This is a genomic window from Lentzea sp. NEAU-D7, from assembly GCF_026242055.1.
Taxonomy (GTDB): domain Bacteria; phylum Actinomycetota; class Actinomycetes; order Mycobacteriales; family Pseudonocardiaceae; genus Lentzea.
This window is the reverse complement of record NZ_JAPJDL010000014.1, coordinates 55,942-110,573: the sequence shown is the minus strand read 5'-3', so window position 1 is coordinate 110,573 and position 54,632 is coordinate 55,942. Positions and strand designations below refer to the sequence as shown.

Sequence of the window (54,632 nt, the reverse complement as noted above, 5' to 3'; positions counted from 1 at the left end):
GGATCAGCCCGCCGAAGTACGCGGCGCTGGCCGGCGTGAGGTGGACGGTCATGGCGCCGGTCGGGACCGTGAACGCCACGTCGCCCGCCTCGTACCAGGCGAACAGCCTGTCGAAGCCGGAGAAGTCCGGGCCTGAGACGTAGCCGTCGATCGAGGTGCTGGCGCCCGTGTAGACGTTGCTCATCTTCTGTGCCTCCCTGTCGTGGTCCTTCACAGGGACGTCGAACGCGGCCGTCCCCGGATCGACACGGGTCCGGGAGGGGCATACCGAGGGCTCAGCCGATGGGGTCGGGCAGCCGCGTGACCTCGTACTCGCAGTCGAGGACGTCGCCGGTCGCCGGGTCGCGCAGCTCGACGCGCCACTTCGAGGCGAACTGGTCCACGCCGTGGTGCATCGGGATCGTGCCGGACAGCAGCACGGTGCCGGGCTCGAGCTGACCCAGTTCGCGCAGCCGCTCCACCCAGTACTGCGGGGTCAGCAGCTCGGCCAGGGTGCCGCGCTGGATCTCCACGCCGTCCGCCCAGGCGGTGAGCTCGATCGAGTCGATCCGGTCCGCGACCTCGGACAGCCGCCACGCCTTCCGGCCCAGCACGTCCGGTCCGGCGTTCTTGCTCCACGCGACGCCGTGCACCTCCAGCGCGCGGTCCGTGTGGTCGCAGGCGACGGTCAGCAGGACGTCGTCCGCGGTCACGACGAGCGCCCACTCGGCCTCGCCGGACGTCTTGCCGTGTTGCGCGGGAACGGACGACGTCTGCTGCGCGAGGTACGGCGAGACGGGGTAGAGGCTCGGCGTCACGGACGGCGCAGGCACCCCCAGTTCGGCCAGTTCGCGCACGTGAGCGGCCACGTCCTCCTGGCTGCGACCGGCGTAGCCGCCGTTCAGCAAGGTCGTCACGGCGACCTCGGCGACGGTGCCGTCAGGAAGGTCGAACTGCAGTGCGGTGGCCTGTGTACGGACGGTAGACATGCGGTACTCCTTGCGCATACGAGTTGTATACAGGCAGTATTACGCCATGCCGCCAGTGACATCAAATGAAGGTTCAGCACCGCGAGCCACCGCACCGGACGTACCGCGTTCGGCGTTGGTGCGCGCCTTCGTGGCTTCGCTCTCCGGTACCGCCCTGGAGTGGTACGACTTCGCGATCTACAACGTCGCCGCGGCCGTCGTCCTCGGCCCGTTGTTCTTCCCGAGCTCCGAACCGCTCACCGCGACGCTGCTCGCGTTCTCGACGTACGCCGTCGGCTACCTGTCCCGGCCGCTCGGCGGGTTCCTGTTCGGCCGGCTCGGCGACAAGATCGGCCGCAAACGCGTGCTCGTCACGACGTTGCTGATCACCGGTATCGCGACGCTGCTCATCGGCCTGTTGCCGACGCACGCCGCGATCGGCCCCGCGGCCGGTGTGCTGCTCGTGCTGCTGCGGTTCGCGCAGGGCGTCGGTCTCGGCGGCGAGTGGGGTGGCGCGGTGCTGCTGTCCAGCGAGTACGGCGATCCGAGGCAGCGCGGCTTCTGGGCGTCGGCCGCGCAGATCGGCCCGCCCGCCGGCAACCTGATGGCCAACGGCGTGCTCGCGCTCCTCGGCGTCGCGCTGTCCGACGCCGCGTTCATGTCGTGGGGCTGGCGCGTGGCGTTCCTGCTGTCCGCGGTGCTGGTGATCTTCGGCCTCTGGATCCGCGTGAAGCTGGAGGAGACCCCGGTCTTCAAGGCGATCGAGGCGCGCGGCGACCGCCCGGCCGCGCCGATCAGCGAGGTGTTCCGCACGCAGACGCGGCCGCTGGTCGCGGCCGTGCTGTGCCGCGTCGGCCCGGACGTGCTGTACGCGCTGCACACCGTCTTCGTGCTGACCTACCTCACGACCCAGCTGAAGCTGCCGCGCAACGTCGGCCTCGTCGCGGTGCTGATCGCCTCGGGCTTCCAGCTGTTCCTGATGCCGCTCGCCGGCTGGCTGTCGGACAAGGTCAACCGGCGCGGCCTCTACGCGGTGGCCGCGGTCTGCGGCGCGGTGTGGCCGTTCGTGCTGTTCCCGCTGATCGACACCCGGTCGTGGCCGCTGATCGTGCTCGGTGTCGTGGTGGGCCTGGGCTTCCACGCGTTCATGTACGGGCCGCAGGCCGCGTTCATCGCCGAGCAGTTCACCGAACGCCTGCGCTACACCGGAAGCTCGCTCGCCTACACGCTGGCCGGTGTGATCGGCGGCGCCGTCGCCCCCTTGCTCTTCACCGCGTTGCTGGCCGGGTTCGGCACGTGGGTGGTGGTCGGCCTCTACGTCAGCGTGGCGTGCGTGGTGACGCTGGCAGGGCTCTGGCTGGGCCGTGATCCCCGCCCGGAGGAGGAGGTTCAGCCGTTGAGCAGCACCTTCAGCGTGGTGTCCAAGTGAGCGGTGATCGCCGCGGTGGCCGCGCCGACGTCTCCGGACTCGAGCGCGGCCACGATCTCGTCGTGCTCGTCGATCACGGCCTGCTGCCTGCCGTGCGCCCGGTACAACGCGACCACACCCGCGCGAACCTGCCGTGCACGCAGCCCCTCGTAGGTCTTCGTCAACAGCTCGTTGCCCGTCGCCGCCACCAACAGCGCGTGGAACTGCCTGTCGACGTCGATGAACTGCCGCGCGTCCTCGACCAGGAAACGCTGCTGCTCGATGAGCTCCTGCATCTGCCGCAGCGGAACGGTGCCCTCGCCCATCGTGCGCTCGGCGGCGTACCGCTCGATGACGCCGCGCAGCTCCATCAACTCGCTGATCTGCCGCGAGGACAACGGCGCGACGTACGCACCCTTCTTCGGCACGAGCTGCACGAGGTCTTCGGCCGCGAGCAGCAGCAGGGCCTCGCGGATCGGCGTGCGGGAGACGCCGATCTGGTTGGCGACGTCCTGCTCGCTGATGAACCGCCCCTGCATCTCGGGGTCGGCGAGGATCGTGTCCTTCAGGAACTCGTAGGCCTTGTCCCTGCCGGACAAGCCATCACTATCTCTGGCCGCGGCCTGCATACAACATGTATACCAGAGGAGGATCATGCGTTTCGCGCTCTGCCAGATCAGCTCCACCGCTGATGTGCGGCAGAACCTTGCCACCGTGCGCACCGAAGTAGCCGGCGCTGCCGCGAAAGGCGCAAGGGTCGTGCACTTCCCGGAAGCCACCCAGTGCCGCTTCGGCGTGCCGCTGAAGCCGGTCGCCGAACCCCTGGACGGCCCGTGGGCGACGGCGGTCCGCGAGATCGCCGACGAGCACGACGTGGTGGTGGTCGCCGGCATGTTCACGCCGGGCGAGGGGGACAGGGTCGCCAACACGACGCTCGTCACCGGTGCGGGCCTGCACCTCGGCTACGACAAGATGCACCTGTTCGACGCCTTCGGCTTCCGCGAGTCCGACACCGTCACCCCCGGCGAGAAGCCCGTGACGTTCGAGGTGGACGGCACCACGATCGGCCTGGCCACCTGCTACGACGTGCGGTTCCCCGAACTCTTCCGCGCGCTGGCCGGCACCGCGCCCGTCATCCTGCTCGGCGCTTCCTGGGGAGCGGGCCCCGGCAAGGCGGAGCAGTGGGACCTCCTGGTCCGCGCCCGTGCCCTGGACGCGACCTCCTGGGTCCTCGCCTGCGGCCAGGCCGACCCGGACGCCGACCACGGCGCGGCCCCGACGGGGATCGGCCGCAGCGCGGTGGCCGACCCGCTGGGCGTCGTGCGCGAGCGGCTCGGCGGCGCGCCGGGCACCATCGTGTCCGATGTGGACGTTCGCCTCGTCGACGAGGTCCGCGCGAAGCTGCCCGTGCTGGCGAACCGGAGGCTGTGATGCGCGAGGAGCACGAGTTCTTCCCGACCGGTGGGCTCGACTGGCGGCCGGCCGATCCGGGCGTCACCGAACGGGTCCTGAGCCGCGACCCGGACACGTCGACCCTGACGAGGATCGCGCGCTGGGAACCGGGCCTCGAGACGTCGGGCGTGATCCGCCACGACTACCACGAGGAGGTCTACCTGCTGGAGGGCGAGCTCACCGACCTGACGCTGGGCAGGACGTTCCACGCGGGCGACTTCGCGAGCCGCCGTCCGGGCATGCCGCACGGTCCCTACCGGACGGACGTGGGCTGCGTGCTGCTGGAGATCCGCACCGCGCCTTGACAGGTCGAGTAATACTTAAGAACATGCTTAACCATCAGCTCGACCGGCTGTTCCACGCGCTGGCGGACCCCACCCGCCGCGCGGTGGTCGAGCGGCTGTGCCGGGGCCCGGCGACGGTCAGCGAGCTCAAGGAGCCGTTCGCCATGTCGCTCCCGGCGGTGGTGCAGCACCTGAAGGTCCTCGAAGAGGCGGGCCTGGTCACGACCAGCAAGCAGGGCCGCACGAGGACGTGTCAGATCGCGCCGCAGGCCCTGCGCGCGGCCGAGGGATGGCTGACGACCCAACGCACCGGCTGGGAGCGCAGGCTCGACCGGCTCGGGACATTCCTGGAGGAGACATGAGCGTCAAGCACGCCTCGTTCACCATCGAACGCACCTACGCGGCGCCGATCGGCAAGGTCTGGCAGGCGTGGGCCGACCAGGCGAGCAAGTCCAGGTGGTTCGTCTCGCCCGACGACTGGGAGTCGACGGGACACACCCTGGACTTCCGGGAGGGCGGCACGGAACACGTCGCCGGCACCGCCCCGGACGGCACCGTGCACGCCTACAGCGCGCGCTACGAGGACATCCGGCACCACGAACGCATCGTGTCCACGTACTCAATGCACCAGGACGAAAAGCGCGCCAGCGTCAGCCTCGCGACCATGGAGTTCGAGCAGAGCGATGGCAAGACCACGCTGACGGTCACCGAGCACGGCGCCTTCTTCGACGGCCTCGATCGGCCCGAGTGGCGCGAGCAGGGCACCAACGCCCTGCTCGACGCCCTCGGCAGGAGTCTCTAGACCCAGCGCACGTGCGTGCCGTCGCGCACCGTGCCCACGTACTCCTCCAGCAGGTCCTCCATCGCCACGACACCGAGCACCGTGCCGTCCGCGCTCACCGCGCGCGCGAGGTGCGACTGGGCGCGGCGCAACGCGGCCAGAGCCTCGTCCAGCCGGGCCTCGGCGGGCACCTCGGGCAACCCGCGCACCCGGTCACGCGGCACCGAAGTCTCCGCGCCCTCCAGGTCCAGCACGTCCTTGACGTGCAGGTACCCGACCAGCCCGGTCTCGGCGAGCACGGGGAACCGCGAGAACCCGGTCTCCGCGACGGCGGCCTCGATCTCGCCCACGGTCGGCGACGCGGACACCGTCGTGAGCCGGTCCAGCGGAACCAGCACGTCGGCCACGGTGCGGGCGGCGGACGACAGCGTCTGCGCCAGCCGCCGGTGCTCCGAGTCCTCCAGCAGGCCCTCGGAACGGGACTGGCCGATCAGCAACGCCAGCTCGTCCGGCGTGTAGGCCGACTCCAGCTCGTCGACCGGCTCCACGCCGAACCGGCGCAGCACCCACCGGCCCACGGCCGTGAACAGGGCCAACGCCGGCGCGATCATCCGCGAGAACCCGTAGTGCACCGGAACCAGCCACACCGCGGCCCGCTCGGGACCGGCGATCGCGAGGTTCTTCGGCACCATCTCGCCGAGGATCGTGTGCAGCGCGACGACGATGACCAACGCCACCGCGAACGCCACACCGTGCACCACGGCCAGCGGCAGCCCGACGGCCCGGAGGGGCCCCTCAAGAACGGAAGCCAGCGCGGGCTCGGCGATCGCACCGAGCCCGAGGGAGCACAGTGTGATGCCCAGCTGCGCGCCCGCGATCAGCAACGGCAGCTGCTGTGACGCCTTGATCGCGGTGCGGGCGCGGGAGGACCCCTTGTCCGCCAACGCCTCCAGCCGGTCCCGGCGCGCGGTGATCACCGCGAACTCGGCACCGACGAAGAACGCGTTGCCCGCGAGCAGCAGAGCGATGATGAGGAAGTTCACGAGGACGACACCACCCGGAGCTCGGCCACGCGGTGCTTGTCCATCCGCATGACGGTCACCCTCCAGCCGCCGACGCGAATCTCGTCGCCGACGTCCGGGATCCGGCCGAGCCGCGCCAGCACCAGGCCGGCCAGCGTCTCGTAGTCGCCCTCGGGCATCTGGAACCCGGTCGCGTCCGCCACCTCGTCGTCGCGCAGCAGCCCGGACACGATCCAGCTGTTCGAACCGAGCGACCGCACCGGCGCCGCCTCGCCGCGGTCGTGTTCGTCGCGCACGTCGCCGACGATCTCCTCGACCACGTCCTCCAGCGTCACCATGCCGGCCGTGCCGCCGTACTCGTCGACGACCAGCGCCGTCTGCAGCCCGGACGCCCGCAGCCGGTCCAGCAGGGCGTCGCCCTCCAGCGTCTCCGGCACCGAGTACACGGGCCGGGTCACCGCCGACAGCGGCGTGGACGTGCGCAGCGCGGCGGGCACCGCGAAGGCCTGCTTCACGTGCACGATCCCGCTCACCTCGTCCAGCGAGCCGTTGTGCACGGGGAACCGCGAGAAGCCCGTCTCCCGCGCCTTCACCACGAGGTCCGCGACCGTCGCGTCGGCCCGCAACGCCTCGACCTGCACGCGCGGCGTCATCAGCTCGCCGGCCGTCCGGTCACCGAAGCGCAACGACCGGTCCAGCAGCACCGCGGTGCCCTGGTCCAGCGTGCCGTGCTCGGCCGACGTGCGGACGAGCGCGCCCAGCTCCTCGGGCGACCGCGCGGACGCCAGCTCCTCCACCGGCTCGACGCCCAGACGCCGCACCAGCCAGTTCGCCGAGTTGTTCATCCAGTGGATCAACCAGCGGAAGACCGTGGAGAACCCCGCCTGGATGCCGACCACGCCGCGCGCGGTCTCCAGCGGCTTCGCGATCGCCAGGTTCTTGGGCACGAGCTCGCCGAACACCATCGACAACGACGTGGCGATCGCCAGCGCCAGAGCCAGCGACAGACCGTCCGCCAGCGCCCCGGACGCGCCGAGCGCCGTGAGTCCGGGCTCGATCAGGTTCGCGATCGCGGGCTCCGCGATGTAACCGGTGATCAGCGTCGTCAGCGTGATGGCGAGCTGTGCGCCGGAGAGCTGGAACGAGAGAGTGCGATGCGCACGATCGATGGTGTGCGCCTTGGCGTCGCCCACCTCGGCCACGTGACGTTCGACGGTGCTTCGTTCCAGCGCGGTCAGCGAGAACTCCGCCGCGACCGCGATGAAGGTGCCCGCGGTCAGTGCCACGACGGCGACCAGACCGAGCACGCTCAGAAGGATTCCGGTCACCTACGTGCTCCTGAACAGCGGGAACAAGGGACCGGGTTGGTATGCCAGCCGGGGCCAGACCCCATGGGGACGGCTCAACTCCTCATGACTAAGTACGTGAACAGCCAGACGAGTCTAATTGTGAGCAGTCGACGCCCGGAGCACCACCTCACCCGCCACCCGGACGGTGCGTGCCTCGTCACCCCCGGCGTCCAGCACGAGACCTGCGGCGATCTCGCCCATCTCCTCCAGCGGCAGTCGCACGGTGGACAGTGCCGGAACCGTGTCGCGCAGCGTCGGGATGTCGTCGAACCCGGCGATCGAGATGTCCTCCGGAATGCGCACGCCACGCTCGCGCAGCGCGGCCATCGCGCCCATCGCCATCACGTCCGTCACGGCGAACACGCAGGTGGCGCGCGACTTCGACGCCAGCAGCTCCATCGCGGCGGCGTACCCGCCGTCACGGGTGAAGGCGCCGTTGACCACCACGGGCGGCGCGATGCCCGCGTCGGCGAGCCCCGCCTTGAACCCCGCGAGCCGGTCGCGGGCCACGACGAGCTCGGAAGGACCACCCAGCACGGCGAACTTCTTGTGCCCGAGCCCGGCCAGCGCACGGGCCAGGGCGCGACCGCCTGCGCGGTTGCCGGGAACGACCGTGTCGGTGCCGAGCTTCGCCTGCGACACGCACGCGACGCGCCCGCCCTGCTCGGTGAACGCGTCGATCTCGGCTGCCAGCCGCGACTGCGCCGCACGGTCCGTGGTGCGGGAACCGGCCAGCACCACCGCACGGGCGCGATGCGCGCGCAACGTGGACAGCAGCTCCGCCTCGCGTTCGGGACGGCGCCCGGTCGTGCCGAGCACGACGACGAGCCCTGCCTCCTCGGCCACCCGCGTCACCCCCGCCGCGATGCACGAGAAGTACGGGTCGGTGATGTCGTGGACCACCAGCCCGACCAGCGAGCTGGAGTTGCGGGCCAGCGCCTGCGCGGACGCGTTCGGCACGTAGCCGAGCTCCTCCGCGGTGCGCAGGACGCGCTCGCTCAGGTCCTCGCTCACCTGCCGCGTGCTGCCGTTGAGCACGCGAGAAGCGGTCGCCAACGACACACCCGCCTGCTTCGCCACCTCGGCGAGCGTCACCTGTCGGGCGGACACGACCACCTCCGTCAACCTGCATGTGAGCGCTGAGACTAACTCGCGAGGAGGTTGACGTCCGTGAAGCGCCGCGATTAGCGTGGCGGGAAAGCGCTTTCCAGCGCTGCTACCAGGGAGGTGCGATGGCGGAACGGACCATTGGCGTGGCGGTCAACGGCGTCACCGGGCGGATGGGGTACCGCCAGCACCTGGTCCGCTCGCTGCTGCCGTTGCGCGACGAGGGCGTGCGGTTGCGGGACGGGACCGTGCTGAAGGTGGAACCGGTCCTCGTGGGCCGCAACGGCGACAAGCTCAAGGAGATCGCCGAGCGCCACGACCTCGCGCACTGGACGACGGACCTCGACGGTGCGCTGGCCGACCCGTCGGTCGAGATCTACTTCGACTCTCAGGTCACGTCGAGGCACGTCGAGTCGATCACCAAGGCGATCGAGGCGGGCAAGCACGTCTACACCGAGAAGCCGGTCAGCGAGACCGTCGAGGAGGCGCTCGCGCTCGGGCGGCTGGCCGACGCCAGGGGCGTGCGGCACGGCGTGGTGGCCGACAAGCTGTACCTGCCGGGCATCCGCAAGCTCAAGCGGCTGATCGACGGTGGTTTCTTCGGCCGCATCCTCAGCGTGCGCGGCGAGTTCGGCTACTGGGTCTTCGAGGGCGACTGGCAGTCCGCGCAACGCCCGAGCTGGAACTACCGGGCGGAGGACGGCGGCGGCATCGTCGCGGACATGTTCTGCCACTGGAGCTACCTGCTGCACAACCTGTTCGGCCGGGTCGAGGCCGTCACCGCGAAGGCCGTGACGCACATTCCGACCCGGTGGGACGAGCAGGACAACGCCTACGAGGCGACCGCGGACGACGCCGCGTACGGGATCTTCGAGATCGCGAACGGCGTCATCGCCCAGATCAACTCGTCCTGGTGCGTGCGGGTGCGCCGCGACGAGCTCGTCGAGTTCCAAGTGGACGGCACCGAGGGGAGTGCGGTCGCGGGGCTGCGCGAGTGCTTCGTGCAGCCCCGCGCCGTCACGCCGAAACCCGTGTGGAACCCGGACCTCCCGGTCGCGCACCCGTTCCGCGAGCAGTGGCAGCAGGTGCCGGACAACGAGGAGTTCGACAACGGCTTCAAGGTGCAGTGGGCGGAGTTCCTGCGCCACGTCTACGAGGGCGCGCCGTTCCCGCACGACTTCCGCGCCGGCGCCCGCGGTGTCGCGTTGGCCGCGGCCGGTCTGCGGTCCTCTTCGGAGGGTCGCCGGGTGGAGATCGCCGATGTCTAGCCGGAGCGGGGTCGACCGCGTCGCGTTCGCCGCGGCGCACGTCGTGGCCGAGGACGAGCGCACGGTCGACTGGGACGCGACCCTCGCGTTCCGGCATCACCTCTGGTCGCACGGCCTGGGCGTCGCGGAGGCCATGGACACCGCGCAACGCGGCATGGGGCTGGACTGGCCGACGGCCGCCGAGCTCATCCGCCGCAGTGCCGCCGAGAAGACGGGTCGGATCTGCGCGGGTGTCGCGACCGACCAGCTGACCGGTGAGGCAGGCCTCGACGACGTGCTGAACGCCTACCTGGAACAGCTCGACGTCGTCCAGGAGGCCGGCGCCCAGCCCGTCCTGATGTGCTCACGCCGGCTCGCGGCGGCGGCGCGGGGGCCCGAGGACTACGAGAAGGTCTACGGCACGTTGCTCGACCGCGTCAGCGAACCGGTGATCCTGCACTGGCTCGGCACCGCGTTCGACCCGCAGCTGGAGGGCTACTGGGGTTCGGCCGACGTCCCGCAGGCCACCCGGAACTTCCTGGAGATCATCCGCTCGCGGCCGGACAAGGTCGACGGCGTGAAGGTCTCGCTGCTCGACGCCGGGCACGAGATCGGGCTGCGGCGCGCGCTGCCGGACGGCGTCCGCTGCTACACCGGCGACGACTTCCACTACCCGGACCTGATCGCGGGCGACGAGCAGGGCCACAGCGACGCGTTGCTCGGCATCTTCGACCCGATCGCCCCGGTGGCGGCGAAGGCGCTCGCGAAGCTGGCGGAGGGGGATACCGAAGAGTTCCACCGGATCATGGCGCCGACCGTTCCGTTGTCCCGCCATCTGTTCAGCGCACCGACGTACTACTACAAAACGGGCGTGGTGTTCCTGGCGTGGCTCGCCGGGCACCAGGAGCGGTTCCAGCTCATCGGCGGTCTGGAAAACGCGCGCAGCGTGGAACACCTGGCCGAGGCGAAACGGCTCGCGGAGATCGCCGGCGTGGTCGACCCGGAGTTCGCGGAACGGCGGTGGAGCCGATGGCTCGCCTCTCGCTGAACCAGGCCACGATCAAACGCGCCACGGTCGCCGAAGCCGTCGACGGCTGTGCGCGGCACGGGATCGAGTCGATCGGGCTGTGGCGCGAACCGGTCGCCGACCACGGCCTGGAACGCACCGCCAAGATCGTCCGGGACGCGGGGCTGCGCGTGTCGTCGTTGTGCCGCGGCGGGTTCCTCACGGCCGTGGACAACCGGAGCGCACTCGACGACAACCGCCGCGCCATCGACGAGGCGGCGGCGTTGCGGACCGGCACGCTGGTCATGGTCGTCGGGGGAGTGGCGGGCGACAAGGACCTCGTCGGCGCACGTCAGCGCGTCGCCGACGCCATCGCGGAGCTGTCGGTGCACGCGGAGCAGGCGGGCGTGGTGCTGGCGCTGGAACCGATGCACCCGGTGTTCTGCGCGGACCGCGGCGTGCTCTCGACGTTGGCCCAGGCGCTGGACATCGCCGAACGGCACGAGTCGGTCGGCGTCGTCGTGGACGCGCTGCACGTGTGGTGGGACCCGGCCGTGGACGAGCAGATCGCCCGGGCGGGACGGCTGATCGCGTCGTACCAGGTGTGCGACTGGCTCACCCCCGTGCCCGCGGACGTCCTGCTCGGGCGCGGTTATCCCGGTGACGGGGACATCGACCTGGCCCGGCTGACCCGGCAGGTCGCGGCGACCGGGTACTCCGGTGACGTCGAGGTCGAGATCTTCAACGCGGCCGTCTGGGCGGCGGACTTCGACGAGGTGATCGAGGAGGTGACACGCAGGTACCACGACGTTGTGGAACCGGCGCTCTAACTGCAACGCGCGGGGAAGCCGGTCGTCGACGGCGGCGACGACCGACCCCGGCGAAGCTGTCTGTATATCCGAAAACGGGTGCTCTTTGGTCGATGTTTCAGATAATTCTCAGGAAATCAGCCGCCGTTGAAGAACCGGTAGACCTTCGCGCGGTGCTTCGGGCGCGTGGTCGTGATCTTGATGACGGCGTCGAACATGCTGCGCCCGAGCTCCGCGCGGGCCGCGACGGCCGGGTGCGTGGTGCTGAAGTCCTCGTCGTTCACGGCCTTGTCGCCGGAGAACTCGCCGGACGCGAACATCGAGTAGATCAGGATCGCCCGGTTGTCCGCGCTGAACATGATTCCGGCCTCGTTGCGGCCGTCCTCGAACCACCCGGCCTTCGTGGCCACCCGCAGGCGCTCGTTCGTCGTGAGGTTGAGCCGCACGCCGTCGGTGAAGCTGGCCGTGGCGCGCAGGATGTTCAGCAGGTACGCGGTGGACGCTGCAGAGAGCAGCTGACCGTCGACGAGCTTCTGCAGCAACGTGTGCGTCTCGCGCGCCGTCGTGGTGCCGAGGAAGAACCGGTTCGGGTTCGCGACCGGGACGACCTGGGTGTGCACGAAGCCCTTGGACCGCAGGATCTCGTTGAGCTCCAGCGCCGGCACGACCAGGCCGCACAGGCGGACCGCGGTGTTGTCCGACACGGTCAGCAGGTTCGCGAGCGCGTGGCCGACCGTGACCTGGCTCGGGTACGCGCCGTCGAGCGCGAAGATCCCGTCGGTGTCCTGGATGACGATCGCGGCCGACACCGTGACCGTCTGGTCGAGCGTGATCAGCCCGCGGTCCACCTTGTCCAGCACGGCGACGGCGACGGCGATCTTGTTGACGCTGTAGGCCTCGACGACCACGTCGGCGTTCTCGTCGACGGCGGCCTTCGTCGTGCCGTCGAGGTCGGCGACCGTGATCAGCGACGACCACGTGCCCCGCGCCTTGCGGGTCTGCCGCCTGTAGATCTGGGCCACGCGCTTGCGCGACCGGTCGGCCGTCGCCGGGGAGCGTTCGATCTCTACCTCCGCGTCTTCCTGCGCTTGTGCTGCACCGTTGGAGCCGAGCACGGCCGTCGCGGCCGCGACGGTTCCCAGCCCGAACACGGACCTGCGGTTCAAAGTCATGGGCGACATCAAAACAGGCGGCACTGACGTTTCCCTGACTAGGGTTCCGGATCATGGAAAACGTCTTCGTGGTGACCGGTGCTTCCCGCGGAATCGGGGCGGCGACCGCCTCCCTGGCCGCCCAGGTGGGCTATCGCGTGGTCCGGGCCTCCCGTTCGGCCGAAGAATCTGTCGGTGATCGCGGCTGGGACGCCCGATGCGACGTTTCTTCCTGGAGTTCCGTGCAGGATCTCATGTCCCGTGTGGAGTCCCGCTGGGGCCGGATCGACGTCGTCTTCGCCAACGCGGGCGTTTCGGTGGACACGTCGTTCGTCTCTTCGGCGGGTGCCGAGCCTTCCGAATGGACGGACATGGTCGTCACGAACGTCTGCGGACCGGCCTTCACGGCCCGTGCCGCGATGCCCGCGCTGGTCCGTTCCGGCGGCCACCTCGTGATGACGGGGTCCGCCGCCGGCCGCGGCGTGCGCCCTGGCAACCTGTACTCGGCGACGAAGTGGGCGATCACCGGGCTGGCGCAGGCGATCCGCGCCGAGGCGGTGGGCACCGGCGTCAGGGTGACGGTGGTGCAGCCGGGGCTCGTCGACACCGACGCCATCCCGGCGTCGCGTGTGGATGACCCGAAGCTGGCGCCGGAAGACGTTGGCAGGGCGGTGCTCTACGCCGTGTCCCAGCCATCCACTGTGGACGTCAACGAGATCCTGCTGCGGCCCACCGGACAGGCCGCGCACCGCTGAGGGGGGAACTGTGGACCGTGTGGTGCTCTTCGCCGTGGGTGGCGGTGGCGACCCGGAGCGGCACCGCCCGCTGCTGGACCACTTCACCGCCCGCGGCCACCGGGTGATCGCGCCGTCGTTCCCGCGCCTGCACCCGCGGCAGGCCACCTGGGACGACTACCTCGCCCGCCCGCTGGGCCTGGTGGAGGCCCTGCGCGACGTGGGTCCGGACGCCGAGGTGGCTGTGATCGGGCACTCGATCGGTGCCTGGGCGGCCCTGTGCCTCGCGGGCGCGACCCCGTGGAGCGAGGAACGCGAGCCCCTCGACGTGCCAAGGGACTCCCGTGTCAGCCGCCTGGTGCTCTACACCCCGCCCGCCGGCTGGTTCGCGGCCCCCGGCGCGCTCGCCGAGGTGAGGACGCCGATGCTCGCCTACGTCGGTGAACTGGACACCTTCGTGCCGGCCGCGGAGGTCGAGGTGCTCAGGACCGCACCGGCCGAAGTGGACCTGCGGGTCGTGCCGAAGGCGGGCCACTTCGGCTTCGTCCACGTGCCGCCACCGGGCATGGACGACGACCCGGAGTTCGACCGCGACGGCTTCCTGGCGCGGATGGTCGACGAGACCTACGAGTTCGTCACTTCTCGCTGAGCACGTCCGAGCACCGCTGCAGGAGCGCGCGCAACTGTGCGCGCTCCTCGTCGGTGAACGCGTCCGCCAGCCTCTGCTCCACCGCCACCGCGGCCTTGTCCGCCTCGCGGAACCTCGCCTGCCCCGCCTCGGTCAGCCGGTTCTCCAGGACGTTGCGCTGCCACTGGTTCGACGTGCGCTCCACGAGACCCAGCGCGACCAGGTTCTGCAGGATCGTCGTCATCGTCTGAGGCGTGGTCAGGCACAACCGCGCGAGCGTCGCCGCGGGCGCGCCGGGGTGCTCGCTCAGGGCCAGCAGCGCCGCGTACTGCGGCACGGTCAGCCCCGCGGGCTTCACGGCCGCCGACTTCGCGGCCACCAGGTCCTGCTCGGCGCGCTTGATGTCCCCGCCGATCCGATCACCGCTGCGCATCCCTCCAGCATAGAAGTGTGATAAGAGTATGGATGCATATCAGAACTCTGATACGCATCAGTGTTCGTACTGGAGGGAAGCAATGCGCGTCCTGCTCGCCGTCACGGCGGTGCTGGTGCTGCTCACCGGCACCGCCCAGGCCACGCCGAGGCACATCGAGGCACGCTCACCGTCGCTGCACCCCGAGGGCGTGGCCTGGGACCCGAGCCGCGGCCAGTTCCTCGTCAGCTCGCTGCGCCACGGCACGGTGTCGCTGGTCGGCACCAACGGCCGGGTCCGCCCGCTCGTCACCGGAACCCGCATGGTGTCCACGTTCGGCCTCCGGGTGGACGGCGACCGGCTGCTGGTCACCTACGGCGACATCGGCTTCGGCGAACGATCGGTACCCGGCCAGTCCGGCCTGGGCATCTTCGACCTGCGCACCGGCCGCGCGCTGAAGTACGCCGACATTCCCAACGGCGCCAACGACGTCGCGGTCGACCCGCACGGCAACGCCTACGTCACCGGCACGCTGGGCGACACGATCTGGAAGGTCGGCCGCGACGGCACCGTCACACCGTTCGCCCGCGACCCCTGGCTGGGCGGGGCGTCGTTCGGCAACAACGGGATCGCCTGGGACCCCAGGGGCTTCCTGGTCACCGGCCACTACACCGACGGCACCCTGTTCAAAGTCACCGCGAACCACGTGGAGGAACTGCCCGCGCTGAAGCTGCCGGGCGCCGACGGCCTCACCCTCACCCCGCAGGGCCTGGTCGTCGTGACGAACGGCCTGGCCGCACCGGGCAGGAACGCCGTGACGCTCCTGGACACCCGCACGTGGCAGGTGAAGTCCCAGCGGGACTGGAAGACCGCCCCGACCACGGCCGCCCGCACACCGCACGGCACCTACGTGCTCAGCGGCCGCGTGGACCTGCTGGTGAAGGGGGAGACGACGGACGAGTTCAGCCTGGACCGCTAACCAGCACCACCCTGCGCCGCTCCCGGTCGATCTCGGCGACGACTGTCCGGCTTCAGCGCCCTCAACGACATCCGGGCCTCCATCTGCCACGTGTCGTACTCGAGGAACGCGCCGCTGACGCGTTGCCCGACGGCCACGACGTCGGACGGATCGCCGACGTGTCGCCAGGACAGGTCCGGGATCGTCACGAACCCGGCACCGGGGTAGCTCGGATGAGCGGGACCGTCGTCGAGCCGCACGAACACCCCGAAGTTCTCGACCGCCGCGACCGTGCCGGACAACACCTCACCGGGACGCAGCCCGGACAGGAACGCGTGGAGTTCCGGATGTTCCCGCACCATCTCCAGCCACCGATCGTGCGGGGACACCCGCTCCATCAAGCGCCGCCCAGGAACTCGACCAGCAGCCGGTTCACCTCGTCCGGCCGCTCCAGGTACCCGACGTGCCCGGCCCCCGCGACCTCGGCGTACCGCGCGCCGGGGATCGCGTCCGCCACCTCCCGCGACAGCCGAGGCGGCAGCACGACGTCGTCGGCGAACCCGATCACCATCGACCGCACGGCGATGTCGCGGTAGGCCTGCAGGCGCGTGTCGTACTCGCCGAGGCCGAGCTGGATCCGTTCGCCCGCGCCGAGCGACGAGCCGGCGAACTCGTACATCTGCAACCAGTCGCGGGCGACCACCGGGTCGGCCAGCGTCGTCTGCGACAGGTTCCTCACCACCGACGCCACCGCGTAGAACTGCAGCGGGATCTCGACGCCCTTGTCGTGCAGGTCGCACAGCGCCTGCGACCACGCCTGCGACACCGGTTCGGGCCGGCCGGAGGTCGCCATCATCACCGCCGACCGCACCAGCGCCGGACGCGTCAGCGCCAGCTCCTGGGTGATGCGGCCGCCCAGCGACGTGCCGATCACGTGCGCCGGGCCGCCCAGGTGCTCGATCACGGCGGCGGTGTCGGCGACCATGTCGTCGAGCGTGAAGCCCTCCGCGCACTCGGACGACGGCCTGATGCCGCGGTTGTCGAAGTACGCGACGCGGTACCCGGCCTTGACCAGCGCGGGCACCTGGTACGTGCGCCAGACCCTGCCGGGACTGCCGGTGCCCATGACGAGCACGACGAGATCGCCGGAACCCTCGGTGTGGACGTTCAGCTCGATGCCGTTGAGCGGGACAAGCGCCATTCCGAGGATCTTAGAGACGCTAGAACCGGCACAGGGGCCGAATGAGATCAGCGTGCGAGGGATGACGCGCGCACAGGTCGTCCGCGTGCCCGAACTCCACGATGTCGTCGGTGTACGGCGGCACCACCACCGTGCCGACCAGCGACCAGTCGCCGGCCGGAGTGCTGCCCTGCCACACGCCCGCGGGCACCACGACCTGCGGGTTCGACGCGCTCAGCACCGGCTCGGCCACCGTGCCGTCCGGGTGCAGCAGCAGCATCCGCAACGGCGACCCGGCGTGGAAGTGGTAGATCTCCAGGTGCTTCAGCACGTGCATGCCGGAGAAGTCCGGGCTGCGCAACAGGTACGCGATCGCGGACACCTCGTCCGACCGGTGCGTCTGCGCGAAGTACCCGCCCTCGACGGGCAGTTCCTGCATGCCGAGGTCGCTGATCAGCTGCTCTGGGGTCACGTCATCTCCGGAAGCGGGGAACCGTGCACGACGACCATGCCCTTGCCGAGCCGCTTCGCCGTGTACATCGCGGCGTCCGCTGCTCCGAGCACGTCGTCGGCGGTGATCATGGGATCGTACGAGAACCGTTGCGCCACACCGATGCTGGCGTGCACCCGGTGCACCCGGCCGTCCACCTCGTGCGGATGCCCCAGCACCGTCAGCAGCCGGTCGCCGAGCTCCTCGGCGTCACCGCCGTCGACCAGCACACCGAACTCGTCACCGCCGAGCCGCGCCACGGTGTCCTCCGGCCGCACGCTGTTCACCAGCCGTGCGGCGACGTTGCGCAGCACCATGTCGCCCTCGGCGTGCCCGTTGTTGTCGTTGACGGCCTTGAACCCGTCCACGTCGATGAACAGCAGGATCAACGGCGTCGAGCGGTCACGGACCGAAAGCGCGCGCTCCAGCCGTTCGCGGAACAGCGACCGGTTCGCGACGCCGGTCAACGGGTCGTGCGTCGCCTCGTGCCGCAGCTCTTCGCGAGAGACGCGGAGCTGGTCCATCAGCCGGACGTTGTCCATCATCGTGAACAGCTGCCGCACGATCACGAGGCAGATGACCAGGAGCCCGACGTAGATCTCGACCGGGTTCAGCCGGCCGCCCGTCGCGGTGTTCCAACTGACGAACAGCCCGGTGATCGCGAGCGGCAGGTACGGCACGAGCAGGTGCAGCAGGTCGGCCATGCGCATGCGGCCGGGCGTCGGGTCGAGGTTGCGGACCGGTGCGAGCGCGCTCAGCAGGAAGAACGCCGGGCACAGCATGAAGCCGATGTCCGCGGCCGCCGGGATCACCGTGTTGCCCTTGGAGATGTGGTACGCGAACACCCAGCCCGACGACGACTGCGCGATGCCGGCCAGTGCCACGAAGAGCATCGGCCACTGACGCACGGCCTGATGCGTCCACGACATCACCACGATCGCCACGAGCAGCACGAGGTACGCGGCGGGATGCGCGACGACCGTGGCGAACCCGGGACCCTCGGTGGCCCACGCGCGGGTCAGCGACTCCAGCGCCGACACCCACGTCAGCACGAACAGCGACCCGATCACGATCAGCCCGTCGAGCACGATCACCGTGCGGCTGCGGTAGTTCGGCAGCAGGTCGTCGGAGCGGCGCTTCTGCGCCTTCGCGATCACCGCGGCCAGGCAGAGCACCGGCACCATCGTGAAGCCGATCGGCGCGATCGTGGACGACGGCAGCTGCACGCCCATGATCTGCTGGCCCCAGATCCACGCGGACAACCCGACGCTCAGGCTGATCATCGCCGCCGTCATCCACCGGTCCCGCGCCCGCGCGTAGACGACGACCGCCGCGACGGCGAAGACGAGCTGCACGACCTTGTCGATGGCGATACCGATATCGCGCGGCGCGGCCAGGGCGGCGAGGATGGCGACCGTCATGACGACGCCGACGCACCCCGCAACGGCCCAGAACCTCTTCACCCGTCACTCCCGTGATCGAAACCCGACCACCGTAGTAACGGCGCGGTGGACTTGTCGAACCGTGTCGGTGACTGTCACCCGCAGGTGCACCGGATATGGTTCGAACTGTTGTTCGTCCTGCGATCCGGGGAGCTGTCGTGCGCGTGTTCGGGGTCGACCCCGGTCTGACCAGGTGCGGCTTCGGCGTGGTGGACGGCGGACCGGGCCGGGTCGTGCGCGCCGTGGCCGTCGATGTCCTGCGCACACCCGTTGACGCTCCGCTGTCCGTGCGCCTGCACGAGCTGTACGACGGCGTCTGTGTGTGGCTGGACCGTTACGAACCACAGGTCGTCGCCATCGAACGAGTCTTCGCGCAGCACAACGTCCGCACCGCGATGGGGGTCGCGCAGGCGTCAGGTGTCGTCGCACTGGCCGCCGCGCAGCGGAACCTGCCGGTCGAGTTCCACACGCCGTCCGAGGTGAAGGCCGCCGTCACGGGATCGGGCCGCGCCGACAAGGCCCAGGTGACCGCCATGGTGACCAAGCTGCTCGGCCTCAAGGTCGCGCCGAAGCCGGCCGACGCGGCGGACGCACTGGCCCTCGCCATCTGCCACCACTGGCGCGCGCCGATGCGCAACAGGCTCGAAGAAGCGCAGGCCCGCGCCGCGGAGCTGGCCCGCGTGCACAAGGCGAAGCTGGCCGAGGCCGCGCGGCGGAGCGGGTCGTGACGGCTTCAGCGCGCGCCGATCGCCGGCGCCCCGGTGTTTCGGCGCCGCACGGACCGTCTTCGCACTCGGTGGCGCACCGGGCGGTGCGTCACGGCATCGCGTCGTCGCCTCTGGTCCCGGTGGCCGGTTCGACCGCGAGGCGCCACGGCACCGCGCCGTTGGCCCCGGCTCCGGTGGCTGGTCCGGCGTCGTCACCCTCGGCTTCGGTGCCTGGTCCGGCCGTGCGGCGCCCCGGCACGCCGCACCCCCCGGCCCCAGCGGCCGGTTCGACCGCGAGCTCACCCCGGCAGCCCCTGAACAGGGCCTGGGCGAGCGCGGCCTCAGCGCACGCCGGAACTGTCGGGGTCGGCTGGAAGAATGAAACCAAGGGGTCCCCTTCGCGAGGGGACGCCTGCGTGAGCGTGAAGTCCGGAGGACACAGGTGATCTCGTCACTGCGCGGCCAGGTGCAGCACGTCGGCCTCGACCACGCCGTCGTCGAGGTGGGCGGCGTCGGGTTCGCCGTCCAGATGACGCCGACCACGCTCGCCACCCTGCGCCGCGGCGAGGAGGCGAGCCTCGCCACCACCCTGATCGTCCGCGAGGACAGCCTCACCCTGTTCGGGTTCGCCGACGCCGAGGCCCGCGAGCTGTTCAGCCTGCTCCAGACCGTCAGCGGCATCGGCCCGCGGATCGCGCTGGCCACCCTCGCCGTCCTCGAACCGGACAAGCTCCGCCACGCGCTCGCCGAGGGCAACATCACCGTGCTCACGCAGGTCCCCGGCATCGGCAAGAAGGGCGCGGAACGCCTCATCATCGAGCTGCGCGACAAGGTCGGCCAGCTGCCCACGCCCACGACGCCCGCGCACAGCCAGACGCGCGACCACGTCGTCGAGGCGCTCCTCGGCCTCGGCTTCCCGGCCAAGTCCGCGGAGGCCGCGGTCGACGGCGTCCTCGCCGCGAACCCCGAGCAGTCCACCTCCGCCGTCCTGCGCCGCGCGCTCGCGACCCTGGGGCGCAAGTGAGCGAGGACGAGCTCAGCCCGTACGTCGCCCCCGCCGAGCGCGACCTCGAGACCAGCCTGCGCCCGGCCGACCTGCACGAGTTCGTCGGCCAGCAACGCGTCCGCGAACAGCTCGAACTCGTCCTGCACGGCGCGATGCGCCGCGGCACGGCCCCGGACCACGTCCTGCTCAGCGGCCCGCCCGGCCTGGGCAAGACCTCCCTCGCCATGATCATCGCGAAGGAGCTCAACTCGGCCATCCGCATCACCAGCGGCCCGGCCCTGGAACGCGCGGGCGACCTCGCCGCGATGCTGTCCAACCTGGTCGAGGGCGACGTGCTGTTCATCGACGAGATCCACCGCATGGCCCGCCCCGCCGAGGAGATGCTCTACCTCGCGATGGAGGACTTCCGCGTCGACGTCGTGGTCGGCAAGGGCCCCGGCGCGACCAGCATCCCGCTCGACATCGCGCCGTTCACGCTGGTCGGAGCCACGACCAGGTCCGGAGCCCTGACCGGCCCGCTGCGCGACCGCTTCGGCTTCACCGGCCACATGGAGTTCTACAGCGCCGACGAGCTCGACCTCATCGTGAAGCGCAGCGCGAAGATTCTCGGCGTCGACATCGCCGTGGACGCCGCCATCGAGATCGCCGGCCGCTCCAGGGGCACGCCCCGCATCGCGAACCGGCTGCTGCGCCGCGTCCGCGACTTCGCCGAGGTCAGGGCCGACGGCAGGGTCACGGAGGAGATCGCCAAGCAGGCGCTCGAGGTCTACGACGTCGACCAGCTCGGCCTCGACCGCCTCGACCGCGCGGTGCTGAACGCCCTGGTCAAGACCTTCAACGGAGGCCCCGTCGGCGTCTCCACCCTCGCGGTCGCCGTCGGTGAGGAACCGACCACCGTGGAAGAGGTGTGCGAACCGTATTTGGTGCGAGCTGGCATGCTGGCCCGGACACCGCGCGGCCGGGTGGCGACACCCGCGGCGTGGTACCACCTGGGACTGGAACCGCCCGCCGGTGATCAACTGTGGTGACCTGGCACAATCGGTGAAAGCACCTGGACATATCGGACGTGCGTCGAGGCATGTCCACTTGATCGGAGAATGATGGGCAACCTTGGCTCTTTGATGTTCCCGTTGCTTCTGGTTCTGCTGGCGGTGCCGCTGTTCCTCAGCGCGCGCAAGCAGAAGCGGGCGATGGCCGAGCAGCAGGCTCTCCAGAACTCGCTCGCGCCCGGTGACAAGGTGATGACGACGTCGGGCCTGTACGGCACCGTCGCCGACGCGAGCCACGAAACCACCATCGACATCGAGATCTCCGAGGGCGTCGTCACCCGCTGGCTGCGCGCCGCGATCCGCGAGAAGGTCGCGGAGACCGACGAGGCCGTGGTCGAGGACAAGGCGGACGACGACGAGGCCGAGGTGACCACCGCACAGGTCGCCGAGCCCTTGGACCACAACGCCAAGAAGTAAAGAACTAATGCCGTGACACCTGGAGTTGGCAACTGTGAACACCGCCAACTCCAGGTAGTGACGCGCAGCTCACGCGGCGCGCGTTACGCTGCGCGCTCGGAAACCATCGCTACTAGGAGACGGACGGATCGTGGCACCTCCGGCCGGGCAAATTCGCCCTGCGAAGTATTTGGCGAGTTTTGTCCTCATCGTGGTCGCGCTCTACGCCCTGGTGTTCTTGACCGGGAACGGTTCGGCCAAACCCAAGCTCGGAATCGACCTCCAGGGCGGCACGCTCGTCACCCTGACGGCTCGGCAGGAAGACGGCGCGCAGCCGAGCGAGGAAGCGCTCAACCGCGCACGTGACCTCATCGAGGTCCGCGTGAACGGTCTCGGCGTCTCCGGTGCCGAGGTCGTGCGGGACGGCAACAACCTGGTGATCACGGTCCCGGGTGCGGACAGCGAAGGCGCGAAGGGCCTCGGCCAGACCGCTCGCCTCGCGTTCCGCAAGGTCATCGGCCAGCCGGTGCCGGCGGGCGCCCCGCCGCAGACCCAGTCGAGCACGCCGCCGTCCGGCACCGCGAGCACGCCTCCGTCGACGCCGCCGAGCCAGAGCGCCGGCAACCCGCCGCCGTCGAGCGGTGCCCCGCAGGGCCGTCCCGCGCCGAACCTGGCCGCGCAGCCCTCCAGCACGCCGCCGTCGAGCAGCACCGCGCCGTCCAGCACCGCGCCGAGCACGCCGTCCGCCCCCTCCAACGTCGACCCCAGGGTCGCGAAGGAGATCCAGGAGGCGAAGGCGCTGCGCCAGTCCACGGACCCGCAGGTCCTGCAGCAGGCCGCGCTCCTGCTCGACTGCTCCAAGCCCGACCCGCTGCGCGGCAACGACGACCTGGACAAGCCTCTCGTCACCTGTGACGAGAAGGGCGAGTTCAAGTACACGCTGGCCCCGGTCAACCCTCCCAAGGAGGACACCCAGACCAAGGCCGACGACTACTCGAACTACTCCCGCCTGACCGGTGAGGACATCAGCAACGCCGCGGCCAACAACAACCCGAACGGCACCGGCTACGTCGTCAACCTCGACTTCAAGTCCGAGGGCGGCACCAAGTGGGGCGCGTTCACCGCGGCCAACGTCCAGCAGGCCGTCGCGGTCGTGCTCGACGGCGAGGTCATGTCCGCGCCGACCATCCAGTCGGCCATCTCCGGTGGCTCCACCGAGATCAGCGGCAAGTTCACGCTGAAGGAAGCCCAGAACCTCGCGAACACGCTGAAGTACGGCGCGCTGCCGCTGTCCTTCGACGCGTCCGAGGCGCAGACGGTCTCCCCGACGCTCGGCCTGCAGTCGCTCAAGGCGGGTCTCATCGCCGGCGGCATCGGCCTCGCGCTGGTCTTCGTCTACTGCATGTTCTACTACCGCCTCCTCGGCATCCTGACGATCCTGTCGCTGGCCCTGTCCGCGGTCGTCATCTACGCCGTGCTGGTCCTGCTCGGCCGCGTCATCGGCTTCACGCTCGACCTCGCCGGCATCGCCGGGTTCATCGTCGCGATCGGTATCACCGCGGACTCGTTCATCGTCTTCTTCGAACGACTGAAGGACGAGGTGCGTGAGGGCCGCACGTTCCGCTCGGCCGTGCCGCGCGCGTGGGTTCGTTCCCGCCGCACGATCCTCTCCGCCGACGCGGTCAGCTTCATCGCCGCCGCCGTGCTGTACGTCATCGCCGTCGGCCAGGTGAAGGGCTTCGCGTTCACCCTGGGCATGTCGACGGTCCTCGACCTCGTGGTCGTGTTCCTCGTGACGCACCCGCTGGTCGCGATGGCGTCGAAGTCCAAGTTCCTGTCCAACTCGAGCCTGTCGGGTCTGGGGGGTGCCGCCCGCGAGGGTGCCGCGCACCGCGCGACCACGACCGGCAAGACCGCCGTGAAGGAGGCCTGACGTGAGCAGCGTGTTCTCGCGCCTCTACGTGGGCAACGGCGCGTTCGACATCGTCGGCAAGCGCACCCGCTGGTACATCACCTCCGGCATCATCCTGCTGGTCTGCATCGGCTCGATGGTGTTCAACGGCTTCAACCTGGGCATCGACTTCAAGGGCGGCACGAAGATCTCGATGCCGTCCGTGTCGGCCAGCGGCCAGCCCATCACGACGGGCGCCGTCGAGGACTCCTACGCGAAGGCACTGCCCGGCAAGAAGCCGAACGCCGTGCAGTCCGTCGGTTCCGGTGCCAGCGCGTCGATCCAGCTCAAGTCGCCCGCGCTGAACATCAACGAGGTCGCGACCCTCAAGGCGGCCTTGGCGCAGGACACCCAGCCGCAGGGCGGTGCCGGCGCGATCTCCGACAGCGCCGTCTCGGCGTCCTGGGGCGGTGAGATCAGCGGCAAGGCCATCTGGGCCCTGTTCTGGTTCTTCGTCGCGGTGACCATCTTCCTGGTGTTCTACTTCGAGTGGCAGATGGCCGTCGGCGCGCTCGTCGCCGTCTTCCACGACGTCATCATCACCGCGGGCGTCTACTCGCTCATCGGCTTCGAGGTGACGCCGGCGACGGTGATCGGTCTGCTCACGATCCTCGGCTTCTCCCTGTACGACACGGTCGTCGTGTTCGACAAGGTCAAGGAGAACACCCGAGGCCTGCTGGGCCTGACCCGCCGCACCTACGCCGAAGCGGCGAACCTGGCGCTCAACCAGACCCTGATGCGCTCGATCAACACCTCGCTGATCGCGCTGCTCCCGGTCATCGGCCTGCTGGTCGTCGGCGTCGGCATCCTGGGCGTCGGCACCCTGCAGGACCTGGCGCTCGTGCAGCTCGTCGGCATGTTCATCGGTGCCCTGTCCTCGATCTTCCTCGCCACCCCGGTGCTGGTGGACCTGAAGATGCGCGACCCGAAGTACATCGCGCAGGCCAGGCGCGTGGCCACCCGCCGCGCCAAGGCCGCGGGCCCGCAGGTCGCCGAGGGCATCGAGTCGGTCGACGACGAGGCGCTCGCCGCCGACCTGCGCAAGGAGGAGGCGTACGCCGCCGCCGCGTCGGTGCCCCACCGCACCGCCAAGGCAGGCGACGCCCGCCGCCGCCCGACCGGAAAGCGTCAGCGTTGAAACTGGATCGTGCTCTGGGACTGATGCGTGAAGTCCCGGACTTCCCCCAGCCGGGGGTCGTCTTCCGGGACTTCACGCCGGTTCTCACCGACCCGGACGCCCTGCGCGCCGTGGTCGACGCTCTGCAGGACAAGATCGACGACAGCACCCAGGTGATCGCCGCCATCGAGTCGCGCGGCTTCCTCCTGGGCGCTGCCCTGGGGTACGGCTGGCGCTACGGCGTCGTGCCGCTGCGCAAGCCGGGCAAGCTCCCGGTCGTCGCCGACTCGGTGTCCTACGCGCTCGAGTACGGCGAGGCCTCGCTGGAGCTCCCCGCGGACGCCATCCAGCCGGGCCAGCGCGTGGTCGTGGTGGACGACGTGCTCGCCACGGGCGGCACCGCCGAAGCCGCGTGCACGCTCGTAGAACGGGCCGGCGGCATCGTGACGGGTGTGTCGGTGGTGCTGGAGATCCAGGCTCTGGGTGGCCGTACGCGGCTCGCGGGCCGCGACGTGCAGGCACTGATGACCGTGTGACGTTCTCAGCGGTGAAGGGGGACGGGGCGCATGCCTCGTCCCCCTTTCTCGTACCGGGTCAGCCCGTGACCGGCACGATGAACCGGTAGGCGACCACGACGGTGATCGCCCACAGGAAGAAGAAGATCGGCAGCCCCAGCAGGATCAGCTGCCAGGCCTTCATGGCACCGTGCCCGACGCGCGTCAGGGCGGCGGAGGCACCGAGCCACGGCACCACCCCGAGCAAGGCCGCGCGGGCACCCTCGTCGCTGCCGTTGGTGACGAGGTTGAGCAGAACGATCGCGGCGTACCAAACGCCTGCGAACGCCAGGCAGTGCCAGATCGGCCGATGTGAGTGCACGCGCCCAGTCTCTCAGCGGACCACTAGCTGGAACGCGACGCCCACGACCACGAAGAGAATCGTGACGAGGAACGACAGCATGAAGTAGAGCGGCAGCGTCAGGAAGATGAGCACCCACGGCTTGACCCTGACCCTCAGCGTGATCAGCCACGTGACGAGCGCCGTGAGCAGCCAGATGATGCCACCGCCGACGAGCGCTCCCCTGAGCACGCGGGCGTCGTAACCGGTCCTCTGCGCGACGATGACCTGGACCGTGATGCTGGCGACGTACCAGACCGCGGCCCCCGCCATGCAGTGCAGGAACGGTGTGCCCCGGCGGGCGACTGGCGCGGGCGGTGGCGGTGGCGGTGCAGGAAACATGAGCGGTCCCCCCAGACCTCGTTCACGTCGAGTGACCGATCATGCCAGCTCCGCGACCGCCAGTCACGGCGATTGCGAACAGAAGTCGCGTTTCAGGCGATCGGCGGCGGCGCCACGAAGGCGGCACCGATGCTCACGAACACCAGCGTGACCAGTGACGCCGGCGCCGTCACGACCGCGATCTCCCACAGCTTCGGCGCCTTCGCGCGGCGCAGCACCAGCCAGCTCAGGGTGGTCGCGACCACCCAGCCGACCGACGAGCCGATGATCGACCGGGGGTCGATGTAGCTCGGGTCGTCGAGGGCGAGGTACGCCATCGTGCCCAGCCACACCAAGGTCATGGCGGCGCACCAGATCAGAGTCCTCACGGTCCGATTCTCCCAGGCGCTCGGCTTGGTCGTTCCGGCACGGGGTCTTGGGTGCGGTTGTTGTGCTTTTCGTGTTTTGTTGCGTGCGTCGTTATTGGTGCGTGCGTTACATCTAGAGAGATGTGCACTAACGGTTCCTATGGCCTTCTGTCCATCCTGTTCACCCGAACGTGTGGGCTTTGACGTGCTTTTATGCTGCGATCTTGCGGTACGGTCGAACGCATGAGCGAACCGGAACTCCGTCTTCTGTCCACCGACGAGCTGCTTGCCGCAGTCGTCGGAGACGTGGCGGAAATTCGCGTTCTTGAGAATCGGATGATGCGGAAGATCGCTGAATTGTCCCGCCGCGGGGCCGCCGCCGAGCTGGGGTACAGGAATGTGGCGCACGTGCTGCGTCACGCCGTGCGCTGGGACCTGCCGACAGCCCGTCGGTGGGTCGCCCGCGCCGAGCTCCTGTCCGGCCCGCTGCTGGAGCTCCCGGTCACTGCCGCGGCGGTGGCGGAGGGGGCTCTCTCGGGCGATCACATCTCGGCGGTGGCCGAGGTGATGAAGGAGTTGCCGCCCGAGGCCGAACGGTCCGTGGTCGAGTTTGCGCTGGCCCACGAGCCCAGCGCGGTGCGGTCGTTCGGCAGGGAGCTGGCGTACCGGCTCTACCAGCGCGACGAGGAGCCGGGCGAGCCCTTGCCCGCGCAGCCTGCCAACCGGCTGCGCATGGAGTGGAAGGGCGCCGAACTGGAGGTGTGGGCGAGGCTCGACAAGATCGCCGGCGCGAAGTTCGAAGCGCTGATCGACCCGCTCGCCGCACCCCGCCCGGCCACTCCCGAAGAGGGCCCCGACGCCCGCTCGCGGGCCGAACGCGAGGGCGACGCCTTCGCCGACCTGATCGACCTCGTGCTGCGCGCCGACTGCCTCCCCGACCACGGAGGCGAGCCGGTGACGCTCACGCTGACGATGGCGTACGCCGACCTGGCCGCCCAGACGGGCTTGGCCACGCTCGACAACCGGGTCCGGGTCCCCGCCCCTCTCGTCCGCCGCCTCGCCTGCAACGCGGGCGTGATCCCGGTGGTCCTGGGCGGCCGCTCCGAACCGATGGACGTGGGCCGCAAGACCAGAACCTTCCCCGCGTCCATCCGCCGCCTGCTGGTCGCCAGAGACCAGGGCTGCACCTTCCCGGGCTGCGACCGCCCGCCCAAGCACTGCGACGCCCACCACGTCAGATTCTGGTCCGAGGGCGGCGAGACGTCGGTCGGCAACGCGGCCCTGCTGTGCCGCCACCACCACACCTTGATCCACCAAAGCGACTGGGAGGTGACGCTCCACGATGGAATCCCGACCTTCATCCCACCGGCCTGGCTCGACCCCGCCCGCGTCCCGAGAACCAACACCAGACTCCGCACCGGCCGCCACGTCGCCTAGCGGCGTACCCGTTTTCATCCGAACGAGCTGGTTCGTGGAGGAGGGGCAATGCCTACCGTCGGACGAATGACTGCGATCACCTCCACCGCCTACAGCCGCGACCTGGGCGACGAACTGCGCCGCCTCCGCGAGAAGTTCACCGGCCTGACCGGCCACGCCTTCGCGGAACAACTCGGCTGGGACCCGAGCAAGGTCTCCAACATCGAGAAGGGCAAGGCGCGCGCGAGCGAGATCGACCTCGTCCAGTACCTGATGACGTGCGGTCGCGACAGCAACCACTTCGAGGCGTTCCGAGAGCGCTACCGCTACGCCTTCGACCCGTACGTGGTGCAGGTGTCGGACAACCTTCGCACGGTCGCCTTGGCGGAGGCCATGGCCCAGAAGATCACCAGCTTCGACGGGATGACCGTGCCCGGCCTCATCCAGACGCCGGAATACGCGCGAGCGCTGTTCACCGAAGGCGGGCACGCCGCGCCGGAGGACATCGAGAAGTTCGTTCAACTGCGGACGGATCGCCAGGCGGTCATGGCGCGTCCCAATCGTCCGGAATGTCTTTTCTACGTCCACGAACTCGCCCTGCGGATCCTCGTGGGCAACGCGCAGATCATGGAGGAGCAGTACCTGCGGATGCTGTTCCACACCCACATCCTTCGCATCATCCCCATGTCAGCCGGCGCCGCCATAGCCACGCGGTCCGCGCGCATGTTGTTCAGCTTCGAAAAGCACACGCCACTGGCTTACAGCGAGACGGATGTGGCCCAGGTGTTCGCACACGACGGCAAAGCCATTGCGAGGAGCCGGGAGTTCTTCAAGTGGTTGGAAGCACACGCTTTGGATGAGGGACAATCGCGGAGCCTGCTGGCGAACTACGTCAGCGGACTGCGAGAGGACTCTCATGACCGCCGAGCGGATCTGGCGTAAGAGCACCTACAGCGGTGACACGGCGAGTGGCTCCTGCGTCGAGGTGTCGCTCTCCGCGGACGCCCGCGTGCGTGATTCGAAGGCTGCCGGCGGTGACGTCCTGGCGTTCTCGGTCTCCGCCTGGCGGGCGTTCGTGGTGAGCGTCGCCTGATCGGCCCAGCGGTAGTTTGCGCGGCGTTCACCGTGTGAGCTGTGCCGCTCAGCGCGCCACCGGAAGTTTCCCCATCGTAAACGCGTTATCCTCGGTACTCGCGAGACCCGAGGAGCGTGGGGTTGAGTCAAGACACCGAACCCGCTGCGACGGTTGTTCAACCGTCGGCGACCCGGCGTGTGCGCGCCCGCCTTGCGCGGCGCATCACCGCCCAACGTGCGGCCCCGGTGAAGCAGGTCCTCGAACCTCTCGCCGCCGTGCACCGTGACCTCCATCCCAAGGCCGATCTGGCGCTTCTGCAGCACGCGTACGACGTTGCCGAGGAGAAGCACCGCCCGCAGCGCCGCAAGTCCGGCGACCCGTACATCACGCATCCGCTCGCCGTGGCGACCATCCTCGCCGAGCTGGGCATGGACACCACGACGCTGGTGGCAGCGCTGCTGCACGACACCGTGGAAGACACCGACTACTCGCTCAACCAGCTCAAGGAGGACTTCGGAGAAGAAGTCGCCCGGCTGGTCGACGGCGTCACGAAGCTCGACAAGGTCAAGCTGGGGGCAGCGGCCGAGGCCGAGACCATCCGCAAGATGGTCATCGCGATGGCGAAGGACCCGCGGGTTCTGGTCATCAAGCTCGCCGACCGGCTGCACAACATGCGCACCATGCGGTTCCTGCCGCCGGAGAAGCAGGCCCGCAAGGCCCGTGAGACGCTCGAAGTGCTCGCGCCGCTCGCCCACCGGCTGGGCATGGCGACGGTCAAGTGGGAGCTGGAGGACCTCGCGTTCGCGATCCTGCAGCCCAAGAAGTACGACGAGATCGTGCGCCTGGTCGCGAAGCGGGCGCCGAGTCGCGACACGTACCTGAGGTCCGTGGTCTCCGAGCTGAACACCCAGCTGGAGAGCGCGCGGATCGTCGCGAAGGTCGAGGGCAGGCCGAAGCACTACTACTCGATCAACCAGAAGATGATCGTCCGCGGCCGGGACTTCGACGACATCCACGACCTCGTGGGCGTCCGGATCCTCGTGGACGAGGTGCGTGACTGCTACGCCGCGATGGGCGTCGTGCACGCCGCCTGGCAGCCGATGCCGGGGCGGTTCAAGGACTACATCGCGCAGCCCCGGTTCGGCGTGTACCAGTCGCTGCACACGACCGTCATCGGTCCCGACGGCAAGCCCCTGGAAGTGCAGATCCGCACCCAGGAGATGCACCAGCGGGCCGAGTACGGCATCGCGGCGCACTGGCGCTACAAGGAGACCAAGGGCACGCACAACGGCAAGTCCGTCGAGATCGACGAGATGGCGTGGATGCGCCAGCTCCTCGACTGGCAGCGGGAAGCCGCGGACCCCGGTGAGTTCTTGGAGGGGCTGCGCTGGGACCTCGCCGCGCGCGAGATCTTCGTGTTCACCCCCAAGGGTGATGTCGAGACGTTGCCGACGGGCTCCACGCCTGTCGACTTCGCCTACTCGGTGCACACCGAGGTCGGTCACCGCTGCATCGGCGCCCGTGTGAACGGTCGTCTCGTCGCTCTGGAGCGCAAGCTCGAGAACGGTGAGGTCGTCGAGATCTTCACCTCCAAGGCGGAGGGTGCGGGCCCGTCCCGCGACTGGCTGAGCTTCGTGGCGTCCCCGCGCGCCAAGGCGAAGATCAAGCAGTGGTTCGCCAAGGAGCGCAAGGAAGAGGCGATCGAGCAGGGCAAGGACGCGATCACCAAGGAGGTCCGGCGTGTCGGGCTTCCGATCCAGCGCCTGGTCAGCGTCGACTCGATGCAGGCCCTTGCGAAGGAACTGCACTACCCGGACATGAGCGCGCTGTACGCGGCGGTCGGCGAGGGGCACACCTCGGCCCGCCACGTCGTGCAACGGCTCGTCGCGCAGCTCGGCGGTGTCGACCACGCCGAGGAGGAGCTGGCCGACCGCGCCACCCCGTCCACGGTCACCCGGCGCCGCCCCACCGGCGACGCGGGCGTGATCGTCAAGGACGCGGGCGACGTGTGGGTCAAGCTCGCCCGTTGCTGCACTCCGGTGCCGGGCGACGACATCCTCGGCTTCGTCACGCGCGGTGGCGGCGTGTCGGTGCACCGCACCGACTGCACGAACGCGGAGGAGCTGCTGAAGTCGCCGGAACGGCTCCTCGACGTCGAGTGGGCGCCGTCGGCCTCCAGCGTCTTCCTGGTCGCCATCCAGGTGGAGGCGCTCGACCGGCACCGCCTGCTCTCGGACGTCACGAAGGTGCTGGCCGACGAGCGCGTGAACATCCTGTCGGCGTCGGTGACGACGTCGCGCGACAGGGTGGCCGTCAGCCGGTTCTCGTTCGAGATGGGCGACCCGAAGCACCTCGGCCACGTCCTGAAGGCCGTGCGCGGCATTGAGGGCGTCTACGACGTGTACCGCGTGACGTCAGCCTCCTGAGGCAGTGACGCGGAGGCAGTGATGCAGAACGGCCCCGGAGCAACCGCTCCGGGGCCGTTTCGCTGGACGGCGTCAGTCTGGCAGCGTCAGTTCGCGACCAGCGCCGACTTGATGTCGACCGGGGTCTTCGGCTTGCCGTCGCCCTGGCCGGGCTGCTGGGAGATCGTGCCGGTCTTGGCGACCTCGTCGACCTTCTTCAGCGACTCCTCGTCGACCGTGCCGAAGACGTTGTACTTCGCCTGCAGGTTCGAGGCGTCGCCGTAGACGATGAAGAACTGCGAGCCGTTGGTGTCGGGGCCCGAGTTCGCCATGGCGAGCACGCCGCGACCGTAGGTGAGCTCCGGGTAGACCTCGTCCTTGAACGAGTAGCCGGGGCCGCCCATGCCGTTGCCGCCGGGGTCGCCGCACTGCAGGACCTGGATGCCGGTCACGGTGAGGCGGTGGCAGGTCGTGTTGTCGAAGTACTTCTGCTTCGCCAGCTCCACGAAGTTGTGGACGGTGCACGGCGCGAGCGAGCGGTCCAGGTTCAGCTTCAGGTCACCGATGGAGGTGCCGAGCGTGACGCCGACGGTGCCGGTGGTGGGCTGCTCGCCGTTCGCGGGAGGAGTGTTCTCCTTGGCCGCCGGCTCCTGGCCCTTCGTGTATTCACAATTCACCTTCGCGGGAAGCGCGGTGGGGCGCTTCGCGATCTGGTGCATCGCGGTGGGGATGTTCTCCGCCTTGTCCACCGACTCCTGGGTGGGAGTCTCCGACGCGGCGGCGTCACCATTGCCGAAGACGTCGTTAGTCGCGAGGAACCACACGCCACCTCCGACGAGCGCAACAACGACGACCGTCGAGACGACGGCGATGATACGACGCTTCTTGGCCCGCTCGTGGCGGTAGACCATCTGACGCTCAAGCTTGCGCTTGGCTGCCGCGCGTCGCTGCTCGTTGGTGGGCACGTGCTCCCTCCCCAGGGACTCATGCGAATAGGGCGGTCGGCTCGGGAGTCTAGGGCCTGGGCATATGAGCTTTGTGTGGTGGTTAGGCTGTCGTTGAACAGGGAGGTCATTTTCGTGCTCGTGATCGGGTTCCCGACTGGTGCGCTCCAGGCGAACTGCTTCGTCCTGGCGGCCGGTGAGGGCGAGCCCTGCGTGATCATCGATCCCGGTCAGGACGCGGTCGAGCCGATCGAGCAGGCCCTGCGCCAGCACCGTCTCGCGCCTGTCGCCGTGCTGCTCACGCACGGGCACTTCGACCACACGTTCTCCGTGACCCCCGTCTGCGACGGCAACGACATTCCCGCGTACATCCACCCCGACGACGTGGAGATGCTCGCCGACCCGTTGAAGGGCATCAGCCGCGAGTCCGCCGCGTTCTTCGGGGGCAACCTGGAGATGCGGGAGCCGTCGGAGGTCCGCGAGCTGGCCGACGGTGCCGCGCTCGACCTCGCCGGTCTGCAGATCACCGTCGACCACACGCCGGGCCATACCGGCGGGTCGGTGATGTTCCGATCCGGTGTGCAGGAAGGCGGTCGCCTGGTGATCTCGGGTGACACGCTCTTCGCCGGTTCCATCGGACGCACCGACCTGCCCGGCGGTGACCACTCCCGGATGCTGTCGTCTCTGCAGAACAAGGTCATGACCTTGCCCGACGACACGGTGGTGCTGCCCGGCCACGGCCCGACGACGACCATAGGCCGCGAACGAGCGACGAACCCGTACCTGCTCCAGCTGCAGGACGCTGTTCAGACGAACGACGCGCCGGCCGCCCCGCACCGAGGACTTTGAGAGACGTGTTTTCCGCACCCAAAGGCGTTCCCGACTACATCCCGCCGACGTCCGCCGCGTTCGCGCACGTCCGGTCGACGCTGACCCGTGCCGCCGAGCTCGCGGGCTACGGCTACATCGAGCTGCCCGTCTTCGAGGACACGGCGTTGTTCTCGCGCGGTGTCGGCGAGTCGACCGATGTCGTGACGAAGGAGATGTACACCTTCCTCGACCGAGGTGACCGCTCCATCACCCTGCGCCCCGAGGGCACCGCGGGCGTGATGCGGGCCGTGATCGAGCACAGCCTCGACCGGGGCTCGTTGCCGGCGAAGCTCTACTACGCGGGCCAGTTCTTCCGCGCGGAGGCTCCGCAGGCCGGCCGGTACCGGCAGTTCCACCAGGTCGGCATCGAGGCGATCGGCATCGACGACCCGGCGCTGGACGCCGAGGTCATCGCGGTCGGCGACGCGGGGTTCCGCGCGATCGGCCTCACGGGCTACCGCCTGGAGCTCACGTCGCTGGGCGACGCGAACTGCCGTCCCGCGTACCGCGCGCTGCTGCAGGAGTTCCTGGCGAAGCTGCCGCTCGACGAGGCGACGCGGACGCGGGCCGAGCTGAACCCGCTGCGCGTGCTGGACGACAAGCGCCCCGAGGTGCGTGCGCTGGTCGCCGAGGCGCCGCTGATGGTGGACCACCTGTGTGACGCGTGCCGTGAGCACTACGAGCTCGTCAAGGGGTACTTGACCGAGCTGGGTGTGAAGTTCGTCGAGAATCCGCGCATGGTCCGCGGTCTCGACTACTACACGAAGACGACGTTCGAGTTCGTCCACGACGGGCTCGGCGCCCAGTCGGGCATCGGCGGCGGTGGTCGTTACGACGGCCTGATGGCGCAGCTCGGCGGTCAGGAGCTGTCCGGTGTCGGCTTCGGTCTCGGCGTCGACCGCGCGCTGCTCGCGGCGCAGGCCGAGGGCGTGCTGCCGGAGTTCAGCCGGGTCGACGTGATCGGTGTGCCGCTGGGCGAGGCCGCGCGGGCGCGCCTGGTCGCGATCGCCGGTGAGCTGCGTGCCGCGGGCGTGCGGACCGACCTCGTCTACGGAGGCCGTTCGATGAAGGCGGGCTTCAAGGCCGCCGACAAGTCGGGCGCGAAGCTGGCGCTGGTGCTCGGTGAGCGCGACCTGGAGGCGGGCAACATCGGCGTCAAGACACTCGCGACCGGCGAGCAGGTCACGGTGCCGCTGGCGGACGTGGTCGAAGAGGTGCGGAAGGCGCTGTGAGCGACGACAAGCTCGTTCTCGACCTGCTCGACAAGGCGACGGTCCGCAAGCGTGCGCGCATGGTGGCGATCGGCGGCATCATGGTCGCCCTCGCCTTCGGCGCGATCGTGGGGCTGATCGGTGGCCGCTGGCCCGGTGTCATCGCCGGGGCGATTGTGGCGGTGCCGGTGATCCTGCTGGCGATGTCCGAGGCGCGCCGCACGGTGTGGCTGGAGGGCACGACCGTGCACGTGCGGGCGTTCGGCACGCGCAAGGTCGACCTGGCGGTGGCGGACGGTCTGGACCTGCTGGTCACGGACCTGCGCGGTGCGCGGACCGTCGGCCTGTTCGTGCGGGGCGGCAAGAAGGCGATCAACATCGCCTTGTCGATGTACGCGGGAACGGGCGGCCGCGAGCTGGGGGTCTACCAGCTGCGCCGGCTCGCTGACGCGCTGGCCGCACGCGGTGACACGCCGGGCTTGGTGTTCTCGGAGCTGCTCGTCGCCCAGCTGCGCTCCGAGGCGCGCGGCATGGCGGCGGCGGAACGGCCGCTGTACCGGCTGGGCTCGCTGGCGCCGGCCGGGCGGATGGCGCAGAAGCTCCACCCGGACGCGGTCTCGAAGTTCGTCACGTCGCTGGACTGACCCGGCTCAGGTGCCCCAGAGGCCTGAGGGCGGGGCGGGGGAGAGGGTCGCGGTCGCGTCGGTGGTGACGGGTGCGCCACCGATGAACTTCGTCAGCCCCGTCCCGTGCTCCACCCGACCGGGGAACGGGTCCCCGGCCGTCGCGCGGGTCAGCTGCTGCATCGGCAGGCCGTTGTGCGAGGCCATGATCACGAAGTTGCCGAAGCGCCTGCCGCGGAACACGCCCGGTTCGGCCATCACGCAGACGTGTTCGAACACCGAGCGCACGGTCGCGCACTGGGCGCGGGCGAACTGCAGGCCGTTGCCGTCGCCGATGTTCGCCGCGTAGATGCCGTCGCCGGCCAGCGCGGCCGACGCCTGTTGCACGAACTCGACCGACGTGAGGTGCGCGGGCGTGCGGGCTCCGGCGAAGCAGTCGGTGACGATCAGGTCGAACGAGCCGGGCCGCGCCTTGACGAGCACGGCGCGGGCGTCGCCTGTGGTGATCTTCACCCGAGGGGGTGGCGGGAGCTCGCGGCGGATGAACGCGATCAGCCCCGCGTCGATCTCGGCCACCTGCTGAGACGCTCGAGGGAGTAGATCGGCCACGTAGCGCGCTAGCGTGAGAGCGCCACCACCGAGGTGGAGCACACGCGAGGGCGCGGTGAGATCGACGATGTGACCCAGCCGGCGGACGTACTCGAACTCCAGGTAGGTCGGGTCGTCGAGGTCCACATGGGACTGTGGGGTTCCGTTGACCCGCAACGTCCAGGAGTTCCGTCCACCGAGATCGGGGACCAGTTCGGCGACGCCGGAGTCGATCGACTCGGTGATCGCCTCTGTGTCGGGCCGCTGTCTTCCCACTGCTCTATTGTCTCATCGCGTGTGTCAGCTCTGAGGAGGAACCCAAGTGCAGGTCATCGCCAACGTTCTGCTCGCCCTCGTGGCGTTGATCCACCTCTACATCGTGGTGCTGGAGATGTTCCTCTGGACGACGCCGCGCGGTCAGAAGGCCTTCGGTCTCACGCCTGAGTTCGCGCAGGAGTCGAAGGCCCTCGCGGCGAACCAGGGTCTCTACAACGGGTTCCTCGCAGCCGGTCTGATCTACGCGCTGGTCCGTCAGGACTTCGGCGCGTCCGTGCTGTTCACGGTGTTCGTGATCGTCGCGGGCGTCTACGGCACGTTCACGGCGAGCCGGAAGATCTTCTTCGTGCAGGTGGTGCCGGGCGTGCTGACGCTGCTCTTCGTGCTCTTGGCCCACTAGGACGTTCCCACGGCCCCTTGTCGGGGTCGTAGCCGGTGAAGAGGTCGCCTTCGATGCGCGCGGGCCGTGGCTTCTCGGGTTTCACGGGCCTCGCGGCACGCTTCACGGTCTTCGGTTCGGGCTCAGGCTCGGGTTCGGGGTCCGGTGCGGCGATGGGGGCGACCTCCTGGCGCACCGCGACCAGGGCGGCCAGGGCGGTGGTCACGGGGATGGCCGCCACCAGGCCGATGCTGCCCACGAGCGTGCGGACGATCTCCTGCGCGATCTGCTGTGCCGTCAGGATCTCGCCCATCGACCGCCCGGCCAGCGAGATCGCCAGCAGCAACGGCAGCGCGGCACCGGCGTAGGCCATCACGAGCGTGTTCACGACGGACGACATGTGGTCGCGCCCGATCCGCGAGCCCGCCGCGAAGAGCTCGCGCCACGTCAGCTTGTCGTTGGCCCGGCGAAGCTCCCACACCGCGCTCGTCTGGGTGACCGTCACGTCGTCCAGCACGCCCAGCGCGCCGATCAGCGTGCCCGCGAGCAGCAGTCCGCGGGTGTCGATGTCGGTGCCGAGGAGCGTGACGAGGTTCGTCGTGTCCTCGTCCAGGCCGGTCAGCTTCGACACGGCCGAGAACAGCGCGCCCAGCACGCCGATCAGCGCGAGGCTGACCAGGGTTCCGAGCACCGCTGTCGACGTGCGCGCCGATATGCCGTGCGTCAGGTACAGCACCATGAACATGATCAGCCCGGCGCCGACCACGGCGACCATCAACGGGTTCTCGCCCGCGAGGATCGACGGCATCACGAACAGCACCAGCACCACGAAGCTCAGCAGCAACGCGCCCAGGGCGGCGAGTCCCTGCCATCGGCCGAGCAGCAGCACGGCGGCCGCGAACAGCAGCGCCAGCACGGCGAGCGACCAGCCGCGCTGGAAGTCGACGATCTGGTACGACTCGGCGGCCTGCGGCTGGCTGCCCGCGTAGGACAGCACCACCTCGTCGCCGATGTCGAAGCTCGGCGCTCCGGGGCCCTTCACGCTCGGGATCGTGATGCTCTGCCCGCTCGCGGCACCGTCGGTCATCCGCACGGTCACCGCGACGCACTTCTCACCGCAGTTCGCGGCCACGCCGGTGACGACGGCCTGGACCGGCGTCTGGTGCAGGCCGATCTCCGCGCCGGTCTTCTGCTCGTGCCCGAACGGGTACAGCAGTGCCGCGCCGACGACGGTGGCCAGCGCCAATGGCACCAGCAGCCACATCAGCAACATGCGCACGCGCTGCGATGCCGGTTCCTCGTTCAGCGCATGGCTATGCCCGTGACCGTGACCCACGCGCGACATCCTGCCCCATGAGATGTTCGACCGCCGTTACGGCCGTTGCGAACCTGTCCTCGGTGAGCTTCAGCCACGGCACACCGCGCTGCGCGAGCTCGCGTTCGAACAGGCCCGTCATCCACTCCCGCAGGTGCTCGCCGTCACGCCAGCCGTCCTGTTCGAACGGAACGCCGGCGTGATCGGTCAGCAGGTACAGGTCCGGTGTGGAGCCCAGGGGGAGCTCCGGCCGGAAACCGAGGTAGCGCTCGCCCCAGACGGTCGCGGCGAACGCGTCGTTGTCCGCGACGACCAGGGGCGCGGTCTCGGCCTGGATGCGGCGTTCCTGCTCGTGCGCAACGTCTTCGAAGTCGCCCAGGGTCCACACCAGACCGTCCACCGTGGCGTCCGGGTCGAACGCGCGTGCGGCCGTGAGCTTGTGCTCGGTGTGCTCGCGGCCGTACTCGGGGATCCAGGGCGCGCCGAAGTGGGCTGCCAGCTGCGTCGACAGCGTGGTCGTGCCGGTGCTCTCCGCGCCGACGACCACGACCTTCCAGCCCAGGCCGCGCTGGGTCGCGGGCGCGAGGTGGTGCCAGTTCGCGACGGGATCGGTGCGCACCGCCGTGCCGGACACCCGGTGCGTGAGGCGGTCGAGGTCGACGAGGACGTGCTGCGCGCCGAGCCGCCGGGCCAGTTCGTCGCCGTACTTCTCGCTGGAGAACACGGCGTCGACGCGTGCCGCGCCCGGCTGGCCGTCCGCGATCGCCCGCCGGCCCAGGACCGCGCGGGTCAGTTCGACGTGCAGGTTCCAGACCTCGTCGGAGTCGAAGTCCATCGGGTGGTCGTCGAGGTCGCCGATGACGCGGACACCGGGCGTGTCGCGGTGGGTCTCGGTCAGCCAGCGCACGCGGTGTTCGAGGGGGATCGTCTCGTGCGAGGCCGCCAGCACCGTGACGGTCGTGCGTTCGCTGCGCGCGGCCGCCGTCTCGATGAGGTGGTGGTGGCCGTTGTGCGGTGGGTAGAACTTGCCGAGCACGAGCGCGTGGCCGAACTCCTTCACGCGGGCACCTCGTTCTTGATGTCCTTGGTCCAGTTCCGCAACCCGATCACGCACAGCACCATGAACCCCACGTACAACACCGCTGTCAGATAAAGCTCCTTGTACGCGTAGAGCGGCACGTAGATCACGTCCGCGGCGATCCACAGCCACCAGCACTCGACCTTCTTGCGCGCCTGGCCCCACGTGGCGAGCAGCGACAGCACCGTCGTGATGGCGTCCCAGAAGGGCACGGTCGACTCGGTGAACGTCACGAGGACCCAGTGCAGCAGGCCGGTGCCGAGCACACCGGCGACCGCGAGCCACAGCCACTGGGCGCCGGTGGTGCGGCTGACGTGCAACGCGCTGTGCTGCTCGCCGCCGCGCACCCACGCCCACCAGCCGTAGACCGCGAGTGCCATGTAGACGATCTGCAGGCCGGAGTCGGCGTAGAGACCGCTGCCCCAGAACAGCACGAGGAACGCGATGTTGTTGGCGATCCCGATGGGCCAGTTCCAGGGGTTCTGCCGGGCGACCAGCCACACGCACAGTGCGCCGGTGACGAAGCCTGCTACCTCAACGGGTGACACGGGGACTCCTTGACCGCTGTTCGAACATGTGTTCGAATCGACGGTGTGCGATGGGACGGACAGAAACTCGAGGCAGAGCCGCAGCAGGCGCTACCGGGGCTACCGGGACTGGTGCGCAGCGTACGAACTCCTGAGTTCGCGGACGTGGTGTTCCACGAGGTCCGCGCCAAATCCGTGCTCAACGGGGTACCGGGTTCGTCGCTGCCGTTCTCGTGGACGGTGAACCCGTATCGCGGCTGCTCACACGCCTGCACCTACTGCCTGGCCGGGGACACGCCGATCCTCATGGGCAACGGTCGCACGAAACCGCTGTCCGAGTTGCGCGAAGGCGACGAGATCTACGGCACCGAGCTCGTCGGCAACTACCGGCGCTACAAGCTCACGACCGTTCTCGCCCACTGGGAGACGCGCAAGACCGCGTACCGGCTGACGCTGGAGGACGGCACGACCGTCGTCGCGTCCGGCGATCACCGGTTCCTCACCGACCGCGGCTGGAAGCACGTGACGGGCGAGACGGCGGGCGTCGGCCGGCGTCCGCACCTCACGACCGGCAACAAGCTGATGGGCACGGGGGCGTTCGTCGAGCAGCCCTCCGTGACCGACGACTACCGCCGTGGCTACCTGCGCGGCATGGTCGACGACGAGACCGAGTTCCACATCCCCCTGGCCGACATCGAGGCCATGGAGCGCACACAGGAGTATCTCGACTACTTCGGTGTGCGAGAAGGGAGGGGATTTCTGCACCAAGTGCGCGAGCTCGCGCACTGGCAGATAGCCCCGAACCCCGACTGGCTCAAGGGATTCCTGGCCGGCGCGTTCGACTACCTCGGGACCTGCTCGCGCAGCATCCTGCGGATGTCGACGCGCAACACCACCGTGCTGGAAGCGATCTGCCTGGCGCTCAAGCACTTCCACTTCGACTTCGCGATCGAGGAACTGCGCCGCCGGCGCGGCGTGCGGGTCGTGCGGCTGCGCGGAGGGCTGCGCGAGAACTTGCGCTTCTTCCACACCGTCGACCCGGCGATCACCCGCAAGCGCGACATCGACGGCGTGGCGATCAAGTCGAAGCAGCCGCTGGGTGTCGTGTCCGTGGAACCGCTGGGGGAGATGACCCTCTACGACATCTCGACCGGCACCGCGGACTTCATCGCGAACGGGATCGTGTCCCACAACTGCTTCGCCCGCAAGACGCACTCCTATTTGGACCTCGACACCGGCAAGGACTTCGACAACCAGCTGATCGTCAAGGTCAACGCGGGGGAGGTGCTGTCGCGCCAGCTGCGGTCCACGCGCTGGAAGCAGGAGCACGTGGCGCTGGGCACCAACACCGATCCGTACCAGCGGGCGGAGGGGCGGTACGCCTTGATGCCAGGGATCATCGAGGCGCTGACCGCCTCCCGCACGCCCTTCTCGATCCTCACGAAGGGCACGCTGCTGGCACGTGATCTGCCGTTGCTGACGGCGGCCGCCGAGGTCGTGCCGGTCGGGATCGCGGTGTCGCTCGCGTTGATGGACCGGGACCTGCACAAGTCGCTGGAGCCCGGCACGCCGACGCCCGCCGCCCGGCTCGACCTGGTGCGGAAGGTGCGGGAGGCGGGCCTGCCGTGCGGGGTGTTCGTGGCGCCGGTGCTGCCGGAGCTGACGGATTCCGTGGAGCAGCTGGACTTCCTGCTGGAGCAGATCGCGGCCGCCGGCGCGACCGGTGTGACCGTGCTGCCGCTGCACCTGCGTCCCGGTGCGAAGGAGTGGTTTGCGGCCTGGCTCCGCCGCGAGCACCCGGACCTCGTCGAGACGTACCGGTACCTGTACGGCAACCGGTCCTATGTGGACAAGCGGTATCGCGCCCGGCTCGCGGCGCGCGTGGTCCCGCTGATCGAGAAGCACGGGCTGGCACCGCGGGGCCGGTCCGCCGACGCCGTCACCGGTGTGCCCGGCGACGACGACGGCGTGTGGCCCGACGGCAGCCTGCCGGTGGGTGTGCCGGCACCGCGCGTCGATCAGGAACAGCTCACCCTGCTGTGATCTCTTCGAGCCCCGGCTCGGAGAAGTGGAGGACTTCGTAGGCACCCTCTTCCCCGGGGTGTTCCTCCCAGAGTTCGAAGCGCACGACTTCCCACGTGCGCGGATCCACGCCCGCGACCGCCGAGTGCAGGCCGGGCGCCTTCTCCAGTCCGATCTCCGCCACCGCGTCGATCGGGTTCGCCTCGGGTGCGAGCCTGGTGATCCGGCGCGTCGCGAACCTCGCCGCCGCCGCGTCGCCCCTGACGAACGCCACGCCCGGCCAGTGCCGCACGACCGGCCGGCCGAAGTCGGCGAGAATCCCCTGGAAGCCGCCGCCCCGGTAGAGGAAGTTCGCCATGCCGGCCGAGGTGTTCCACACGTAGAACGGCGCGTACTGCGTGTCGCGGACCAGATATGCCTTGAAACCCAGGCCCTCGAACTCGTCGAGCGCGTGACCGCGGGTGCGGACGCGTTCGCGGATGATCTCCATGTCGTAGTTCGAGGGCAGCCGGATCTCGTACTGCATTGCGATCATGCTTCTGTTGTACCCGCGCTACGCCCAGCCGCCCTGCGCCATCGTCTGGAACTTCCACTCGCCGCCGACCTTCGTGAGCAGGTCGCCGTAGCGCACGGTGATCCCGTTGATCGTGCCGTCGGTGATCACGAACACCAGGTTGTCGTTGATGAAGTGCGGGGTCCTGGTGGACTCCATCTGCACCTCGCCGCCGAGCTGGGCTCCCATCTCCTTCAGGAACGTCTCGCGGTCCCACGACGTGGCCGAGCCGTCGGTGACCGTGTTGACCGGGAACAGGGCCATGTCGGCCATCGCCTCGACGTCGCCCTTGACCGCGAGCTCGTCCCACCGCGCAAACCACTGCATGATCTCGTCGTACGCCATACCGTACATTGTACGGAACTTAGCGCCTGCCGACCACCGCATTTGTGTCTTCGCTGGTCACGACCTTGGCATCGAGTCCGGCGGCGGTGAACGCGGCGAGCGCGGCCGGTGCCTGGCGTGCACTGGTCTCGCTCAGCAGGTGGCCGCCGGGCCGCAGCCAGGCCACCGCCTGGGCCGCCACGCGGCGCAGGACCTCGAGGCCGTCCTCGCCGCCGTCGAGCGCCACCCGTGCCTCGTGGTCGCGGGCTTCCGGTGGCATGAACCGGATGTCGCCGGTCGGCACGTACGGGACGTTGGCGACCACGACGTCGATGGCGCCCTTCAGGTGTGCGGGGAGGGCGTCGAACAGGTCGCCTTCGAACACGTTCGTGAGGTTCTTGCGCGCGCACGCCACGGCCACTGGGTCGATGTCGGCGGCGTAGACCACGGCGTCCGGCAGCCGGTGCTGCAGGACCGCGCCCACCGCGCCGGAGCCGCAGCACAGGTCCACGACGGTGGCGGGCTTCAGGTCGGTGGCGAGGTCCACCAGTAGCTCGGTGCGGTGGCGGGGGACGAAGACGCCCCTGGTGACCACGATCCGCTGCCCGCAGAACAGCGCCCAGCCGACGGCGTGCTCCAGCGGCAGGCCGTCGACCCGTTGCCTGACCAGGTCTTCGAGGTGCTCGGCGTCGCGAGCGGCTTCTTGCAGCAGTGCGGCCTCTTCTTCGGCGAAAACACAGCCGGCGGCCCGCAGTCGTTCCACGATGCTCATCGCCCGCGGACGCTAGCAGCGCTATTTACAAGCAGTCTTGACTGTTTGTTTGTTCGCCGGAACACTCGGGGCGTGGAGACGAGGCAGCGCCAGGCCGACCGCACGCGCGAGACGAAGCGGAAGCTGATGGAGGCGACCGTCGAGTGTCTGGTGGAACGCGGCTGGTCAGGCACCACGACGACCGAGGTGGCCGAACGGGCGGGCGTGTCGCGCGGCGCGCAGCTGCACCACTTCCGCACGCGCGGTGAGCTGGTCGCGGCGGCCGTGGAGCACGTGGGCGCGGAGAGCGTCGAGGTGCTCAAGCGGCGCGCGGTGATCGCCGCGAAGAGCACGCACGCCGTGGTGGAGCTGATCGCGGACTTCCACGCCAGCGACCTGTTCACCGCGGCCCTCGAGCTGTGGGTGGCCGCGCGCACCGACCCGGAGCTGCGCGAGCAGGTGCTGGAGCTGCAGGCACGCCTGGGTCGCGAGGTGTACGGGCTGGCCCTGGAACTGCTCGACGTGGACGACTCGAAGCCGGGGGTGAGGGACGCGGTGCAGGCAACGCTCGATCTTGTGCGCGGGCTGGCGCTCGCCAACCAGCTCGCCGACGACGCCAAGCGCCGGGCGCACGTCGTGCGCTACTGGGCGCGGATGCTGGAGGAACAGCTGTGATCACGGAACTGCTGGCCGATCTCGACGCCGAGTCGCGCTCGCTGGACGAGATCGTCGCGGAGGTGGACGACTGGTCGGTGCCCACGCCCGCGGAGGGCTGGACCGTGGCGCACCAGATCGGCCATCTCATGTGGACGGACAAGGCGTCGATCCTCGCCATCACCGACCCCGAGGCGTTCCAGGCGCAGCCGCTGACCGCCGACATCGTCGACCGCACCGCGGCGGAGGCGGCGGCGTCGCCGAACCTGCTGGAGCTGTGGCGGGACAGCCGCAAGTCGTTGCTGGAGCACCTCGCCCAGGCTTCCGGGAAGATCCTGTGGTTCGGGCCGCCGATGAGCCCGGCGTCGATGGCCACCGCGCGGATCATGGAGACCTGGGCTCACGGGCAGGACGTGGCGGACGCGCTCGGGGTGGTGCGGGAGCCCACCGCGCGCATCAGGCACGTGTGCCACATCGGCGTGCGGACGATCGGGTTCGCCTTCCTGCTCAACGGGCTGGCGGTGCCGACGGACGAGGTCCGCGTCGAGCTGACCGGCCCCGGCGGCGAGTCGTGGACGTGGGGGCCGGAGGACGCCGAGAACCGGATCTCCGGGCCGGCACTGGACTTCGCGTGGCTGGTGACGCAGCGCCGCAACCGCAAGGACCTCGCGATCGAGGCTTCCGGACCGGTGGCGCAGGAGTGGGTGCCGATCGCGCAGGCGTTCGCGGGGCCGCCCGGAGGTGGCCGTTGATCAGGATCGGCAACGCGTCCGGGTTCTACGGCGACCGGCTGTCCGCGATGCGCGAACAGCTGGAAGGCGGCGAGCTCGACGTCCTGACCGGCGACTACCTCGCCGAGCTGACCATGCTCATCCTCGGCCGCGACCGCATGAAGGACTCGTCGCTGGGATATGCGAAGACGTTCCTGCGGCAGATGGAGGACTGCCTGGCGCTGGCGCTCGACAAGGGCGTCAAGATCGTGGTGAACGCCGGTGGCCTGAACCCCGAGGGACTGGCGCGCAAGCTCGACGCGAAGGTCGGTGCCACGATCGGGTACGTCACGGGTGACGACCTCAAGTCCCGGTTCCCCGAGGCGTTGACCGCCAACGCCTACCTCGGCGCGTGGGAGATCGCGGAGTGCCTGGACCAGGGGGCTCAGGTCGTGGTCACCGGGCGCGTCACCGACGCGAGCCTCGTGGTCGGGCCCGCCGCGGCGCACTTCGGGTGGGCGCGCGACGACTGGGACCGGCTGGCCGGAGCCACGGTCGCCGGGCACGTGCTGGAGTGCGGGACGCAGGCCACGGGCGGCAACTACTCGTTCTTCACCGAGATCGACGCGACCCGGCCCGGGTTCCCGATCGCGGAGATCGACGAGGACGGGTCGTGCCTGATCACCAAGCACGACGGCACGGGTGGCGCGGTCACCGTCGACACCGTGACGGCGCAGCTGCTGTACGAGATCGGGGCGCCCGAGTACCTGGGGCCGGACGTCACCACGCACTTCGACACGATCCGGCTCGACGCGCACGAGCGCGGGGTCAGGATCAGCGGCACCAAGGGGAGTCCGCCTCCCGGCACGCTCAAGGTCTGCCTGAACACGCTGGGCGGGTTCAGGAACTCCACGACGTTCGTCCTCACCGGACTCGACGTCGAGCAGAAGGCCGGCCTGGTCCGCCGGCAGCTCCAGGACGCCATCGGTGAGGAAGGGCTGACCTGGACGCTGGCGCGGACCGACCAGCCCGACGCGGCCACCGAGGAACAGGCCAGCGCGTTGCTGCACGTCACCGTCAAGACGGCGGATCCGAAGCGGGCCAAGGGGTTCAGCCGGGCGGCGATCGAGCTGGCGCTCGCGAGCTATCCGGGGTTCCACGTCACGGCGCCACCGAGCGACGGGACGCCGTTCGGGGTCTACCAGGCCGCGTACGTGAACCGCGATGAGGTCAGCGCCAAGGCGGTGTTGCTGTGAAGAGGCCGCTGGGAACGATCGCCGGTGCGCGCAGCGGTGACAAGGGCGGGGACGCGAACCTCGGTGTGTGGGTGCGCAGCGACGAGGCCTTCGAGTGGCTGAACCGCTTCCTCACCACCGAGAAGCTCAAGGAACTGCTGCCCGAGGCGGGCGAGGTCAGCAGGTACGAGCTGCCGAACCTCAGGGCGCTCAACTTCGTGCTGCACGGCCTGCTCGGCGACGGGGTGGCGAGCAGCACGCGGTTCGACCCGCAGGCCAAGGCGCTGGGCGAGTGGTTGCGCAGCAGGGAAGCAGAGATCCCGGAGGAGCTTCTGTGATCACGAAGGACCTGTACGAGCGGAAAGAGCTGCGGCAACTCGTCCGCGACTTCACGCGCAAGGAGATCGCGCCGCACCTCGACCAGTGGGAACGCGACGGCGAGGTTCCGCGTGAGCTGCACGAGAAGGCCGCGGAGCTCGACCTGCTCGGCATCGGGTTCGAGCACGGCGACCTGCTCGACTCGGTCGCGCTGACCGAGGAGATCATCCAGAACGGCGGCTCGTCGGGCCTGATGGCGGCGCTGTTCACGCTCGGCATCGCGATCCCGCACATCTGGCAGAGCGGGAACGAGGACCTGGTCGAACGGTTCGCGAAGCCCGCGATCCGGGGCGAGAAGATCGGCAGCCTCGCGGTCACCGAACCCGGCGCCGGGTCCGACGTCGCGGCGATCAGGACCAGGGCGGTCAGGGACGGCGACCACTACGTCGTCACCGGCGAGAAGACGTTCATCACCTCGGGCTGCCGGGCGGACTTCGTCACGACCGCCGTGCGCACCGGTGGCGAGGGCTACCAGGGCATCTCGCTGCTCGTGATCGAGGACGGGTTCACCCGCCGCAAGCTCGACAAGATGGGCTGGCACTGCAGCGACACCGCCGAACTGCACTTCGACGAGGTGCGCGTGCCGGTGGCGAACCTGGTGGGCGAGGAGAACCAGGGCTTCGCGCTGATCATGCAGCAGTTCCAGGTCGAACGCGTGACGATGGCGGTCGAGGCGTACGCGACGGCACAACGGGCCCTGGACCTGACCGTCGAGTGGACCCGCAACCGCGAGACGTTCGGCAAACCGCTGATCAAGAACCAGGTGGTGCGCCACAAGCTGGCCGCGATGGCGCAGAAGATCGACCTGGCGCGGACCTACACGCGTGAGGTCGCGGCCAGGATCAACCGCGGCGACGACTGCGTCACCGAGGTCTGCTTCGCGAAGAACGCCGCGGTGCAGGCGTGCGACGAGGTGGTCGACACGGCGGTGCAGCTGCACGGAGGCATGGGCTACATGCGGGAGTCCGAAGTGGAGCGTCATTACCGGGACGCCCGCATCCTCGGCATCGGGGGCGGGGCGAGTGAAGTGATGACCGAGCTCGCGGCACGACGATTGGGGTTCGCCTGATGGGCAACAGGGAGGCGCTGCTCGCGAAGATCGCGGCACTGGACGCCGAGCACGCCAAGGCGCTCGCGGGAGGGGGGCCGAAGTACGTCGAGCGGCACCACGAGCGCGGCAAGCTCCTCGCCCGCGAACGGGTGGAGCTGCTGATCGACGAGGACAGCCCGTTCCTGGAGCTGTCCCCGCTCGCCGCCTGGGGCACCGACTTCCCGGTGGGCGCGTCGGTCGTCACCGGCATCGGGCGCGTCGAGGGCGTCGAGTGCGTGATCGTCGCGAACGACCCGACGGTGCGCGGCGGCTCGTCGAACCCGTACACGCTGCGCAAGTCGCTGCGGGCCAACGACATCGCGTTGCAGAACCGGCTGCCGCTGGTCAGCCTGGTCGAGTCGGGCGGCGCGGACCTGCCGACGCAGAGCGAGATCTTCATCCCCGGAGGCCGCGCGTTCCGCGACCTCACGCGGTTGAGCGCGGCCGGGATCCCGACGATCACGGCGGTGTTCGGCAACGCGACGGCCGGAGGCGCGTACGTGCCGGGCATGTCCGACTACGTGATCATGATCAAGGACCGCTCCAAGGTGTTCCTCGGCGGTCCGCCGCTGGTCAAGATGGCGACCGGCGAGGACTCCGACGACGAGTCGCTGGGCGGTGCGACCATGCACGGCGTGACGTCCGGGCTCGCGGACTTCGTGGCGGAGGACGAGACCGACGCGATCCGGCTGGCGCGCAGGGTCGTCGCCCGGCTGAACTGGCGGAAGCTCGGGCCCGAGCCGGCACCGGTGGAGGAGCCGCTGTTCGACGCCGAGAGCATCCTCGACATCGTCTCCGAGGACCAGCGGGTGCCGTTCGACCCGCGCGACGTCATCGCCCGGCTCGTCGACGGGTCGCACTTCGACGAGTTCAAGCCGTTGTACGGCAACAGCCTCGTCACCGGCTGGGCCCGCGTCCACGGCTACCCGGTCGGCATCCTCGCCAACGCGCGCGGCGTGCTGTTCAGCGAGGAGTCGCAGAAGGCCACGCAGTTCATCCAGCTGGCCAACTCGAGCGACACCCCGCTCGTCTTCCTGCAGAACACCACCGGCTACATGGTCGGCGCCCAGTACGAGCAGGGCGGCATCGTCAAGCACGGCTCGATGATGATCAACGCCGTCTCCAACAGCCGGGTGCCGCACCTGACGATCACGATGGGCGCCTCGTACGGCGCGGGCAACTACGGCATGTGCGGCAGGGCGTACGACCCGAGGTTCCTGTTCACCTGGCCCAACGCCAAGTCCGCCGTGATGGGGCCCGCGCAGCTCGCCGGGGTGCTCTCGATCGTCGGGCGGCAGGCCGCCGCGGCGAAAGGGCAGGAGTACAACGAGGAGCACGACGCCGCCATGCGCAAGATGGTGGAGGCGCAGATCGAGGAGCAGTCGCTCGCGCCGTTCCTGTCCGGGAAGCTCTACGACGACGGCGTGATCGACCCGCGCGACACCAGGACCGTGCTCGCCCTCTGCCTCTCCGCTGTCCACAGCGGACCGATCAAGGGCGCCGACGGCTTCGGCGTCTTCCGGATGTGAGACCCGTGATCAAGTCACTCCTGATCGCCAACCGCGGCGAGATCGCCCGCCGGATCATCCGCACCTGCCGGGACAACGGGATCCGCACGGTCGCCGTCTTCTCCGACCCGGACGCGGACTCGCCGCACGTCCGCGAGGCCGACTTCGCGGTCCGGCTGCCCGGTGCGTCGCCGGCCGAGACCTACCTGCGTGCCGATCTGCTCGTCGAGGCGGCGGTCAGGGCGGGCGCGGACGCGGTGCACCCCGGCTACGGATTCCTCAGCGAGAACGCCGGCTTCGCACGCGAGGTCCAGGCGGCGGGCCTGACGTGGGTCGGCCCGGAACCGGACTCGATCGAGGCGATGGGCTCCAAGGTCGCCGCGAAGAAGCGGATGGCGGCCGCGGGCGTGCCGACGCTGCCGGAACTCGACCCGGACACCGTCACCGAGTTCCCCGTGCTGATCAAGGCGTCGGCGGGCGGTGGTGGCCGGGGCATGCGGATCGTGCGGGAGAAGGGCGAGTTCGCCGACGCTCTCGCCAGTGCGCGGCGCGAGGCCGAGTCGGCGTTCGGCGACCCGACGGTGTTCTGCGAACCGTTGCTGGAGCACGCCCGGCACGTCGAGGTGCAGATCCTCGCCGACGCGCACGGCACGGTCTGGGCGCTCGGCGAACGCGAGTGCTCGATCCAGCGCCGCCACCAGAAGATCGTCGAGGAGTCGCCCAGTCCGGCGGTCACCGACGACGTCCGCGAGCGCTTGTTCGCCGCGGCGACGGCGGCGGCCGAGTCGATCGGGTACGTCGGCGCGGGCACCGTCGAGTTCATGCTCAAGGGCGAGGACTTCCACTTCCTCGAGGTCAACACGCGCCTGCAGGTCGAGCACCCGGTCACCGAGCTCGTCCACGGCGTCGACCTGGTCGAGTGGCAGCTGCGGATCGCCGAGGGCGCCAGGCTGCCGGCGGAGGTGCCGCAGCCGCGCGGCCACGCGATCGAGGTCCGCCTCTACGCCGAGGACCCGGCGAACGACTGGCGGCCGGCGAGCGGCACGCTGCACCGGTTCCACGTGCCCGGCGACGTCCGGCTCGACAGCGGTGTCGAGGACGGTTCGGTGGTCTCCGTGCACTACGACCCCATGCTGGCCAAGGTGATCGCCTACGCGCCCACGCGCAGGGCCGCCGCCCGCAAGCTCGCCACGGCGCTGGAAAGCGCCCAGATCCACGGCCTGGTCACGAACCGGGCACTGCTCGTGGACATCCTCGGCAACGAGGCTTTCCTCGACGGCGACACGCACACCGGGTTCCTGACCGAGCAGGACTTCAGCCGAACCGTTGACCCGCAACCGTTTGCGCGTGCGGCGGCGCTGGCTCAGGCGGCGAGTCGCAGGATCGGGCACCTCCCGCTCGGCTGGCGCAACGTGCGTTCGCAGCAGCCGAAGGCCAGGTTCCTCTTCGGCGACGAGCTGATCGAGGTCGAGTACGACCCGAAGCAGGCGACTCCCGGCGTCGTCGCGCTCGACCTGGACGGCGTGCGCGTTCCGTTCCACGTCGCGAGGTACGGCGACCTGGTCGAGGTCGACTCGCCGCGCGGCTCGGTGACGTTGAAGGCCGTGCCGCGCTTCCCCGAACCGGAGATCAGGCTCGCGCCGGGCGCGACCGTCGCCCCGATGCCCGGAACGGTGGTCAGGGTGTCGGTCCAGCAGGGTGACGTGGTCGAGGCCGGTGCCGAACTCCTGGTGCTGGAGGCCATGAAGATGGAACACCGGGTGCTCGCGACCAGCGCGGGCACCGTCACCGAACTCCTCGTCGAGCAGGCCCAGCAGGTCAACGCGGGCGACGTCCTGGCCGTGGTGGCCGAACAGAACGGAGACGGATCGTGAGCTTCGTCGAGTCCGAAGAGCGGATCGCGCTGCGCAGGGCCGTCGCCGAGTTCGGTGCCCGGTACGGCCACGACTACTTCATCGCCAAGGCCAGGGCGGGGGAGAAGACCACCGAGCTGTGGGAGGAGGCCGGCAAGCTCGGCTACCTCGGCGTGGCCGTGCCGGAGGAGTACGGCGGCGGTGGCGGCGGCATCGGCGACCTCGCGGCGGTGTGCGAGGAGCTGGCGGCGGCCGGATGCCCGTTGCTGCTCATGGTGGTCTCGCCGGCGATCTGCGCCACGGTGATCGCGCGGTTCGGTACCGAGGAGCAGAAGTCGAAGTGGCTGCCCGGTTTCGCGGACGGCACGCTGAAGATGGCGTTCGCGATCACCGAGCCCGATGCGGGGTCCAACTCGCACAAGCTGAAGACCCACGTCAGGCGCGACGGTGACGACTGGGTCCTCAAGGGCACCAAGACCTACATCTCCGGCGTCGACGAGGTGGACGCCGTGCTCGTGGTCGCCATCCAGAAGACCGGGCCGGTCCTCGTGGTCGTGCCGACGGACGCCGAGGGCTTCACCCGGCACGAGATCGAGATGGACCTGGTGGCGCCGGAGAAGCAGTTCACCCTGTTCTTCGACGACGTCAGGCTGCCCTCGGACGCCGTCGTGGGCTCGCCGGACCAGGGCCTGCTGCAGGTCTTCGCCGGCCTCAACCCGGAACGGATCATGGGCGCGAGCATGGCGACCGGCTCGGCCAGGCTGGCGATCGCCAAGGCCGTCTCCTACGCGCGGCAGCGCCAGGTGTGGGACAGCCCGATCGGCGCGCACCAGGGCCTCTCGCACCCGCTGGCGAAGATCCACATCGAGATCGAGCTGGCCAGGTTGATGACGCAGAAGGCGGCCGCGCTCTACGACGCCGGTCGCGACAAGGAGTCCGGTGAGGCCGCGAACATGGCCAAGTACGCGGCGGGCGAGGCCATCGCGGCCGCGGTCGACCAGGCCATCCAGACCCACGGCGGCAACGGGCTGAGCTCCGAGTTCGGGCTGGCGTCGATGCTCGGCGTGTCCCGGCTGTCGCGCATCGCGCCGGTGTCGCGGGAGATGGTGCTCAACTTCGTCGCGCAGAACTCGCTGAAGTTGCCGCGCTCGTACTGACACACTGCGGGACATGGGGACTTTCACGAACGCGGACGGGCTCGGCCTCGCCTACCACGGTGAGGCCGGGGACCCGCTGATCTGCCTGCCGGGCGGGCCGATGCAGGACTCGTCGTACCTGGGCGGGCTGCCGCTGGACGACGCGGTCAGGCTGGACCTGCGCGGTACGGGCGAGTCGGAGAAGGCGGACCACCACCGCGTCGACCGTCAGGTCCACGACGTGGAAGCGCTCCGCCGGCACCTCGGTCTCGACCGGATCAGGCTGCTCGGGCACTCGGCGGGAGCCGCTCTCGCGATCCTCTACGCCCTCCGGTTCCCGCAGCGGGTCGCGGAGCTCGTCCTCGTCGCGCCCAGCCCGTTCGTGGTGGGCATCGCCGTCACCGACGAGGACCGCAGGGAGGTCGCCCTGCGGCGCAGCGGCGAACCCTGGTACGCCGAGGCCGTCCAGGGGTTCGAGGAGATCTGGGCGGGCACCGCGACGCCCGAGGCGTTCGCGAAGATCGCCCCGTTCCTCCACGGCCGCTGGGACGACGCCGCGCGTGCGCTGGACGACCACCCGCGCCATCCCGAGGCCGCGATGGAGTACTACGCCGAGGGTGCGTTCGATCCGCGGGAGGTCCGCGAGAAGCTCGCGAAACTCGACGTGCCAACGCTTCTGGTCACCGGTGAACTCGACGTGTCACTGCCGCCGAGTCGCGCGCGGGAGTACGCGGACCTGTTCCCGCACGCGCGGCTCGTCGTGCAGCCCGGTGCCGGTCACTTCCCCTGGGTGGACGACCCCGGGGCGTTCGCGGCGACGGTCCAGCGCATTCCGTAGAGACCGGGACCGAAGTCGAGCGCGGCGGCGTGCGCGCAGCCCTCGTCGTCCACGGGCGCGGGCCGGGTGCCGCCGGGCATTTCCGTTCCGGCCGGGCCGGACGAGAATTGTTCGCAGGAGGCGGGCGGGGACTCGGCCGCGAATTTGATCTCCAGCACGTAGTCGTGCACGCGTTCGCCGAACCTCCGGAAATGCGTGTGCTCGACCGTCGGGTGCGGATAGATCAATTCGTACTCGATCGCGATCGACTCGCCGGTGGAGATCGGTTCGTCGAACAACATCTCCGCGACGAGCACGCCGTTCGTGCGTTCCCTGGCGATGCGGCCGACCCGGCAGGAACGGACGGCCGTGAGCGCGGGCTGCGCGGAACCCGTTTCGTGGCACAGGATCCAGCGGTCCACATCGGCGCTGCTCGCCCGCATGACCTGGCGTGAGCGGACACCGCGCACCCCGCCGCAGGGCGCGACGTCGACCCGGTCGTGCTGGGCGGTCACCACCAGCCCGGAACCGTCCCACGCCGCCCGAGCCGACTTCTCCCGCCTGCGCGAACGGCCACGCGGCCGCGGCGGCCCCAGCAGACGGCTCAGCGCGGTGGACGGCAGCCCGAGCACGTCCTCCAGGTGTGCCAGCGCCATCAGCGACTCGGGACGCTCGGGTCTGCGGCGGCCCGACTGCCAGTAGCTCAGCGCCGTCACGCTGATCGGCGCTCCCCGCAGCTTCAGGCGGTGCTGCAGCCGTTCCAGACTCAGTCCCCGCACCTGGATCGCGACCCGCAGCGCGTCCGCGAACGGACCCGTCACCAGAAGGTCGGCGAGCTCCTCGCGCGGTGGGTAAATCGTGAGCATCCACTCCTCCGTTTCACGGAGTCAAGTTCGGAAGGCTATCGGCAGCAAAGGGAACGCGGTACAGCCGATCGGCGGTTTTGTCCCGGTTCGAAACTCGGCAGGTTCAGATCTCGGGACTATTACGCCGCCAATAGCCCCGGTCAGGTTCCTGAGCATCCCTGCGACGAACAGGACTGCACAATGCGCAAGACTGCAACTCTGCTGGGCTCGGTGGTCATGATCGCCGCGTTCGCGGCACCGGCGACCGCCGCCGTGGGCGAGATCCGCGTCTCGCCCGGTGAGAACATCGCCGGCAGCTTCATCGTCAAGCTGAAGGACAACGCGGTCACCGCGAGCGCGCAGGCTCTCGGCTCCCGGTTCGGCGGTCAGGTCGGGCACGTCTACGACACAGTCTTCCAGGGCTTCTCCATCAAGATGAGCGACGCGCAGGCGCGCAGACTGGCCGCTGACCCCTCGGTCGAGTACGTCGAACGCGACCAGGTCGTCAGCATCCAGGCGACGCAGACGAACCCGCCGTCGTGGGGGCTCGACCGGATCGACCAGCGCAACCTGCCGCTCGACCAGCGCTACACCTACAACAGCACCGGTTCCGGCGTGAACGCCTACATCATCGACACCGGTGTCCGCATCACGCACCGCGACTTCGGCGGCCGGGCGAAGAACGGCTACGACTTCGTGGACAACGACGCCGTCGCGCAGGACGGCAACGGCCACGGCACGCACGTCGCCGGCACCGTCGCGGGCACGCTGCACGGCGTCGCCAAGCAGGCGAACATCATCGGCGTCCGCGTGCTGAACAACTCCGGCTCCGGCACCATCGCCGGTGTCGTCGCCGGCGTGAACTGGGTGGCGTCGAACCACGTCAAGCCCGCCGTCGCCAACATGTCCCTGGGCGGCGGCGCCAACACCTCGCTCGACAACGCCGTGTCCGGCGCGATCACGCGCGGCGTGACGTTCGCCGTCGCGGCGGGCAACTCCAACACGAACGCGGCGAACACCTCGCCCGCGCGCGTGGCGGCGGCGCTGACCGTGGGCTCCACCGAGCGCACCGACGCCCGCTCCTCCTTCTCCAACTACGGCCCCGTGGTGGACGTCTTCGCGCCCGGTGGTGGCATCACGTCCACGTGGAACACCAGTGACACGGCCACCAACACCATCTCCGGCACCTCGATGGCGGCGCCGCACGTCGCCGGCGTGGTGGCCCGGTACCTGCAGGGCAACTTCAACGTCACGCCCGCCCAGGTGGCGACCGCGATCACGACCAACGCCACCAACGGCAAGGTCACCAACCCCGGCGCGAACACGACCACGAGGCTCCTCCACTGGGCCCCGACCAGCTGAACACGGCCCTGAGATGTGACACGGCACCGAGATGTGCGGCCCCGGCTCCTCGCGAGCCGGGGCCGTTTTCCCTGCAAGAGAAAGGAACCTGCCCGTGAGAGCCCTGCTGGCAGTCGCCGCCCTCGCGGCAACGGTCGTGGTCGCCCCGGCGTCCGCGGCCACGTCGTCCTACATCGTCGTGCTGAAGGACGGCTCGGTCTCGTCGTTCAGCGGTACCGTCGAGCACACCTATTCGAGCGTCTTCACCGGGTTCAGCGCCCGGCTGACGGCGGCGCAGCTGAAGAAGCTGAAGGCCGACCCGAACGTGTCCTCTGTGGAGCGTGACGGGATCGTGCACGCCAACAGCGTCCAGCTCAACCCGCCGTGGGGCCTAGACCGCGTCGACCAGCGCGCGTTGCCGCTCGACCAGCGCTACGAGTACACGACCACCGGACGTGGCGTGAACATCTACGTGATCGACACCGGGCTCCG

Annotated in this window: 61 protein-coding genes and 1 pseudogene (2 of these 62 only partly in view); 37 read left to right on the top strand and 25 right to left on the bottom strand. The window is 69.6% G+C overall.

All coding sequences use genetic code 11. The features are described 5' to 3' along the window. Both ORI60_RS26575 and ORI60_RS26570 read right to left on the bottom strand, forming a co-directional pair. A protein-coding gene (locus ORI60_RS26575) for a dihydrofolate reductase family protein (protein ID WP_266040717.1) crosses the window boundary here: on the bottom strand, positions 1-184 show its start. 413 nt of this gene lie to the left of the window's left edge; the window shows 184 of its 597 coding nt (coding positions 1-184); its start codon is at positions 182-184; its stop codon lies off the left edge, out of view. Positions 185-275: 91 nt separating this feature from the next. Beyond that, positions 276-968: a DUF2848 domain-containing protein gene (locus ORI60_RS26570; RefSeq protein ID WP_266040715.1), complete on the bottom strand. Its 693-nt coding sequence runs from the start codon at positions 966-968 to the stop codon at positions 276-278. 46 nt (positions 969-1,014) lie between these two features. On the opposite strand from ORI60_RS26570, the gene ORI60_RS26565 reads away from it, so the two are divergent. Further along, positions 1,015-2,376: an MFS transporter gene (locus ORI60_RS26565; RefSeq protein WP_266040713.1), complete on the top strand. Its 1,362-nt coding sequence runs from the start codon at positions 1,015-1,017 to the stop codon at positions 2,374-2,376. Here ORI60_RS26565 and ORI60_RS26560 read toward each other — a convergent pair. Beyond that, a complete protein-coding gene (locus ORI60_RS26560) occupies positions 2,337-2,954 on the bottom strand; it encodes a GntR family transcriptional regulator (RefSeq protein ID WP_266040711.1) in 618 nt (205 codons plus the stop codon). The two genes, ORI60_RS26565 and ORI60_RS26560, sit on opposite strands and share 40 nt — an antisense overlap. Positions 2,955-3,009: 55 nt before the next feature. Here ORI60_RS26560 and ORI60_RS26555 point away from each other — a divergent pair, with 55 nt between their 5' ends. From ORI60_RS26555 to ORI60_RS26540, 4 genes are read left to right on the top strand one after another with little or no spacing between them, the layout of a single operon-like run. After that, entirely contained in the window at positions 3,010-3,786 is a 777-nt protein-coding gene (locus tag ORI60_RS26555; RefSeq protein WP_266040709.1) for a carbon-nitrogen hydrolase family protein, read from the top strand. Beyond that, entirely contained in the window at positions 3,786-4,112 is a 327-nt protein-coding gene (locus ORI60_RS26550) for a cupin domain-containing protein (protein WP_266040708.1), read from the top strand. The genes ORI60_RS26555 and ORI60_RS26550 overlap by 1 nt, the downstream gene beginning before the upstream one ends. A gap of 23 nt (positions 4,113-4,135) precedes the next feature. Next, complete coding sequence (locus ORI60_RS26545) at positions 4,136-4,453, top strand: ArsR/SmtB family transcription factor (RefSeq protein ID WP_266040707.1); 318 nt, start codon at positions 4,136-4,138, stop codon at positions 4,451-4,453. Then, entirely contained in the window at positions 4,450-4,893 is a 444-nt protein-coding gene (locus ORI60_RS26540) for an SRPBCC family protein (protein ID WP_266040705.1), read from the top strand. Before ORI60_RS26545 ends, ORI60_RS26540 begins: the two co-directional genes overlap by 4 nt. Here ORI60_RS26540 and ORI60_RS26535 read toward each other — a convergent pair. From ORI60_RS26535 to ORI60_RS26525, 3 genes are all read right to left on the bottom strand, one after another. Further along, positions 4,890-5,915 (bottom strand): hemolysin family protein, encoded by a 1,026-nt coding sequence (locus ORI60_RS26535; protein WP_266040704.1) that lies wholly within the window; start codon positions 5,913-5,915, stop codon positions 4,890-4,892. The genes ORI60_RS26540 and ORI60_RS26535 overlap by 4 nt on opposite strands. Further along, a complete protein-coding gene (locus ORI60_RS26530) occupies positions 5,912-7,222 on the bottom strand; it encodes a hemolysin family protein (RefSeq protein WP_266040703.1) in 1,311 nt (436 codons plus the stop codon). Before ORI60_RS26530 ends, ORI60_RS26535 begins: the two co-directional genes overlap by 4 nt. A gap of 114 nt (positions 7,223-7,336) precedes the next feature. Next, positions 7,337-8,353 carry a LacI family DNA-binding transcriptional regulator gene (locus ORI60_RS26525; RefSeq protein WP_266040701.1) on the bottom strand — a complete coding sequence of 339 codons (1,017 nt, stop codon included), beginning with the start codon at positions 8,351-8,353 and terminating at the stop codon, positions 7,337-7,339. A gap of 122 nt (positions 8,354-8,475) precedes the next feature. Between ORI60_RS26525 and ORI60_RS26520 the strand changes: the two genes are divergently transcribed. Genes ORI60_RS26520 through ORI60_RS26510 form a run of 3 tightly spaced genes read left to right on the top strand, consistent with a single transcriptional unit; the run spans position 8,476 to position 11,433 of the window. Continuing rightward, a complete protein-coding gene (locus ORI60_RS26520; RefSeq protein ID WP_266040699.1) occupies positions 8,476-9,618 on the top strand; it encodes a Gfo/Idh/MocA family protein in 1,143 nt (380 codons plus the stop codon). Next, entirely contained in the window at positions 9,611-10,645 is a 1,035-nt protein-coding gene (locus ORI60_RS26515) for a dihydrodipicolinate synthase family protein (RefSeq protein WP_266040698.1), read from the top strand. Before ORI60_RS26520 ends, ORI60_RS26515 begins: the two co-directional genes overlap by 8 nt. Next, positions 10,627-11,433 carry a sugar phosphate isomerase/epimerase family protein gene (locus ORI60_RS26510; protein ID WP_266040697.1) on the top strand — a complete coding sequence of 269 codons (807 nt, stop codon included), beginning with the start codon at positions 10,627-10,629 and terminating at the stop codon, positions 11,431-11,433. The genes ORI60_RS26515 and ORI60_RS26510 overlap by 19 nt, the downstream gene beginning before the upstream one ends. A gap of 116 nt (positions 11,434-11,549) precedes the next feature. Here ORI60_RS26510 and ORI60_RS26505 read toward each other — a convergent pair whose 3' ends face one another. Continuing rightward, a complete protein-coding gene (locus tag ORI60_RS26505; RefSeq protein ID WP_266040696.1) occupies positions 11,550-12,584 on the bottom strand; it encodes a serine hydrolase in 1,035 nt (344 codons plus the stop codon). A 53-nt stretch (positions 12,585-12,637) separates the two neighbouring features. On the opposite strand from ORI60_RS26505, the gene ORI60_RS26500 reads away from it, so the two are divergent. Continuing rightward, on the top strand, positions 12,638-13,318 hold the full coding sequence (locus tag ORI60_RS26500; protein ID WP_416234493.1) for an SDR family oxidoreductase: 681 nt from the start codon (positions 12,638-12,640) through the stop codon (positions 13,316-13,318). Positions 13,319-13,328: 10 nt separating this feature from the next. Beyond that, positions 13,329-13,946, top strand: coding sequence for an alpha/beta hydrolase family protein (locus ORI60_RS26495; protein ID WP_266040694.1), 618 nt, complete (start codon positions 13,329-13,331; stop codon positions 13,944-13,946). Here the strand turns inward: ORI60_RS26495 and ORI60_RS26490 are convergent. Beyond that, positions 13,933-14,358, bottom strand: coding sequence for a MarR family winged helix-turn-helix transcriptional regulator (locus ORI60_RS26490; protein WP_266040693.1), 426 nt, complete (start codon positions 14,356-14,358; stop codon positions 13,933-13,935). The genes ORI60_RS26495 and ORI60_RS26490 overlap by 14 nt on opposite strands. A gap of 82 nt (positions 14,359-14,440) precedes the next feature. On the opposite strand from ORI60_RS26490, the gene ORI60_RS26485 reads away from it, so the two are divergent. Next, on the top strand, positions 14,441-15,316 hold the full coding sequence (locus tag ORI60_RS26485; protein WP_266040692.1) for a hypothetical protein: 876 nt from the start codon (positions 14,441-14,443) through the stop codon (positions 15,314-15,316). On the opposite strand, the gene ORI60_RS26480 is transcribed toward ORI60_RS26485, so the two are convergent. From ORI60_RS26480 to ORI60_RS26465, 4 genes are read right to left on the bottom strand one after another with little or no spacing between them, the layout of a single operon-like run. After that, positions 15,313-15,684 (bottom strand): S1 RNA-binding domain-containing protein, encoded by a 372-nt coding sequence (locus ORI60_RS26480; protein WP_266040690.1) that lies wholly within the window; start codon positions 15,682-15,684, stop codon positions 15,313-15,315. The genes ORI60_RS26485 and ORI60_RS26480 overlap by 4 nt on opposite strands. An 8-nt stretch (positions 15,685-15,692) precedes the next feature. Beyond that, positions 15,693-16,496 carry an alpha/beta fold hydrolase gene (locus ORI60_RS26475; protein WP_266040689.1) on the bottom strand — a complete coding sequence of 268 codons (804 nt, stop codon included), beginning with the start codon at positions 16,494-16,496 and terminating at the stop codon, positions 15,693-15,695. Positions 16,497-16,515: 19 nt separating this feature from the next. Next, positions 16,516-16,947, bottom strand: coding sequence for a cupin domain-containing protein (locus ORI60_RS26470; RefSeq protein WP_266040687.1), 432 nt, complete (start codon positions 16,945-16,947; stop codon positions 16,516-16,518). Continuing rightward, the gene (locus tag ORI60_RS26465; RefSeq protein ID WP_266040686.1) at positions 16,944-18,428 is read right to left on the bottom strand and encodes a GGDEF domain-containing protein; all 1,485 of its coding nucleotides are present in this window, start codon (positions 18,426-18,428) and stop codon (positions 16,944-16,946) included. Before ORI60_RS26465 ends, ORI60_RS26470 begins: the two co-directional genes overlap by 4 nt. A 137-nt stretch (positions 18,429-18,565) precedes the next feature. On the opposite strand from ORI60_RS26465, the gene ruvC reads away from it, so the two are divergent. Beyond that, entirely contained in the window at positions 18,566-19,135 is a 570-nt protein-coding gene (gene ruvC, locus ORI60_RS26460; RefSeq protein ID WP_266040685.1) for a crossover junction endodeoxyribonuclease RuvC, read from the top strand. Between the two features lie 88 nt (positions 19,136-19,223). Here ruvC and ORI60_RS26455 read toward each other — a convergent pair whose 3' ends face one another. Next, positions 19,224-19,502 carry a hypothetical protein gene (locus tag ORI60_RS26455; RefSeq protein ID WP_266040683.1) on the bottom strand — a complete coding sequence of 93 codons (279 nt, stop codon included), beginning with the start codon at positions 19,500-19,502 and terminating at the stop codon, positions 19,224-19,226. A gap of 54 nt (positions 19,503-19,556) precedes the next feature. Here ORI60_RS26455 and ruvA point away from each other — a divergent pair, with 54 nt between their 5' ends. The 6 genes from ruvA to ORI60_RS26425 all read left to right on the top strand — a co-directional run bounded on the left by ruvA (position 19,557) and on the right by ORI60_RS26425 (position 25,169). Continuing rightward, complete coding sequence (gene ruvA, locus ORI60_RS26450) at positions 19,557-20,138, top strand: Holliday junction branch migration protein RuvA (protein WP_266040682.1); 582 nt, start codon at positions 19,557-19,559, stop codon at positions 20,136-20,138. After that, positions 20,135-21,148 (top strand): Holliday junction branch migration DNA helicase RuvB, encoded by a 1,014-nt coding sequence (gene ruvB / locus ORI60_RS26445; RefSeq protein WP_266040681.1) that lies wholly within the window; start codon positions 20,135-20,137, stop codon positions 21,146-21,148. The genes ruvA and ruvB overlap by 4 nt, the downstream gene beginning before the upstream one ends. A gap of 93 nt (positions 21,149-21,241) precedes the next feature. After that, positions 21,242-21,586, top strand: a complete 345-nt coding sequence (yajC, locus tag ORI60_RS26440) for a preprotein translocase subunit YajC (RefSeq protein WP_266040679.1) — start codon at positions 21,242-21,244, stop codon at positions 21,584-21,586. 130 nt (positions 21,587-21,716) lie between these two features. Further along, a complete protein-coding gene (secD, locus tag ORI60_RS26435; protein WP_266040678.1) occupies positions 21,717-23,498 on the top strand; it encodes a protein translocase subunit SecD in 1,782 nt (593 codons plus the stop codon). A 1-nt stretch (position 23,499) separates the two neighbouring features. After that, positions 23,500-24,654 (top strand): protein translocase subunit SecF, encoded by a 1,155-nt coding sequence (secF, locus tag ORI60_RS26430; protein WP_266040677.1) that lies wholly within the window; start codon positions 23,500-23,502, stop codon positions 24,652-24,654. Positions 24,655-24,677: 23 nt separating this feature from the next. Next, positions 24,678-25,169: an adenine phosphoribosyltransferase gene (locus ORI60_RS26425; RefSeq protein ID WP_266040676.1), complete on the top strand. Its 492-nt coding sequence runs from the start codon at positions 24,678-24,680 to the stop codon at positions 25,167-25,169. A 58-nt stretch (positions 25,170-25,227) separates the two neighbouring features. Here the strand turns inward: ORI60_RS26425 and ORI60_RS26420 are convergent, their stop codons facing one another. The 3 genes from ORI60_RS26420 to ORI60_RS26410 form a co-directional block, all read right to left on the bottom strand. After that, positions 25,228-25,509: a hypothetical protein gene (locus tag ORI60_RS26420; protein ID WP_266040675.1), complete on the bottom strand. Its 282-nt coding sequence runs from the start codon at positions 25,507-25,509 to the stop codon at positions 25,228-25,230. A gap of 12 nt (positions 25,510-25,521) precedes the next feature. Then, on the bottom strand, positions 25,522-25,869 hold the full coding sequence (locus tag ORI60_RS26415) for a hypothetical protein (protein WP_266040673.1): 348 nt from the start codon (positions 25,867-25,869) through the stop codon (positions 25,522-25,524). A 92-nt stretch (positions 25,870-25,961) separates the two neighbouring features. Further along, positions 25,962-26,237, bottom strand: a complete 276-nt coding sequence (locus ORI60_RS26410) for a hypothetical protein (protein WP_266040671.1) — start codon at positions 26,235-26,237, stop codon at positions 25,962-25,964. Between the two features lie 192 nt (positions 26,238-26,429). Between ORI60_RS26410 and ORI60_RS26405 the strand changes: the two genes are divergently transcribed. The 4 genes from ORI60_RS26405 to ORI60_RS26390 all read left to right on the top strand — a co-directional run bounded on the left by ORI60_RS26405 (position 26,430) and on the right by ORI60_RS26390 (position 31,133). Beyond that, entirely contained in the window at positions 26,430-27,653 is a 1,224-nt protein-coding gene (locus ORI60_RS26405; protein WP_323055944.1) for an HNH endonuclease signature motif containing protein, read from the top strand. A 66-nt stretch (positions 27,654-27,719) separates the two neighbouring features. Beyond that, positions 27,720-28,574 carry a helix-turn-helix domain-containing protein gene (locus ORI60_RS26400; RefSeq protein WP_266040667.1) on the top strand — a complete coding sequence of 285 codons (855 nt, stop codon included), beginning with the start codon at positions 27,720-27,722 and terminating at the stop codon, positions 28,572-28,574. Beyond that, entirely contained in the window at positions 28,549-28,725 is a 177-nt protein-coding gene (locus tag ORI60_RS26395) for a DUF397 domain-containing protein (RefSeq protein ID WP_266040665.1), read from the top strand. Before ORI60_RS26400 ends, ORI60_RS26395 begins: the two co-directional genes overlap by 26 nt. A 122-nt stretch (positions 28,726-28,847) precedes the next feature. Beyond that, positions 28,848-31,133, top strand: coding sequence for a RelA/SpoT family protein (locus ORI60_RS26390; protein WP_416234492.1), 2,286 nt, complete (start codon positions 28,848-28,850; stop codon positions 31,131-31,133). 86 nt (positions 31,134-31,219) lie between these two features. On the opposite strand, the gene ORI60_RS26385 is transcribed toward ORI60_RS26390, so the two are convergent. After that, the gene (locus ORI60_RS26385; protein ID WP_266040662.1) at positions 31,220-32,077 is read right to left on the bottom strand and encodes a peptidylprolyl isomerase; all 858 of its coding nucleotides are present in this window, start codon (positions 32,075-32,077) and stop codon (positions 31,220-31,222) included. A gap of 114 nt (positions 32,078-32,191) precedes the next feature. Here ORI60_RS26385 and ORI60_RS26380 point away from each other — a divergent pair, with 114 nt between their 5' ends. The 3 genes from ORI60_RS26380 to ORI60_RS26370 are packed head-to-tail and all read left to right on the top strand — an operon-like array spanning position 32,192 to position 34,781. After that, positions 32,192-32,905 (top strand): MBL fold metallo-hydrolase, encoded by a 714-nt coding sequence (locus ORI60_RS26380; protein ID WP_266040661.1) that lies wholly within the window; start codon positions 32,192-32,194, stop codon positions 32,903-32,905. A gap of 5 nt (positions 32,906-32,910) precedes the next feature. Beyond that, the gene (gene hisS / locus ORI60_RS26375; protein WP_416234491.1) at positions 32,911-34,158 is read left to right on the top strand and encodes a histidine--tRNA ligase; all 1,248 of its coding nucleotides are present in this window, start codon (positions 32,911-32,913) and stop codon (positions 34,156-34,158) included. Further along, positions 34,155-34,781: a hypothetical protein gene (locus ORI60_RS26370; protein ID WP_266040657.1), complete on the top strand. Its 627-nt coding sequence runs from the start codon at positions 34,155-34,157 to the stop codon at positions 34,779-34,781. Before hisS ends, ORI60_RS26370 begins: the two co-directional genes overlap by 4 nt. Before the next feature lie 6 nt (positions 34,782-34,787). Here the strand turns inward: ORI60_RS26370 and ORI60_RS26365 are convergent, their stop codons facing one another. Continuing rightward, a complete protein-coding gene (locus tag ORI60_RS26365) occupies positions 34,788-35,624 on the bottom strand; it encodes a spermidine synthase (protein WP_266040656.1) in 837 nt (278 codons plus the stop codon). A gap of 46 nt (positions 35,625-35,670) precedes the next feature. Here ORI60_RS26365 and ORI60_RS26360 point away from each other — a divergent pair, with 46 nt between their 5' ends. After that, positions 35,671-36,024: a DUF1304 domain-containing protein gene (locus ORI60_RS26360; protein WP_266040655.1), complete on the top strand. Its 354-nt coding sequence runs from the start codon at positions 35,671-35,673 to the stop codon at positions 36,022-36,024. Here the strand turns inward: ORI60_RS26360 and ORI60_RS26355 are convergent. The 3 genes from ORI60_RS26355 to pnuC are packed head-to-tail and all read right to left on the bottom strand — an operon-like array spanning position 35,945 to position 38,944. Further along, positions 35,945-37,276, bottom strand: a complete 1,332-nt coding sequence (locus ORI60_RS26355) for a YibE/F family protein (protein ID WP_266040845.1) — start codon at positions 37,274-37,276, stop codon at positions 35,945-35,947. The two genes, ORI60_RS26360 and ORI60_RS26355, sit on opposite strands and share 80 nt — an antisense overlap. A 40-nt stretch (positions 37,277-37,316) precedes the next feature. Continuing rightward, positions 37,317-38,378, bottom strand: a complete 1,062-nt coding sequence (locus tag ORI60_RS26350) for an AAA family ATPase (RefSeq protein ID WP_266040654.1) — start codon at positions 38,376-38,378, stop codon at positions 37,317-37,319. Beyond that, a complete protein-coding gene (pnuC, locus tag ORI60_RS26345) occupies positions 38,375-38,944 on the bottom strand; it encodes a nicotinamide riboside transporter PnuC (protein WP_266040653.1) in 570 nt (189 codons plus the stop codon). The genes ORI60_RS26350 and pnuC overlap by 4 nt, the downstream gene beginning before the upstream one ends. A 45-nt stretch (positions 38,945-38,989) precedes the next feature. On the opposite strand from pnuC, the gene ORI60_RS26340 reads away from it, so the two are divergent. Then, positions 38,990-40,966 (top strand): intein-containing Rv2578c family radical SAM protein, encoded by a 1,977-nt coding sequence (locus ORI60_RS26340; protein WP_266040652.1) that lies wholly within the window; start codon positions 38,990-38,992, stop codon positions 40,964-40,966. Here ORI60_RS26340 and ORI60_RS26335 read toward each other — a convergent pair. The 3 genes from ORI60_RS26335 to ORI60_RS26325 are packed head-to-tail and all read right to left on the bottom strand — an operon-like array spanning position 40,953 to position 42,594. Further along, positions 40,953-41,480 carry a DUF4865 family protein gene (locus ORI60_RS26335; protein WP_266040650.1) on the bottom strand — a complete coding sequence of 176 codons (528 nt, stop codon included), beginning with the start codon at positions 41,478-41,480 and terminating at the stop codon, positions 40,953-40,955. The genes ORI60_RS26340 and ORI60_RS26335 overlap by 14 nt on opposite strands. Positions 41,481-41,498: 18 nt before the next feature. After that, the gene (locus ORI60_RS26330; RefSeq protein ID WP_266040649.1) at positions 41,499-41,843 is read right to left on the bottom strand and encodes a nuclear transport factor 2 family protein; all 345 of its coding nucleotides are present in this window, start codon (positions 41,841-41,843) and stop codon (positions 41,499-41,501) included. 19 nt (positions 41,844-41,862) lie between these two features. Continuing rightward, positions 41,863-42,594, bottom strand: coding sequence for a putative protein N(5)-glutamine methyltransferase (locus ORI60_RS26325; protein ID WP_266040648.1), 732 nt, complete (start codon positions 42,592-42,594; stop codon positions 41,863-41,865). A 126-nt stretch (positions 42,595-42,720) separates the two neighbouring features. Between ORI60_RS26325 and ORI60_RS26320 the strand changes: the two genes are divergently transcribed. The 8 genes and pseudogenes from ORI60_RS26320 to ORI60_RS26285 all read left to right on the top strand — a co-directional run bounded on the left by ORI60_RS26320 (position 42,721) and on the right by ORI60_RS26285 (position 51,975). Then, positions 42,721-43,248, top strand: coding sequence for a TetR/AcrR family transcriptional regulator (locus ORI60_RS26320; RefSeq protein ID WP_266040844.1), 528 nt, complete (start codon positions 42,721-42,723; stop codon positions 43,246-43,248). After that, on the top strand, positions 43,245-43,979 hold the full coding sequence (locus ORI60_RS26315; RefSeq protein WP_266040647.1) for a TIGR03084 family metal-binding protein: 735 nt from the start codon (positions 43,245-43,247) through the stop codon (positions 43,977-43,979). The genes ORI60_RS26320 and ORI60_RS26315 overlap by 4 nt, the downstream gene beginning before the upstream one ends. Before the next feature lie 47 nt (positions 43,980-44,026). After that, positions 44,027-45,510 (top strand): annotated as a pseudogene (locus tag ORI60_RS26310) (acyclic terpene utilization AtuA family protein). Next, positions 45,507-46,619, top strand: coding sequence for an acyl-CoA dehydrogenase family protein (locus ORI60_RS26305; RefSeq protein ID WP_266040645.1), 1,113 nt, complete (start codon positions 45,507-45,509; stop codon positions 46,617-46,619). Before ORI60_RS26310 ends, ORI60_RS26305 begins: the two are co-directional and overlap by 4 nt. Further along, positions 46,619-48,169, top strand: coding sequence for an acyl-CoA carboxylase subunit beta (locus tag ORI60_RS26300; RefSeq protein ID WP_266040644.1), 1,551 nt, complete (start codon positions 46,619-46,621; stop codon positions 48,167-48,169). Before ORI60_RS26305 ends, ORI60_RS26300 begins: the two co-directional genes overlap by 1 nt. A gap of 5 nt (positions 48,170-48,174) precedes the next feature. After that, positions 48,175-50,022, top strand: a complete 1,848-nt coding sequence (locus tag ORI60_RS26295; RefSeq protein WP_266040642.1) for a biotin carboxylase N-terminal domain-containing protein — start codon at positions 48,175-48,177, stop codon at positions 50,020-50,022. Beyond that, a complete protein-coding gene (locus ORI60_RS26290) occupies positions 50,019-51,158 on the top strand; it encodes an acyl-CoA dehydrogenase family protein (RefSeq protein WP_266040640.1) in 1,140 nt (379 codons plus the stop codon). The genes ORI60_RS26295 and ORI60_RS26290 overlap by 4 nt, the downstream gene beginning before the upstream one ends. Before the next feature lie 13 nt (positions 51,159-51,171). After that, positions 51,172-51,975: an alpha/beta fold hydrolase gene (locus tag ORI60_RS26285; protein ID WP_266040638.1), complete on the top strand. Its 804-nt coding sequence runs from the start codon at positions 51,172-51,174 to the stop codon at positions 51,973-51,975. Here ORI60_RS26285 and ORI60_RS26280 read toward each other — a convergent pair. Next, a complete protein-coding gene (locus tag ORI60_RS26280) occupies positions 51,915-52,820 on the bottom strand; it encodes a hypothetical protein (protein ID WP_266040637.1) in 906 nt (301 codons plus the stop codon). The two genes, ORI60_RS26285 and ORI60_RS26280, sit on opposite strands and share 61 nt — an antisense overlap. A 180-nt stretch (positions 52,821-53,000) precedes the next feature. Here ORI60_RS26280 and ORI60_RS26275 point away from each other — a divergent pair, with 180 nt between their 5' ends. Beyond that, the gene (locus ORI60_RS26275) at positions 53,001-54,161 is read left to right on the top strand and encodes a S8 family peptidase (RefSeq protein WP_266040636.1); all 1,161 of its coding nucleotides are present in this window, start codon (positions 53,001-53,003) and stop codon (positions 54,159-54,161) included. A gap of 94 nt (positions 54,162-54,255) precedes the next feature. Next, positions 54,256-54,632, top strand: partial view of a S8 family peptidase gene (locus tag ORI60_RS26270; protein WP_323055942.1) — the start only. It continues 697 nt past the right edge of the window; the window shows 377 of its 1,074 coding nt (coding positions 1-377); it begins with the start codon at positions 54,256-54,258; its stop codon lies off the right edge, out of view.

Excerpts from the sequence above, each read along its gene's own strand:
- ORI60_RS26570 (WP_266040715.1), bottom strand. The coding sequence starts at position 968 with ATGTCTACCGTCCGTACACAGGCCACCGCACTGCAGTTCGACCTTCCT.
- ORI60_RS26565 (WP_266040713.1), top strand. The coding sequence starts at position 1,015 with ATGCCGCCAGTGACATCAAATGAAGGTTCAGCACCGCGAGCCACCGCA.
- ORI60_RS26555 (WP_266040709.1), top strand. The coding sequence starts at position 3,010 with ATGCGTTTCGCGCTCTGCCAGATCAGCTCCACCGCTGATGTGCGGCAG.
- ORI60_RS26550 (WP_266040708.1), top strand. The coding sequence starts at position 3,786 with ATGCGCGAGGAGCACGAGTTCTTCCCGACCGGTGGGCTCGACTGGCGG.
- ORI60_RS26545 (WP_266040707.1), top strand. The coding sequence starts at position 4,136 with ATGCTTAACCATCAGCTCGACCGGCTGTTCCACGCGCTGGCGGACCCC.
- ORI60_RS26540 (WP_266040705.1), top strand. The coding sequence starts at position 4,450 with ATGAGCGTCAAGCACGCCTCGTTCACCATCGAACGCACCTACGCGGCG.
- ORI60_RS26520 (WP_266040699.1), top strand. The coding sequence starts at position 8,476 with ATGGCGGAACGGACCATTGGCGTGGCGGTCAACGGCGTCACCGGGCGG.
- ORI60_RS26515 (WP_266040698.1), top strand. The coding sequence starts at position 9,611 with ATGTCTAGCCGGAGCGGGGTCGACCGCGTCGCGTTCGCCGCGGCGCAC.
- ORI60_RS26510 (WP_266040697.1), top strand. The coding sequence starts at position 10,627 with ATGGCTCGCCTCTCGCTGAACCAGGCCACGATCAAACGCGCCACGGTC.
- ORI60_RS26505 (WP_266040696.1), bottom strand. The coding sequence starts at position 12,584 with ATGACTTTGAACCGCAGGTCCGTGTTCGGGCTGGGAACCGTCGCGGCC.
- ORI60_RS26500 (WP_416234493.1), top strand. The coding sequence starts at position 12,638 with ATGGAAAACGTCTTCGTGGTGACCGGTGCTTCCCGCGGAATCGGGGCG.
- ORI60_RS26490 (WP_266040693.1), bottom strand. The coding sequence starts at position 14,358 with ATGCGCAGCGGTGATCGGATCGGCGGGGACATCAAGCGCGCCGAGCAG.
- ORI60_RS26485 (WP_266040692.1), top strand. The coding sequence starts at position 14,441 with ATGCGCGTCCTGCTCGCCGTCACGGCGGTGCTGGTGCTGCTCACCGGC.
- ORI60_RS26475 (WP_266040689.1), bottom strand. The coding sequence starts at position 16,496 with ATGGCGCTTGTCCCGCTCAACGGCATCGAGCTGAACGTCCACACCGAG.
- yajC (WP_266040679.1), top strand. The coding sequence starts at position 21,242 with ATGTTCCCGTTGCTTCTGGTTCTGCTGGCGGTGCCGCTGTTCCTCAGC.
- ORI60_RS26425 (WP_266040676.1), top strand. The coding sequence starts at position 24,678 with ATGCGTGAAGTCCCGGACTTCCCCCAGCCGGGGGTCGTCTTCCGGGAC.
- ORI60_RS26415 (WP_266040673.1), bottom strand. The coding sequence starts at position 25,869 with ATGTTTCCTGCACCGCCACCGCCACCGCCCGCGCCAGTCGCCCGCCGG.
- ORI60_RS26405 (WP_323055944.1), top strand. The coding sequence starts at position 26,430 with ATGCTGCGATCTTGCGGTACGGTCGAACGCATGAGCGAACCGGAACTC.
- ORI60_RS26400 (WP_266040667.1), top strand. The coding sequence starts at position 27,720 with ATGACTGCGATCACCTCCACCGCCTACAGCCGCGACCTGGGCGACGAA.
- ORI60_RS26395 (WP_266040665.1), top strand. The coding sequence starts at position 28,549 with ATGACCGCCGAGCGGATCTGGCGTAAGAGCACCTACAGCGGTGACACG.
- ORI60_RS26355 (WP_266040845.1), bottom strand. The coding sequence starts at position 37,276 with ATGTTGCTGATGTGGCTGCTGGTGCCATTGGCGCTGGCCACCGTCGTC.
- ORI60_RS26335 (WP_266040650.1), bottom strand. The coding sequence starts at position 41,480 with ATGATCGCAATGCAGTACGAGATCCGGCTGCCCTCGAACTACGACATG.
- ORI60_RS26330 (WP_266040649.1), bottom strand. The coding sequence starts at position 41,843 with ATGGCGTACGACGAGATCATGCAGTGGTTTGCGCGGTGGGACGAGCTC.
- ORI60_RS26325 (WP_266040648.1), bottom strand. The coding sequence starts at position 42,594 with ATGAGCATCGTGGAACGACTGCGGGCCGCCGGCTGTGTTTTCGCCGAA.
- ORI60_RS26320 (WP_266040844.1), top strand. The coding sequence starts at position 42,721 with ATGGAGGCGACCGTCGAGTGTCTGGTGGAACGCGGCTGGTCAGGCACC.
- ORI60_RS26300 (WP_266040644.1), top strand. The coding sequence starts at position 46,619 with ATGGGCAACAGGGAGGCGCTGCTCGCGAAGATCGCGGCACTGGACGCC.
- ORI60_RS26285 (WP_266040638.1), top strand. The coding sequence starts at position 51,172 with ATGGGGACTTTCACGAACGCGGACGGGCTCGGCCTCGCCTACCACGGT.
- ORI60_RS26280 (WP_266040637.1), bottom strand. The coding sequence starts at position 52,820 with ATGCTCACGATTTACCCACCGCGCGAGGAGCTCGCCGACCTTCTGGTG.
- ORI60_RS26275 (WP_266040636.1), top strand. The coding sequence starts at position 53,001 with ATGCGCAAGACTGCAACTCTGCTGGGCTCGGTGGTCATGATCGCCGCG.